This is a genomic window from Micromonospora sp. NPDC023644, assembly GCF_040640115.1.
Lineage (GTDB): Bacteria > Actinomycetota > Actinomycetes > Mycobacteriales > Micromonosporaceae > Micromonospora.
Map to the genome: position 1 here is coordinate 114,302 of NZ_JBFABA010000006.1, position 57,671 is coordinate 171,972.

The 57,671-nt window shown below is 74.3% G+C and carries 51 protein-coding genes and 1 pseudogene (1 of these 52 cut by a window edge); 15 read left to right on the forward strand and 37 right to left on the reverse strand.

Features of this window, described 5'->3' with window-relative positions:
- The first annotated feature begins 226 nt into the window (after positions 1-226).
- Entirely contained in the window at positions 227-1,333 is a 1,107-nt protein-coding gene (locus tag AB0G08_RS07280) for a sulfite oxidase (RefSeq protein ID WP_358084438.1), read from the forward strand.
- 106 nt (positions 1,334-1,439) lie between these two features.
- Here AB0G08_RS07280 and AB0G08_RS07285 read toward each other — a convergent pair whose 3' ends face one another.
- The 12 genes and pseudogenes from AB0G08_RS07285 to proS form a co-directional block, all read right to left on the reverse strand.
- Entirely contained in the window at positions 1,440-1,763 is a 324-nt protein-coding gene (locus AB0G08_RS07285) for a DUF2469 domain-containing protein (RefSeq protein ID WP_007075222.1), read from the reverse strand.
- Positions 1,760-2,572: a ribonuclease HII gene (locus tag AB0G08_RS07290; protein ID WP_358084440.1), complete on the reverse strand. Its 813-nt coding sequence runs from the start codon at positions 2,570-2,572 to the stop codon at positions 1,760-1,762. The genes AB0G08_RS07285 and AB0G08_RS07290 overlap by 4 nt, the downstream gene beginning before the upstream one ends.
- Positions 2,566-3,060, reverse strand: a complete 495-nt coding sequence (locus AB0G08_RS07295) for an NUDIX domain-containing protein (protein ID WP_358084443.1) — start codon at positions 3,058-3,060, stop codon at positions 2,566-2,568. Before AB0G08_RS07295 ends, AB0G08_RS07290 begins: the two co-directional genes overlap by 7 nt.
- 48 nt (positions 3,061-3,108) lie before the next feature.
- Entirely contained in the window at positions 3,109-3,729 is a 621-nt protein-coding gene (lepB, locus tag AB0G08_RS07300; RefSeq protein ID WP_357872134.1) for a signal peptidase I, read from the reverse strand.
- Positions 3,730-3,738: 9 nt separating this feature from the next.
- Positions 3,739-4,613: pseudogene (gene lepB / locus AB0G08_RS07305) on the reverse strand (signal peptidase I).
- A 184-nt stretch (positions 4,614-4,797) separates the two neighbouring features.
- Complete coding sequence (gene rplS, locus AB0G08_RS07310) at positions 4,798-5,154, reverse strand: 50S ribosomal protein L19 (protein ID WP_089001547.1); 357 nt, start codon at positions 5,152-5,154, stop codon at positions 4,798-4,800.
- Positions 5,155-5,296: 142 nt separating this feature from the next.
- Positions 5,297-6,070 (reverse strand): tRNA (guanosine(37)-N1)-methyltransferase TrmD, encoded by a 774-nt coding sequence (gene trmD, locus AB0G08_RS07315; protein ID WP_358084446.1) that lies wholly within the window; start codon positions 6,068-6,070, stop codon positions 5,297-5,299.
- A 20-nt stretch (positions 6,071-6,090) separates the two neighbouring features.
- Positions 6,091-6,696 (reverse strand): ribosome maturation factor RimM, encoded by a 606-nt coding sequence (gene rimM, locus AB0G08_RS07320; RefSeq protein ID WP_358084696.1) that lies wholly within the window; start codon positions 6,694-6,696, stop codon positions 6,091-6,093.
- A gap of 2 nt (positions 6,697-6,698) precedes the next feature.
- Complete coding sequence (locus AB0G08_RS07325; RefSeq protein ID WP_172862164.1) at positions 6,699-6,959, reverse strand: RNA-binding protein; 261 nt, start codon at positions 6,957-6,959, stop codon at positions 6,699-6,701.
- On the reverse strand, positions 6,934-7,401 hold the full coding sequence (rpsP, locus tag AB0G08_RS07330) for a 30S ribosomal protein S16 (protein ID WP_357872139.1): 468 nt from the start codon (positions 7,399-7,401) through the stop codon (positions 6,934-6,936). The genes AB0G08_RS07325 and rpsP overlap by 26 nt, the downstream gene beginning before the upstream one ends.
- Positions 7,402-7,673: 272 nt before the next feature.
- Entirely contained in the window at positions 7,674-8,321 is a 648-nt protein-coding gene (locus tag AB0G08_RS07335; protein ID WP_358084448.1) for a DUF402 domain-containing protein, read from the reverse strand.
- Positions 8,322-8,425: 104 nt separating this feature from the next.
- Positions 8,426-9,841: a proline--tRNA ligase gene (proS, locus tag AB0G08_RS07340; protein WP_358084451.1), complete on the reverse strand. Its 1,416-nt coding sequence runs from the start codon at positions 9,839-9,841 to the stop codon at positions 8,426-8,428.
- 104 nt (positions 9,842-9,945) lie between these two features.
- On the opposite strand from proS, the gene AB0G08_RS07345 reads away from it, so the two are divergent.
- Positions 9,946-10,551, forward strand: a complete 606-nt coding sequence (locus AB0G08_RS07345; RefSeq protein WP_358084454.1) for a TetR family transcriptional regulator — start codon at positions 9,946-9,948, stop codon at positions 10,549-10,551.
- A gap of 112 nt (positions 10,552-10,663) precedes the next feature.
- Here the strand turns inward: AB0G08_RS07345 and AB0G08_RS07350 are convergent, their stop codons facing one another.
- Positions 10,664-11,743, reverse strand: coding sequence for an amidohydrolase family protein (locus AB0G08_RS07350; protein ID WP_358084456.1), 1,080 nt, complete (start codon positions 11,741-11,743; stop codon positions 10,664-10,666).
- Between the two features lie 277 nt (positions 11,744-12,020).
- Between AB0G08_RS07350 and AB0G08_RS07355 the strand changes: the two genes are divergently transcribed.
- A complete protein-coding gene (locus tag AB0G08_RS07355) occupies positions 12,021-15,566 on the forward strand; it encodes a S8 family serine peptidase (RefSeq protein WP_358084459.1) in 3,546 nt (1,181 codons plus the stop codon).
- A 69-nt stretch (positions 15,567-15,635) separates the two neighbouring features.
- Here the strand turns inward: AB0G08_RS07355 and AB0G08_RS07360 are convergent, their stop codons facing one another.
- The 7 genes from AB0G08_RS07360 to ftsY all read right to left on the reverse strand — a co-directional run bounded on the left by AB0G08_RS07360 (position 15,636) and on the right by ftsY (position 24,446).
- Entirely contained in the window at positions 15,636-16,214 is a 579-nt protein-coding gene (locus tag AB0G08_RS07360; protein ID WP_358084462.1) for a Uma2 family endonuclease, read from the reverse strand.
- A 67-nt stretch (positions 16,215-16,281) separates the two neighbouring features.
- Positions 16,282-17,841, reverse strand: a complete 1,560-nt coding sequence (ffh, locus tag AB0G08_RS07365) for a signal recognition particle protein (RefSeq protein WP_358084464.1) — start codon at positions 17,839-17,841, stop codon at positions 16,282-16,284.
- Between the two features lie 138 nt (positions 17,842-17,979).
- Positions 17,980-20,376 carry a [protein-PII] uridylyltransferase gene (locus tag AB0G08_RS07370; protein WP_358084467.1) on the reverse strand — a complete coding sequence of 799 codons (2,397 nt, stop codon included), beginning with the start codon at positions 20,374-20,376 and terminating at the stop codon, positions 17,980-17,982.
- 7 nt (positions 20,377-20,383) lie between these two features.
- Positions 20,384-20,722: a P-II family nitrogen regulator gene (locus AB0G08_RS07375; protein ID WP_176733926.1), complete on the reverse strand. Its 339-nt coding sequence runs from the start codon at positions 20,720-20,722 to the stop codon at positions 20,384-20,386.
- Between the two features lie 25 nt (positions 20,723-20,747).
- Positions 20,748-22,190: an ammonium transporter gene (locus AB0G08_RS07380; RefSeq protein WP_358084470.1), complete on the reverse strand. Its 1,443-nt coding sequence runs from the start codon at positions 22,188-22,190 to the stop codon at positions 20,748-20,750.
- A 197-nt stretch (positions 22,191-22,387) separates the two neighbouring features.
- Positions 22,388-23,251: an aminoglycoside phosphotransferase family protein gene (locus tag AB0G08_RS07385; protein WP_172896564.1), complete on the reverse strand. Its 864-nt coding sequence runs from the start codon at positions 23,249-23,251 to the stop codon at positions 22,388-22,390.
- A 7-nt stretch (positions 23,252-23,258) separates the two neighbouring features.
- Positions 23,259-24,446 carry a signal recognition particle-docking protein FtsY gene (gene ftsY / locus AB0G08_RS07390; RefSeq protein WP_358084472.1) on the reverse strand — a complete coding sequence of 396 codons (1,188 nt, stop codon included), beginning with the start codon at positions 24,444-24,446 and terminating at the stop codon, positions 23,259-23,261.
- 150 nt (positions 24,447-24,596) lie between these two features.
- Here ftsY and AB0G08_RS07395 point away from each other — a divergent pair, with 150 nt between their 5' ends.
- The 5 genes from AB0G08_RS07395 (at position 24,597) to AB0G08_RS07415 (ending at position 31,385) form a co-directional block, all read left to right on the forward strand.
- Entirely contained in the window at positions 24,597-26,309 is a 1,713-nt protein-coding gene (locus AB0G08_RS07395; protein ID WP_358084476.1) for an alkaline phosphatase D family protein, read from the forward strand.
- 99 nt (positions 26,310-26,408) lie between these two features.
- Positions 26,409-26,930 (forward strand): DinB family protein, encoded by a 522-nt coding sequence (locus AB0G08_RS07400; RefSeq protein ID WP_358084479.1) that lies wholly within the window; start codon positions 26,409-26,411, stop codon positions 26,928-26,930.
- Positions 26,931-27,058: 128 nt separating this feature from the next.
- Entirely contained in the window at positions 27,059-27,442 is a 384-nt protein-coding gene (locus tag AB0G08_RS07405; RefSeq protein ID WP_358084482.1) for a hypothetical protein, read from the forward strand.
- Positions 27,439-30,021: a caspase family protein gene (locus AB0G08_RS07410; RefSeq protein WP_358084485.1), complete on the forward strand. Its 2,583-nt coding sequence runs from the start codon at positions 27,439-27,441 to the stop codon at positions 30,019-30,021. The genes AB0G08_RS07405 and AB0G08_RS07410 overlap by 4 nt, the downstream gene beginning before the upstream one ends.
- Entirely contained in the window at positions 30,021-31,385 is a 1,365-nt protein-coding gene (locus AB0G08_RS07415; RefSeq protein WP_358084488.1) for an extracellular solute-binding protein, read from the forward strand. The genes AB0G08_RS07410 and AB0G08_RS07415 overlap by 1 nt, the downstream gene beginning before the upstream one ends.
- A 64-nt stretch (positions 31,386-31,449) precedes the next feature.
- Here AB0G08_RS07415 and AB0G08_RS07420 read toward each other — a convergent pair whose 3' ends face one another.
- From AB0G08_RS07420 to AB0G08_RS07430, 3 genes are all read right to left on the reverse strand, one after another.
- Positions 31,450-32,070 carry an HAD-IA family hydrolase gene (locus AB0G08_RS07420; protein WP_358084491.1) on the reverse strand — a complete coding sequence of 207 codons (621 nt, stop codon included), beginning with the start codon at positions 32,068-32,070 and terminating at the stop codon, positions 31,450-31,452.
- Positions 32,070-35,681 (reverse strand): chromosome segregation protein SMC, encoded by a 3,612-nt coding sequence (gene smc, locus AB0G08_RS07425; protein WP_358084494.1) that lies wholly within the window; start codon positions 35,679-35,681, stop codon positions 32,070-32,072. The genes AB0G08_RS07420 and smc overlap by 1 nt, the downstream gene beginning before the upstream one ends.
- A 378-nt stretch (positions 35,682-36,059) precedes the next feature.
- The gene (locus tag AB0G08_RS07430; protein WP_091096806.1) at positions 36,060-36,254 is read right to left on the reverse strand and encodes a hypothetical protein; all 195 of its coding nucleotides are present in this window, start codon (positions 36,252-36,254) and stop codon (positions 36,060-36,062) included.
- A gap of 375 nt (positions 36,255-36,629) precedes the next feature.
- On the opposite strand from AB0G08_RS07430, the gene AB0G08_RS07435 reads away from it, so the two are divergent.
- Complete coding sequence (locus AB0G08_RS07435) at positions 36,630-37,907, forward strand: CAP domain-containing protein (RefSeq protein WP_358084497.1); 1,278 nt, start codon at positions 36,630-36,632, stop codon at positions 37,905-37,907.
- 105 nt (positions 37,908-38,012) lie between these two features.
- Complete coding sequence (locus AB0G08_RS07440) at positions 38,013-38,855, forward strand: endo alpha-1,4 polygalactosaminidase (protein WP_358084500.1); 843 nt, start codon at positions 38,013-38,015, stop codon at positions 38,853-38,855.
- Positions 38,856-38,994: 139 nt separating this feature from the next.
- Here the strand turns inward: AB0G08_RS07440 and AB0G08_RS07445 are convergent, their stop codons facing one another.
- From AB0G08_RS07445 to rsmD, 9 genes are all read right to left on the reverse strand, one after another.
- Complete coding sequence (locus AB0G08_RS07445; protein WP_358084503.1) at positions 38,995-41,214, reverse strand: MMPL family transporter; 2,220 nt, start codon at positions 41,212-41,214, stop codon at positions 38,995-38,997.
- A gap of 221 nt (positions 41,215-41,435) precedes the next feature.
- Positions 41,436-42,293: a bifunctional DNA-formamidopyrimidine glycosylase/DNA-(apurinic or apyrimidinic site) lyase gene (gene mutM / locus AB0G08_RS07450; RefSeq protein ID WP_358084506.1), complete on the reverse strand. Its 858-nt coding sequence runs from the start codon at positions 42,291-42,293 to the stop codon at positions 41,436-41,438.
- On the reverse strand, positions 42,286-43,080 hold the full coding sequence (gene rnc, locus AB0G08_RS07455) for a ribonuclease III (protein ID WP_358084509.1): 795 nt from the start codon (positions 43,078-43,080) through the stop codon (positions 42,286-42,288). Before rnc ends, mutM begins: the two co-directional genes overlap by 8 nt.
- Complete coding sequence (locus tag AB0G08_RS07460) at positions 43,077-44,072, reverse strand: phosphate acyltransferase PlsX (protein ID WP_358084512.1); 996 nt, start codon at positions 44,070-44,072, stop codon at positions 43,077-43,079. Before AB0G08_RS07460 ends, rnc begins: the two co-directional genes overlap by 4 nt.
- 114 nt (positions 44,073-44,186) lie before the next feature.
- The gene (gene rpmF, locus AB0G08_RS07465; RefSeq protein WP_018786309.1) at positions 44,187-44,360 is read right to left on the reverse strand and encodes a 50S ribosomal protein L32; all 174 of its coding nucleotides are present in this window, start codon (positions 44,358-44,360) and stop codon (positions 44,187-44,189) included.
- Between the two features lie 5 nt (positions 44,361-44,365).
- The gene (locus tag AB0G08_RS07470; RefSeq protein WP_357876003.1) at positions 44,366-44,929 is read right to left on the reverse strand and encodes a YceD family protein; all 564 of its coding nucleotides are present in this window, start codon (positions 44,927-44,929) and stop codon (positions 44,366-44,368) included.
- 109 nt (positions 44,930-45,038) lie between these two features.
- Positions 45,039-45,536: a hypothetical protein gene (locus AB0G08_RS07475; RefSeq protein ID WP_357876005.1), complete on the reverse strand. Its 498-nt coding sequence runs from the start codon at positions 45,534-45,536 to the stop codon at positions 45,039-45,041.
- A 248-nt stretch (positions 45,537-45,784) separates the two neighbouring features.
- Entirely contained in the window at positions 45,785-46,273 is a 489-nt protein-coding gene (gene coaD, locus AB0G08_RS07480; RefSeq protein ID WP_357876007.1) for a pantetheine-phosphate adenylyltransferase, read from the reverse strand.
- The gene (rsmD, locus tag AB0G08_RS07485) at positions 46,270-46,833 is read right to left on the reverse strand and encodes a 16S rRNA (guanine(966)-N(2))-methyltransferase RsmD (RefSeq protein ID WP_358084515.1); all 564 of its coding nucleotides are present in this window, start codon (positions 46,831-46,833) and stop codon (positions 46,270-46,272) included. The genes coaD and rsmD overlap by 4 nt, the downstream gene beginning before the upstream one ends.
- Before the next feature lie 313 nt (positions 46,834-47,146).
- Here rsmD and AB0G08_RS07490 point away from each other — a divergent pair, with 313 nt between their 5' ends.
- Positions 47,147-48,400 (forward strand): hypothetical protein, encoded by a 1,254-nt coding sequence (locus AB0G08_RS07490; RefSeq protein WP_358084518.1) that lies wholly within the window; start codon positions 47,147-47,149, stop codon positions 48,398-48,400.
- A gap of 193 nt (positions 48,401-48,593) precedes the next feature.
- On the opposite strand, the gene recG is transcribed toward AB0G08_RS07490, so the two are convergent.
- The gene (recG, locus tag AB0G08_RS07495) at positions 48,594-50,795 is read right to left on the reverse strand and encodes an ATP-dependent DNA helicase RecG (RefSeq protein ID WP_358084521.1); all 2,202 of its coding nucleotides are present in this window, start codon (positions 50,793-50,795) and stop codon (positions 48,594-48,596) included.
- Positions 50,792-52,408, reverse strand: coding sequence for a DAK2 domain-containing protein (locus AB0G08_RS07500; protein ID WP_358084524.1), 1,617 nt, complete (start codon positions 52,406-52,408; stop codon positions 50,792-50,794). Before AB0G08_RS07500 ends, recG begins: the two co-directional genes overlap by 4 nt.
- A gap of 292 nt (positions 52,409-52,700) precedes the next feature.
- Here AB0G08_RS07500 and rpmB point away from each other — a divergent pair, with 292 nt between their 5' ends.
- Entirely contained in the window at positions 52,701-52,892 is a 192-nt protein-coding gene (rpmB, locus tag AB0G08_RS07505) for a 50S ribosomal protein L28 (protein ID WP_088963534.1), read from the forward strand.
- Positions 52,893-53,137: 245 nt separating this feature from the next.
- Here the strand turns inward: rpmB and AB0G08_RS07510 are convergent, their stop codons facing one another.
- Both AB0G08_RS07510 and AB0G08_RS07515 read right to left on the reverse strand, forming a co-directional pair.
- Entirely contained in the window at positions 53,138-53,605 is a 468-nt protein-coding gene (locus AB0G08_RS07510; RefSeq protein ID WP_358084527.1) for a GNAT family N-acetyltransferase, read from the reverse strand.
- A gap of 29 nt (positions 53,606-53,634) precedes the next feature.
- Positions 53,635-54,573 (reverse strand): thiamine-phosphate kinase, encoded by a 939-nt coding sequence (locus AB0G08_RS07515; RefSeq protein ID WP_358084530.1) that lies wholly within the window; start codon positions 54,571-54,573, stop codon positions 53,635-53,637.
- 123 nt (positions 54,574-54,696) lie between these two features.
- Here AB0G08_RS07515 and AB0G08_RS07520 point away from each other — a divergent pair, with 123 nt between their 5' ends.
- Both AB0G08_RS07520 and AB0G08_RS07525 read left to right on the forward strand, forming a co-directional pair.
- Positions 54,697-54,930, forward strand: a complete 234-nt coding sequence (locus AB0G08_RS07520) for an Lrp/AsnC ligand binding domain-containing protein (protein WP_089001579.1) — start codon at positions 54,697-54,699, stop codon at positions 54,928-54,930.
- A gap of 24 nt (positions 54,931-54,954) precedes the next feature.
- On the forward strand, positions 54,955-55,575 hold the full coding sequence (locus AB0G08_RS07525) for a DUF3515 family protein (RefSeq protein ID WP_358084533.1): 621 nt from the start codon (positions 54,955-54,957) through the stop codon (positions 55,573-55,575).
- An 82-nt stretch (positions 55,576-55,657) separates the two neighbouring features.
- On the opposite strand, the gene AB0G08_RS07530 is transcribed toward AB0G08_RS07525, so the two are convergent.
- Positions 55,658-56,764: a D-alanine--D-alanine ligase family protein gene (locus AB0G08_RS07530; protein WP_358084536.1), complete on the reverse strand. Its 1,107-nt coding sequence runs from the start codon at positions 56,762-56,764 to the stop codon at positions 55,658-55,660.
- Positions 56,765-57,048: 284 nt separating this feature from the next.
- Between AB0G08_RS07530 and AB0G08_RS07535 the strand changes: the two genes are divergently transcribed.
- On the forward strand, positions 57,049-57,671 hold the 5' end (the start) of the coding sequence (locus AB0G08_RS07535; RefSeq protein WP_358084538.1) for an ATP-binding protein. It continues 652 nt past the right edge of the window; 623 of the gene's 1,275 nt are visible here — the first part of the coding sequence; the start codon lies at positions 57,049-57,051; its stop codon lies beyond the right edge, outside the window.

Sequence of the window (57,671 nt, forward strand, 5' to 3'; positions counted from 1 at the left end):
GCGACGCCACGACGCAGCGACGCCACGAGGCCGCGACGCCACGAGGCCACGACACCGCGAGGCAGCTAGGCCGCGAGGCCACGACACCGCGAGGCAGCTAGGCCGCGACTGCCGGCTGGCCGCCGGCCCGTCGGGCGGGCCCGAGGGCGGCGGCCGGCGCCGGCGAGGCCCTAGGCTGGGTCGGACGAACGGCGGAGCCGCCGCCGTCCGGCCCGGGGAGGCCTCGATGACCACAGTGGACGACGTCAGCGGGCCCTCCCGCGTGGCGGAGCCGGGCGAGGGGATCACCGCCGAGGAGTTGCAGCTCGCCGCCCGCAACCACGGCATCCCGCTGGAGGCGCTGCGCTACGACGTGACGCCGGCCGGCCTGCACTACCTGCTCATCCACTACGACATCCCGGACCTCGACCCGGCCACGCACGCGCTGACCGTGGCCGGCGCGGTGGACCGGCCGCTGACCCTCGACCTCGCCGCGCTGCGCGAGCGGCCCCGGGTCACCCGCCGCGTGACGCTGGAGTGCGCCGGCAACGGGCGCGCCCTGCTGCACCCCAGGCCGGTGAGCCAGCCGTGGCTGGTGGAGGCGGTCGGCAACGCGGAGTGGACCGGCACCCCACTGGCGCCGCTGCTGCGCGAGGCGGGAATCGCCGCCGACGCCGTGGACGTCGTGTTCACGGGCGCCGACCACGGCGTGGAACGCGGCGTCGAGCAGGACTACCAGCGGGCGCTGCCGGCCGCCGACGCGCTGCGCGAGGAGGTGCTGCTGGCGTACGAGATGAACGGCGCTCCGCTGCTGCCGCAGCACGGCGCCCCGCTGCGGCTGATCGTGCCCGGCTGGTACGGCATGGCGCACGTCAAGTGGCTGCGCGCGATCGACGTACGCACCGAGGCGTTCGACGGCTACCAGAACGCGGTCGCCTACCGGCTGCGGCGGGACGCGGACGACCCCGGGGTGCCGGTGACCCGGATCGAGCCGCGGGCGCTGGTCCGGCCGCCCGGCTTCCCCGACTTCATGTCCCGCACCCGCGTGCTGCGGCCCGGTCCGTGCACGCTGGACGGTCGTGCCTGGTCCGGTCACGCCCCCGTCGTCTCGGTGGAGGTGACCACCGACGGCGGGGCCAGTTGGCGACCGGCCATCCTGGACGAGCAGGTCGGCGGGGAGTTCGCCTGGCGCCGGTGGCGCTACGAGTGGACGGCGTCGCCGGGGAGGCACGTCCTCCGGGCCCGCGCCACCGACGCCTCCGGCCGCTGCCAGCCGGCCGAGCAGGCGTGGAACCGGGGCGGTTTCGCCAACAACCTCGTCCAGCGGGTCGAGGTCGTGGTGCTGTCGGCGTGAGGCCGGCCGCCGGGAAGGAAAGAGACGACGGCCTCGCGGCGGTGGGGGTGCCGACGGGGCCGTACGCCCGGCGTCGCGGACGACCGGGCGGCGGACCGGCGGTGGATCAGCCGCCGAAGCCGGAGTCGGCGGGCAGCGAGATGTCGGGCTTCTCCAGCTCCTCGACGTTGACGTCCTTGAACGTCATCACCCGGACGTTCTTCACGAACCGCGCCGGGCGGTACATGTCCCACACCCAGGCGTCGTGCATCTCGACCTCGAAGTAGACCTCGCCGTCGGAGTTGCGCACGTGCAGGTCGACCTGGTTGGCCAGGTAGAACCGGCGCTCCGTCTCCACCACGTAGGAGAACTGGCGGACAATGTCGCGGTACTCCCGGTAGAGCTGCAGCTCCATCTCGGTCTCGTACTTCTCGAGGTCTTCCGCGCTCATCGCACTCCGCCTTCCATGACCACATCTTCCCCCACCGACGCCGGAGGCTGAGGCTGCTCGCCCAACGCCACGCCGACGGTACCCCCTGGCGGGCAGGAGCGCTCCATCGGCTCGTCCCGCCTCGCGTCTGCCGGCCGTCGCGACCGGGGCGGGGCGCCGTCGCGACCGGACACCGTCGCCACGTTGACGTACGAGAACCGGTGCTCCCGGCACGGCCCCCGGTCGCGCAGCGCCGCGGTGTGTTCCGCGGTGATGTAACCCTTGTGCTCGGCGAACCCGTAGCCCGGGAACACCCCGTCCAACTCGACCATGATCCGGTCCCGGGTGACCTTGGCGAGCACGCTCGCCGCCGCGACGCAGGCGGCCACCCGGTCGCCCTTCCACACCGCCAGCCCCGGCACGTCGAGGCCGTCCACTCCGAAGCCGTCGGTCAGCACGTAGTCGGGGCGGGTCGTCAGCGACGCCAGGGCGCGACGCATCGCGGCCAGGTTGCACACGTGCAGGCCCCGCTCGTCGACCTCCTCGGCCGGAATGACCACCACGGCGTACGCCAGCGCGCGGGCCACGACCTCGTCGTGGATCCGCTCCCGGCTGGCGGGGGTGAGCAGCTTGGAGTCGGCCAGCCCGTCGATCTCGCCGCGGCGACCCTCGGGCAGGATCGCGGCGGCGGCGACCAGCGGCCCGGCGCAGGCGCCGCGACCCGCCTCGTCGGCCCCGGCGACGTGCCGGAAGCCGCGCCGCTGCAACGCGCGCTCCAGCGCGTAGAGCCCGCCCTCGCGGCGCACGACCGTGCGCGGCGGCGTCAGCACGGCGCGCCCTCCCCCGCCGTCGGCGCCGCCGAGGCGGCCAGCGCCCGGGCCAGCACCGCCGGCAGGTCCGGCGGGTAGTAGCGCTCCCCGCTGGCGGCCAGCTCGTCCGGCTGCCACCACCGGTGCGCGGCGACGCTGGCCCGCTCGATTGCGTTGAAGCCCGCGGTGTCGACCTCGTGACTCGTCACCCGCACCAGGAAGAACTCCTGTTCCTGCCGGTACCACACGCCGTCGAAGGGGAACTCCGTCACGTCGCGGTGCACGGGCGCGCCGAACGCCGGGGCCGGCAGCCGCAGCCCGGTCTCCTCGGCCAGCTCCCGCGCGGCGCACTCGGGGTAGGTCTCCCCCGGGTCCAGGCCGCCGCCGGGGGTGAACCACCAGCGGCCGTGCTCGGGGCGGGCCGGGTCGGAGCCGCTGAAGAGCAGCACCCGACCCGCCGCGTCGACGAGCAGGACGCGCGCCGCACGCCGGGGGGTGTAGACGGTCACCGCACCAGCCTGCCAGACGCCGCCGACAACGCACACGCCCGGCGACCCCTACGGCTCGGGGATGGCCTCGTACTGCTCGGGGACGCTCAGCCAGGTGGCCCGGCCGACGGGCCAGAAGACGGTGAAGGCCCGCCCCACGACGTCGCCCTCGGGGATGGTGGCGACGGTGATGTTCTGACCGGACTGCTGCCAGTGCTCCAGCGAGTCGCCCGACGCCTCGCGGTGGTCGCCCATCACCCAGAGCCGGCCCTTCGGGACGGTGATGTCGAACTCCTCGGCGGTCTTGTCCCCCGGGAAGATGTAGGGCTCCTCCAGCGACTTGCCGTTGATCACCAGCCGCTCCTGCGCGTCGCAGCAGACCACGTGGTCGCCGCCCACGCCGATGACGCGCTTGATGAAGTCCTCGCCGTCGGGGTTGGCGCTCCACTCCAGGGGGGCCTTGAAGACGATCACCTCGCCCCGGTGCGGGGACCGAAAGTCGTAGACCAGTTTGTTGACCAGCACCCGATCGTCGATCTGGAGGGTGTTCTCCATCGACGGGGAGGGGATGAAGAAGGTCTGCAGCACGAAGGCGCGCACCAGCACCGCGACCAGGATCGCCACACCCAGGAGGATGGGGAGTTCCTTCCAGAAGGAGCTGCGCGGCTTGTCGGTCTGCTCGTCAATCACGGCAAGAGCCTACGTTGCCCGGCCGGACGCCACCGTCCGGAACGCGCGAGAACGGCGAGCGCGGCAGCGATCGGGACGAACAGCACCGGACCGCCCTCCGGCGTGGAGCGGACCGGGGGCGGGGCGCCGGTGGAGGCGCCCGGCGGGCCGGCGACGTGGTCGAAGGTCGCGGGCACCGACAGGGCGCTCCAGCGCGACGACGGCCAGACCACCGTGAACGCCCGGCCCACCACGTTCTCGATCGGCACCGGCCCCTGGCAGCGGGCGTCCTGGGAGACCATGCGGTGGTCGCCCATGACGAAGATCTGCCCAGGCGGGACCACGACCTCCTCGAAGCGCCGGGACCGGCACTCGCGGGCGTTGGGCGGGATGTCGAGCGGCGAGTCCCGCAGGACGTACGACGACTCGTCGAGCGGCGTGCCGTTGACCAGCACCCGCCCCTCGGCGTCGCAGCACTTCACCCGGTCGCCGGGCAGGCCGATGACCCGCTTGATGAAGTCCTTCTCGCCGGGGCGGCTGACGCCGACGAGGTCGCCGACGGTCCGGCTGAGCTTGCCCGCGAACCCGGGCTCCGGCCCCTCGTCGACCTGCGAGGCCCACCGGTCGGTGCCCCGGAAGACGACCACCTCGCCCCGCAGCGGGTCGCGCACGTCGTAGACGACCTTGTTGACCAGGACCCGGTCGCCGACGAGAAGGGTGTCCTCCATCGAGCCGGAGGGGATGAAGAACGCCTGGAGCAGGAAGGTGCGGATCAGCACCGCGAGGCAGAACGCGACGACGAGCAGCAGCGGCAGTTCCTGCCAGAGGGGCATCTGACGGCGGGGCCGGCGGGCCCGGCGGCGCCACGGGTCGACGGCGCCGTCCTCGTCAAGCGTCTGCACCACGCCACTCTCCGGTCAGCAGAAATGACACTACCGCCCGGGAACCCCGTCGGGGCTCCCCGGGCGGTAGTGGCCGTCGCTCCGCCGTCGAGGCGGGACGTCGCCCGGCTGCGCCCGTAGCGACCAGGGTAGTGCGCTCCGGTCGGTACGACATACGCGCAGCTCGGGCGGCGTGGCGAGCGCGAGGTCAGCTGGGCTGCTTCTCGCGCTTCTCCTTGATCTTGGCCTTCTTGCCCCGCAGCTCGCGCAGGTAGTAGAGCTTGGCGCGGCGGACGTCACCGCGGGTCACGACCTCGATCCGGTCGATCGCCGGGCTGTTGATCGGGTAGGTGCGCTCGACACCGACACCGAAGCTGATCTTGCGGACCGAGAAGGTCTCGCGCAGACCGTCACCCTGGCGGCGGATGACGACGCCCTGGAAGATCTGGACACGGGACCGGTTGCCCTCGACGACCCGGGCGTGCACCTTGACGGTGTCACCGGCACGGAAGTCGGGGAGGTCGGTGCGCTTCGACTGGGCGTCAAGGGCGTCCAGGATGTTCATCGCTGCGTCCTCGTGAGGCTCACGGCGCACCGTCAATCGGTGCGCGGGTGGGTGATTCTGATCCCCGGGTGGCGGTCGGTGACCCGACCCCGGTCGGGGATCCTCGCAGCCGTCCGCGGCGCGGCCGGTTGCGGCAACCCCCCTACTTTGCCACATCCCCCGACGGCACCTGAAATCCGGCCCGGTCCAGCGCGGCGACGTCCCGCTTGTCCAGGCGGTCCGGGTCCAGCGCGGCGAGCATGTCGGGACGGCGCGTCGCGGTGCGGGTCAGCGCCTCGTCCCGCCGCCAGCGGGCGATCCTGCCGTGGTCGCCGGAGCGGAGCACCTCCGGCACCTCCAGCCCCCGCCAGGTCGCCGGCTTCGTGTACATGGGGGCCTCCAGCAGCCCGTGGGCGTGCGACTCCTCGGCCAGCGAGCCCGCGTTGCCGAGCACGCCGGGCAGCAGCCGGGTGACCGCCTCCAGGATCACCAGCACGGCCACCTCCCCGCCGAAGAGGACGTAGTCGCCCAGGGAGACCTCGGTCACCGGCATCCGGGTGGCGGCGTGGTCGAGCACCCGCTGGTCGATGCCCTCGTAGCGGCCACAGGCGAAGAGCAGGTGCGGCTCGGCGGCCAGCTCGTGCGCCGTCGCCTGGGTGAAGGGGACGCCGGTCGGGGCCGGCACCACCAGCCGGGGCGGGGTCACCTCCGCCGGGGCGAGGGCGTCGAGCGCCTCGCCCCACGGCTCCGGCCGCATCACCATGCCGGGACCGCCGCCGTAGGGCGTGTCGTCGACCGTGCGGTGCACGTCGTGGGTCCAGATCCGCAGGTCGTGTACGGCCAGCCGCAACGTGCCGTTCGCCCGCGCCCTGCCGATCAGCGACAGGTCCAGCGGGGCGAAGTACTCCGGGAAGATCGACACGATGTCGACGCGCATGCGGGGCTGCTCCAGCGGTTCTACAGATCGAGCAGACCGGCCGGCGGGTCGACGACGACGCGACCGCCGGCGAGGTCTACCTCGGGGACGATCGCCTTGACGAACGGGATGAGCGCGGTGCCGCCCTCGGGACGGCGCAGCACCAGCAGGTCGGAGGCGGGGGCGTGGTCGATCCGGGCCACCTCGCCCAGCCGGTCGCCGTCGGGGGTGACCACGGCCAGCCCGACGAGCTGGTGGTCGTGGAACTCCTCCGGGTCCTCCGGCGGGGCGACGCCGGCGCTGTCGACCCCGAGCAGCGTGCCGCGCAGCGCCTCGGCGACGTCCCGGTCCGCGATGCCCTCGAACGCGACCAGCATCCGCCCCTGGTGCCAGCGGGCGGCCTCCACGACCAGCTCGGCGGGCACCCGGAAGGGCTGACCCTGCTCGGGCGCGGCCGGCGACGGTGGGGCCGCCCCGGGCTCGGTGCGCGGCGCCCGGTCGCCGGACGCGGAGCGGGGCGGCGCCCCGGGCACGGTGTTCAGCACCATGCCCGGGGCGAACCGCGCTTCGGGCTCGTCGGTCCGCACCTCCACGGTGACCTCACCGCGGATGCCGTGCGGCTTGCCGATCCTGCCGACGATGAGCAGCATCAGTACGAGTCGACGATGTCGACGCGTACGCCGCGCCCGCCGATGGAGCCGATCACCTGGCGCAGCGCCTTGGCGGTCCGGCCGGACCGCCCGATCACCGTGCCGAGGTCCTCCGGGTGCACGCGGACTTCCAGCCGCTTGCCCCGACGGGAGTCGACCATCCGGACGCGTACGTCATCGGGGTGGTCGACGATGCCCTTGACCAGGTGCTCCAACGCCGGACGCAGAGGCATGTCAGGCCTGCTCACCGGCGTCGGCAGCGGCGGCCGGGGCCTCGGCCGGAGCCTCGGTCTTCGGCGCCTCGGCCGGAGCCTCGGTCTTGGCGGCCTTCTTGGCCGGCTTGGCCGGGGTCTCGGCCAGCCCGGCGGCGGCCTTCGCCTCGGCCTCGTACGCCGCGGTGCGGTCGACCCGCTCCGGGGCGACCTTCAGCGGCGGCGGGGCCGGCAGGCCCTTGAACTTCTGCCAGTCACCGGTCAGCTCCAGCAGCCGCTGCACCGCCTCGCTCGGCTGGGCGCCGACGGACAGCCAGTACTGGACCCGCTCCGACTTGACCTCGATGACCGAAGGGTCTTCCTTCGGCTGGTAGACCCCGACGAACTCGATCGCCCGGCCGTCGCGCTTGGTGCGCGAGTCGGCGATGACGATGCGGTACTGCGGGTTGCGGATCTTGCCCATCCGCAGGAGCCGGATCTTTACGGCCACAGTTGTTTCGCTCCTGTTGCGATCTCACCTGCCCGAACGGGCGGTGCACGGGTGAGTGTCGACCGGCACAGTGGGGTTGGGCCGGAGACTGCTCGGTGGACTGGCGACGTGCCCGGGTTAGAGGGCGCCGGACACACGCCGGATACCAGCCAGCCATTCTGCCAGATCGGGCCCGGATCTCTCACACCGGACCGCCCCGGGTCACCCGCCGGGCGGCGGAAGTGACCGAAAGCACACCGGCGGAGCCTGGTCCGGCTTCTCGCGCGCCGGGGTCAGCGCGCCGGGGGGCGGTCCCAGCCGGGCGGCAACTCGTCGGGGGTGACCCAGTCGGGCGGCGGGGTGAAGTCGCACCAGGTGCCGTCGAACGGGAACTCCCCCGCCTCGGCCAGCGCGATCACCCGCTTCCCCTCGGCCCGGACCGCGTCCGGGTCGGCCACCCAGTAGTGCTCGGGGAAGGCCAGCCGCTCGACGAACTCCTCCTCGTCCTTCCACTCCCAGCGCAGGTCCGGACGGACGACCACGTCGAGGTCCTGGTCCACCATGTCGACGCCGGCGAGCGCGCCGTCGTCCCAGCGCACCCCGGGCTCCTCCAGGTTGACGTACCAGTTGGCGAAGCGGTCGTGCGCGTCGCGGAACCACCACACCGAGTGGGCGGCCCCGGCGGGCAGGAACTTCAGCACGGACGGGCCGTTCCACCGGCCGGGGGCCAGGCGGTACGACGAGGAGATCCACTCGGTGAACGGCACCGCCCGCATGCCCAGCCCGGCCGCGGTGACCTCGCTCGCGACCGGGGAGTCGCGGGCCACCCAGAGCACCAGGCCCCGGTCGTCGTCGCTGACCACCCGCGCGGTGCGCACCCAGCCGATCCGGCCCCGGCGTACGTTGCGGTGCACGATCAGTCGCCCAGGTTCGAATCTCACGCCCCGACCCTACCGACGCCGCCCGGTCCACCTGCCGCCGCCGCGCGCCCCGGTGCGCGAAAGGGTCCCCTCCACCGCAGGAGGGGACCCTTTCCGGAGCGGGTTCAGTAGGCGCGGGCCAGGATGGCGACCAGGTCGGGCTCGTCCTCGGAGTCGGGCACCGAGCCGTCGGCGCGCAGCAGGCAGCGCACGGTGACGCCCTGGCCGTTCGCCTCCGCCTCGCCCTGGACGCCGACCGCCGACCACGGCACCATGGCCCAGCCGGTGGCCGCCGCCTCGATCGCCTCGGCGAGGGTCGACACCTCGACCGTGCGGGACTTCCGGTGGGCCAGCGCCTGGTCGTGCAGGGCCCGCTGGTCGGCGTCGAGGGCGGCCAGCACGGCGGCCACCACGTCGGCCACCGGCGTCGGGGACTTCGAGCCGTCCGTACGCCGCACCACGACCGCGTTGCCGGCGGCCAGGTCGCGGGGGCCGACCTCGACGCGTACCGGATAGCCCCGCAGCTCGGCGTCGACGGCCCGGCGGCCGAACGGGGTGTCCGTGCGGTCGTCGAGCGCGACCCGGACCCCGGCGTCGCGCAGCGCGTCGCAAAGCTCTTTCGCCACCTCGGCGGGGCCGCCGGGGCCCTCGCCGTCCTTGACCACCATGACGTACGCCTGCACCGGCGCCAGCTTCGGCGGCACGCGCAGGCCGTTGTCGTCGCCGTGGCACATGATCAGGCCGCCGAGCATCCGGGTCGAGGTGCCCCAGGAGGTCGTCCAGGCGTGCTCCCGGCCACCCTCGGCCGACGAGTAGCTGATGTCGAAGGCCTTGGCGAAGTTCTGCCCCAGCTCGTGGCTGGTGCCGAGCTGGAGGGCCTTGCCGTCACCCATCATGCCTTCGCAGGTGTAGGTGGCGGTGGCGCCGGCGAAGCGCTCGCGGGCCGTCTTCAGGCCCACCACCACCGGGATGCCGAGCACGTTGACCATCAGGTCCTCGTACGCCTCGTGCAGGATCCGGCGGGCGTAGGCGCGGGCGTCGTCGCGGGTCGCGTGCGCCGTGTGCCCCTCCTGCCAGAGGAACTCGCTGGTGCGCAGGAAGATGCGGGGGCGCAGCTCCCAGCGGACCACGTTGGCCCACTGGTTGAGCAGCAGCGGCAGGTCCCGGTAGGAGTCGATCCACTTGGCCATGAACTCGCCGATGACGGTCTCGCTGGTGGGGCGCACCACCACCGGCTCGGCGAGCTGCTTGCCGCCGCCGTGCGTCACCACCGCGAGCTCCGGCGAGAAGCCCTCGACGTGCTCCGCCTCGCGCTTGAGGTAGCTCTCCGGGATGAAGAGCGGGAAGTACGCGTTCTCCGCGCCCGCCGCCTTGATCCGGGCGTCCATCTCGGCCTGCATCCGTTCCCAGATGGCGTAGCCGGCCGGGCGGATGACCATGGTCCCCCGGACCGGGCCGTTGTCGGCCAGCTTCGCCTTGGCGATCAGGTCCTGGTACCAGCGGGGAAAGTCCTCCGCACGGGGAGTGAGCACGCGTGCCATGACCGCACATCCTATGCGTCGGCCGAAGGGACGACGCCATCGGGCGCGACGTCGCCGGTGTCCGCCGTGCCGGCCGGTGCGGCGGGCCGTAGGATGCGACCACCATGGGTGAGGTGAGGGACGGCACCCGTTCACGGGAGGCGATCGTCGAGGCCGCCCGGGCGTTGACCATCGCGACCGGCTGGGACGGCGTCCGGATGGGCGCTGTCGCGCGCGCGGCGGGGGTCAGCCGGCAGACGGTCTACAACGAGTTCGGCACCAAGGCGGGGCTGGCCGAGGCGCTCGCCCGGCACGAGGTCGACCGGTTCGTCGGCGACGTGCGCGCCCTCCTGCACGCGCACGGCGACGACGTCCGGGCCGCCGCGCACGCCACCATCTCGCACACCCTCAACCAGGCCGTCGGCGATCCGTTGATCAAGGCCGTCCTGACCAGCTCCCGGGGCGGCTCGGACGATCTGCTGCCCTACCTCACCACCCGCTCGGAGCTGGTGCTGACCGAGGCCACCGAGGTGCTGCTCGAGTGGGCCGACGGCGTGCTGCCGGGCGCCGACCGGGCCGCGGTCGCCTTCGCGACGGACTCGGTCGTCCGGTTGGTGATCAGCCACATCGTCCTGCCCGGCGCCCCCGTCGCACAGACCGCCGCAGCCCTCGCCGACCTGGCGGTGTACCTGCTCCTGCACGCGGTCACCCAGGGCACCTACTCCGACTGACCGGGCGCCGCAGGCGGCCGAGCGCCACCCCGGCCGGGAGCGTCGCGCCGGGCGGCAGCGCCACCGGGCCCGACCGGGAGGGGCGTCCCCGCCGGCGGGCGGGCGCGGCGGGTCAGCGGACGACGCGACCGCGCAGCACGATGCGGGCGGGGCTGCGCACGGCGCGCAGGTCGGCGCGCGGATCCTCGGGATAGACGACGAGGTCCGCCAGGCCGCCCTCGACCAGCCCGGGGAAGCCGAGCCACTCGCGGGCCCGCCAGGACGCGGCGGCGAGCACGTCCGTGGTGGACATGCCGGCCTGCTCGTGCAGCAGCAGCATCTCCTCCGCCGCGAGGCCGTGGTCGATGCCGCCGCCCGCGTCCGTGCCCACGTAGATCGGCACCCCGGCCTCGTACGCCGAACGCACCACCTCGGGGAAGCGGTCGCGCAGGGCGAGCATGTGGTCGGCGTAACCGGGGAACTTGGCGCGCGCCTGCTCGGCGATCCCGCCGAAGGTCCGAATGTTGATCATCGTGGGGACGAGGGCGGTGCCCCGCCGGGCCATCTCGTCGACCAGGTCCAGGCTGAGGCCCGTGCCGTGCTCCACCGAGTCCACCCCGGCGCGCACCATGATCTCGACGGCCGACTCGGAGAAGGTGTGCACGGCGGCGCGCACCCCGGCGGCGTGCGCGGCCCGGACGGCGGCGGTCATGGTGTCGGCGTCCCAGGCCGGGGCGAGGTCGCCGACACCCCGGTCGATCCAGTCGCCGACCAGCTTCACCCAGCCGTTGCCGGCGCGCGCCTGCGCGGCCACCGTGGCGGCCACCTCCGCCGCGCCGACCTCGACGCCGATGTCGCGCAGGTAGCGCTTCGGCGGCGCGACGTGCCGGCCGGCGCGGGCCAGCCGCGGCAGGTCGGGCTCGTCGTCGAGCTCCGGGTACGGGTACGGCGAGCCGGCGTCCCGGATCGCGAGGACCCCGGCGTCCCGGTCGGTGCGGGCCAGCTCGCGGGCCTGGTCGAGCGAGGTGATCGGGGCGCCGCCCCGGGCGATGCCGATGTGGCAGTGCGCGTCGATCAGCCCGGGCAGCACGAAGCCGCCGTCGGCGATGGTCTCCGCGCCGGGGACCGGGGTGAAGGTCACCCGGTCGCCGACCAGCCACAGGTCACGGACCTCGTCGTCGGGCAGCACCACGCCGCGTACGTGCCAGGCCATGCGTCCTCCGTCTGCGCGCGAAAGGGCGGTCCACCCGCCATTCTTCCCCGTCGGCGCGGGCCGGGGCCGGCCGGGGCGGCGCGCCGCGACTGCGGTGCGTAGCCCGGCGAACACTGGGCGGCACGAACGGTCGATTGACAGATTTCTTTATTTACGCATGTCTTGATGAAGGGAATCTCCATCGCCAGGATGCTCCGCAAGCGCCCGCACAGCGGGCGCGCACAGGTGTCGCCTCACCCCAAAGGAGCGTCGGGACGTGTCACCACGACGATGGCGAATGACAGTGGTCGGCCTGGCGGTCGGCCTCACCCTCCCGATCGGCGCGGGCGCTCCGGCCGCCGCCGCACCGGACCCCGCCCAGGCAGAGGCCAGGGCGGTGGCCGCGAAGGTCGACAAGAAGGTCACCACCCGGCTCGCCGGCCAGGGCAAGGCCAGCTACTGGGTCTTCCTGGACAGCAAGGCCGACCTGTCCGGCGCGGCCAAGCTCCGCGGCAAGACGGAGAAGGCCGCCCACGTCCACCGCACCAAGACCGCCCACGCCGAGCGCAGCCAGGCGGGCCTGCGCGCCATGCTGACCCGCAAGGGCGCGGAGTTCACCCCCTTCTGGCTGGTCAACGCCATCAAGGTGACCGGCGACGCCGACCTGCTCGGCGACCTCGCCGTACGCTCCGACGTCTCCGAGATCCTCGCCGACGACCCGGTCGAGATCCCGAAGCCGCTGCCCGGCGAGACCCTCCCCACCACCAACGCCACCGAGTGGAACATCGACCGGATCAACGCGCCGCGGGTCTGGAACGAGCTGGGCGTACGCGGCGAGGGCATCGTGGTCGCCAACATCGACAGCGGCGTCGACGTGACCCACCCCGCCGTGGCCGCCAGCTACCGGGGCCGCAACGGCGACGGCACCCTCGACCACAACTACAACTGGTTCGACCCGGCCCAGGTCTGCCCCACCGCCGCGCCGTGCGACAACAACGACCACGGCACGCACACCATGGGCACGATGGTCGGCGCGGACGGCGCGAACGTCGTCGGCGTGGCCCCGGGCGCGCGCTGGATCGCCGCCAAGGGCTGCGAGACCAGCGGCTGCTCGCGGGCGTCGCTGCTCGCCTCCGGCCAGTGGATCGTGGCCCCCACCGACCTCGCCGGCGCGAACCCGCGCCCCGACCTCGCCCCGGACGTGGTCAACAACTCCTGGGGCTCCAACGCCTACGACCCGTGGTACACGGAGATCGTCTCGTCGTGGGTGGCCGCCGGCATCTTCCCGGCCTTCTCCAACGGCAACAGCGGCCCGAGCTGCAACACCTCCGGCAGCCCCGGGTCGTACACGATCAGCTACAGCTCCGGCGCTTTCGACGTGAACAACGCGATCGCCAGCTTCTCCAGCCGGGGCACCGGCGAGAACGGCGACATCAAGCCGAACATCGCCGCGCCGGGCGCCAACGTCCGCTCCTCGGTGCCGGGCGGCTACGCGGCGTTCAGCGGCACGTCGATGGCCTCCCCGCACACCGCGGCGACCGTGGCGCTGATGTGGTCGGCCTCGCCGGCCATCCAGGGTGACGTCGCCGAGACCAAGCGCATCCTCGACGACACCGCGGTCGACGTCGCCGCGCTCACCTGCGGCGGCACCGTCGACGACAACAACGTCTTCGGCGAGGGACGGCTCGACGCGTACGCGGCGGTCGACGCCACCCCCCGGGGCGCCCTCGGCGCGCTGGGCGGTCAGGTCACCTCCGGCGGCGCCCCGCTGGCCGGGGCGGACGTGCGGGTCAGCGGTCCGATGACGCGCGCCACCACCACCGCCGCCGACGGCTCGTACGGGCTCGACCGGCTGATGGTCGGCAGCTACACCGTCTCGGTGAGCAAGTTCGGCTACGTCACGGCGACCGCCTCGGTGACGGTCACCGAGAACCAGACGGTCGAGGCGGACGTCGTCGTCACGCAGGCCCCGTCGGCCACGCTGAGCGGCACGGTGCGCACCTCGACCGGCCCGGCCGGTGGCGCCACCGTCACCGTCCTGGGCACCCCCCTCGCCGTCACCGCCGACGCCCAGGGCCACTACTCCGTGACGGTGCCGCACGGCACGTACGACGTCCGCTTCGGGCACGCGTACCGCTGCTCGGACGTGGTGACCAGGCCGGCCCAGGTCGGCGCGGACACGGTCCTGGACGTCACCCTGCCCGACCGGGTCGACGCCTTCGGCTACGCCTGCGGTCCCGCCGGCGGCTCCTTCGTCGCCGGCACGGAGCTGCTGGCGCTGACCGGTGACGACCGCAGCGTGCCCGTCACGCTGCCCTTCCGGGTCCCGCTCTACGGCAAGTCCTACCGGCAGGCGTGGGTGAGCACCAACGGCGTGCTCGGCTTCGACGTCGCGTCGACCAGCCGCCTGAACACCGCCCTGCCCAACGCCACCAACCCCGACCTGGCGCTCTTCCCGTTCTGGGACGACCTCTACGTGGAGGCCGACTCGGGCGTCTACACCGCCGTCACCGGCGCCAAGCCGCACCGCACCTTCGTCGTGGAGTGGCGCAACGTGTCGATCTTCGCCGACCGGTCGATGCGACTGACCTTCAGCGCCGCCATCGGCGAGGACGGCTCGATCACCTACCGGTACGCCGACGTCGACGGCACCGGCGCGGAGACCGGCACCGGCGCGACGATCGGCCTGGAGAACGCCGACGGCAGCGTCGGCTTCGAGTACTCGTACAACGCCCAGGCGGTCGCCGACGGCACGGCGATCGCGTTCCGCAGCACCCGCACCGGGGTGCTCTCCGGCGTGGTCACCGACGCCAACGACGGGCGGCCGGTCGCCGGGGCCACCGTGAGCGCCCGGGTGGGCGACGCGACGGCCACGGAGACCACCGAGGCCGACGGCACGTACCTGATCCAGGCGCCGGCCGGCGCGGTCGGGTTCGCCATCGGCAAGGAGCACTACGAGGCGGCGTCGGGCTCGGTGGCGTTGCCGGCCGGCGGGGCCGAGGTCCGGTCGGCGGCGCTGCGCACCGCGCGGGTCGGCACCCCGACGGGCGAGCTGACCGTCGTCGCCCCGACCGACCAGACCCGGGGCGGGCAGCTCACCCTGAGCAACACGGGGGCGCTCGGCACCGACGTCACGGTCACCGAACTGAACGAGGACGGCGCGCCGCAGGACGTCGGCTGGCTCGGCCTGACCGGCGCCACCGGCACCCTGGCCAGCGGCGGCCGGCACACCGTCGGCGTGGCGACCAGCACCGCCGGCCTGGCCCCCGGCAGCTACCACCGGGCCAAGCTGCGGATCGCCTCGGCCAGCGGGCGGCAGCCCGTCCTCGTCGTCCCGGTCACCCTGGTGGTGCCGCGCCACGCCGTGGCGCTCAACGCCGGCGCGACGTCGCCCCGGGCCGACGTCGAGGGCCAGACCTGGTCGCCGGACCGGGCCTGGACCGCCGGCGGCGCCGGCTACCTCGGCACCTCCAGCCGACGGACGACCAGTACCCCGATCACCGGCACCAACGACCCGGCCCGCTTCGCGGACCAGCGGGAGGGGATGTACGAGTACCGCGTCGACGGTCTCGCCGACGGCCACTACACGGTGGAGCTGGACTTCGCCGAGGTGAAGCGGCAGTACCCGGACAAGCGGGTCTTCGACGTGCTGCTCGAGGGCCAGGAGGTGCTGCCGTCGCTGGACGTGGCCGGTGAGGTGGGCAGCTACGCCGCACTGAACCGGACCTACACGGTGCGGGTGACGGACGGCCAGCTCAACGTGCGGTTCGTGACGCACAAGGGCTACGGGTTGCCGATCGTGAACGCGCTGCGGGTCACCGACCGGCCGGACCTGCCGTCCTGACCGGTCGCACGAGAAGCGGGGCCCGGCCGGTGACGGCCGGGCCCCGCCCGTGTGGACCCGTCGGCGGTGTCAGTCCCCGCCGCCCGCGAGCAGCCCGGCCCGCCGCGTCGTCAGCGCGGGCAGGTCGACGGAGACCTTCCACGGCCGCTCGGTGACGAAGAGGTCCTCGGTGTGCGTCAGCACCTCGTACTCGCCGGTGGGGCCGAGCGTGTACTCCGTCAGGGTCATCCGCTCGTGCAGCGGGTCGACCACCCAGTACGTCCGCACCCCGGCGTGCGCGTAGACCTTCGCCTTGTCGTAGAGGTCGCGGAACGTGGAGGTCGGCGAGAGGACCTCGACGGCGAGCAGGGCGTCCCCGACGGGCACGGGCGACCGGTCGGCGTGCTCGCGACGGATGGCGACCACGTCGGGGCGCGGCTCGTTGCGGCGGTCGATGCGCATCGACAGGTCGATGCTGACCAGGTACTCGGCGGGGCAGTTGACCTCGAGAGCGAGCAGCAGTCGCACGCAGAGGTCCTGATGCACGGCGGTGGGGGACGGCACGATCAACCTTCCGTCGACCAGTTCGTACGGAAGGTCCTTCGGCAGGTCACCGAGGTCGTCAACCGTCCACTCCGACCGCTCGGGCAGGATGGGTGCCACGGTCATGACTCCTCCTTCCAGGGGCGACATCACCCTAGGCAAGGATCACGTCACCCACCGCCAACGACACGCCTCAGCGGGGCCGGCCGTCGCCGCCCTTGCCGAGCTTGTTGAAGTCGATCTTCGGCAGCTTGAAGCCCGGCGGCAGGCCCTGGCCGGCGGCTAGGTCGTTCGGGTCCATGCCCGGCGGGAGCTGCGGCATGCCGCCCGGGAAGCCGCCCGGCATCCCGGCGCCCGCCCCGGCGCGCGGCCGGTTGCCGCCCTTGGTGCCCTTCCGCTTGTTCTTCGGCGACTTGGTCGCCTTGCGCCGGCCGCCGCCGGGCAGGCCCATCATGCCGCCCATCTGCTTCATCATCTTCTGCGCGTCGGCGAAGCGGTTGAGCAGCTGGTTGACGTCCATCACGGCGACCCCGGAGCCGTTGGCGATGCGGGCCCGGCGGGAGCCGTTGATGATCTTCGGGTTGCTGCGCTCTGCGGGGGTCATCGACCGGATGATCGCGGTGACCCGGTCGAAGTGCTTGTCGTCCAGCTCGGCGAGCTGGTCCTTCATCTGCCCCATGCCGGGCATCATGGCCAGCACGTTGGCGATCGGGCCCATCCGCCGGACCGCGATGAGCTGGTCGAGGAAGTCCTCCAGGGTGAACTGCTCGCCGCCCATCAGCTTGGCGGTCATCTTCTCCTTCTGATCGGTGTCGAAGGCCTGCTCGGCCTGCTCGATCAGAGTGAGGACGTCGCCCATGCCGAGGATCCGGCTGGCCATCCGGTCGGGGTGGAAGACGTCGAAGTCCTCCAGCTTCTCGCCGGTGGAGGCGAAGAGGATCGGCTGCCCGGTGACCTCCCGGACCGACAGCGCGGCGCCACCGCGGGCGTCGCCGTCGAGCTTGGAGAGGACCACGCCGGTGATGCCCACGCCGTCGCGGAACGCCTCGGCGGTGCGCACCGCGTCCTGGCCGACCATGGCGTCGATGACGAAGATGACCTCGTCGGGGTCGACCGCGTCGCGGATGTCGGCGGCCTGCTGCATCATCTCGGCGTCGATGCCGAGCCGGCCGGCGGTGTCGACGATGACGATGTCCCGGGCGGCCCGCTTCGCGTGCTCGATCGAGGCCCGGGCCACCTGCACGGGGTCGCCGGTGCCGTTGCCGGGCTCGGGGGCGTACACCTCGACGCCGGCGCGGCCACCGAGCACCTGGAGCTGCCCGACGGCGTTGGGGCGCTGGAGGTCGGCGGCGACCAGCAGCGGCTGGTGGCCCTGGGCCTTGAGCCAGCGGGCCAGCTTGCCGGCGAGGGTGGTCTTACCGGAACCCTGGAGGCCGGCGAGCATGATCACCGTCGGCGGCTGCTTGGCGAACTGGAGCCGCCGCCCCTCGCCGCCGAGGACGGTGATCAGCTCCTCGTTGACGATCTTGATGATCTGCTGCGCCGGGTTGAGCGCCTGGGAGACCTCGGCGCCGCGCGAGCGCTCCTTGACGTTGGCGATGAAGCCCTTGACCACCGGCAGCGCGACGTCCGCCTCCAGCAGCGCGAGGCGGATCTCGCGCGCGGTGGCGTCGATGTCGGCGTCGGTGAGCCGACCCTTGCCGCGGAGCTTGGTGAAGATCCCGGACAGGCGGTCACTCAAGGTGTCAAACACGCGAACATCCCGTTTGTCAGTGTTCCGGCGGGCAGATCGACGGCCGGGCGAGGTGTCCGGCCACCGCTAGGGTAGCCGGCCGGCCGCACCGCCGCTCCGGGCCGGGCACAGCCGGGGCGGCGTCGGCGGGGCGCTCGCTCACACCGCGGCCAGCACCGCGGCCTCCAGCCGGGCCCGGGTCGCCTCGCCCGGCCAGCCGCCGACGAGGTAGAAGGCGTCGACCACGTCCCCGCCGAGGGTGGAGATGCGGGCCGCGCGCACCTGGGCGCCGGCCTCGTCGAGGGCGCAGGTGACCCGGTAGAGCAGGCCCGCCGCGTCGGCGGCGCGCAGCTCCAGCAGCACGGCGTCCGTGGCCGCCTCGCGGTGCCAGACCACCCGCGGCGCGGCACCCCCGGCCCGCGCCGCCAGGGCCCGGCCGCGCAGCCGCTGGGTGACCGAGACGTCGCCCTTCACCGCGCGCCGCAGGTCGGCCCCGAGCGCGATCGGGTCGGGCGCGAGCCCGTACCGGGGCTGCACCCGGCACTCCACCAGGGCCCGGCCGTCGACGGTGGAGGCGTCGGCGGAGAGCACCTCCAGCCGGTGCAACGCCAGGCAGCCGGCCACCGTCGCGAGCAGGCCGCGCCGGTCCGCCGCGGCCACCGCCACCCGGTCCCCCGTCAGGTGTACGACCGGCAGGGGCCCCGCCAGCAGGGCCGGGTCGGGGTCGGGCGGGGCGGGCAGCGCGCCCGTGTCCAGCGCGGTCCGCACCCGGGCGACCAGCTCGGCGACCAACCGGCCCTTCCAGTCCGACCAGGCGCCCGGCCCCGTGGCGGCGGCGTCGGCGCGGACCAGGGCGTGCAGCAGGTCCAGCGTGCCCGGGTCGCCGACCCGCTCGGCCACCCCGGCGATGGTGACCGGGTCGGCGAGGTCCCGCCGGGTGGCCACGTCGGGCAGGAGCAGGTGCAGCCGGACCAGCGTGCCGATCAGCGCCACCTCCGGCCCGGGCAGGCCGATCCGGGCGGCCACCGCCTCGGCCAGCGGCGCCCCGACGGTGCTGTGGTCCCCCGGGAGTCCCTTGCCGATGTCGTGCAGGAGGCCGCCGAGCAGCAGCAGGTCGGGGCGGTCCACCTCGCGGCTGTGCCGGCTGGCCTCGTACGCGGTCTGCACCAGGTGCCGGTCGAGGGTGAACCGGTGCACCGGGTTGTGCTGCGGGAGGCTGCGCAGCCGGGTCCACTCGGGCAGCCAGCCCTCGATCAGCCCGTACCGGTCGCAGGTCTCCCAGGCCGGCACCAGGCCGGGGCCGGCGCCGAGCAGGGTGATCAGCGCGGCCCGGGCCTCGGCCGGCCACGGCGCCGGCAGCGGCGGGCAGTACGCGGCCAGCCACTCGCAGGTGGCCCGGGCGATCGGCAGCCGGGTGACGGCCGCGGCGGCGGCGACCCGCAGCGACAGGCTCGGGTCGGGCCGGGCCCCGATCGCGGTGCGGGCCAGCACCAGCTCGCCGTCGTGCTCGACGACGTCCCGGGCGACCGGTCGGCGCAGCGGACGCCCGTCGGCGCCCCGGCGGCGGCCCGCGCGGAGCCGGTCGGCGGCGCGGAAGGCGTCGTCGAGGACGTGGCTGACGGTCCGGGCGTCCCCGGCGACCCGGCGCAGCAGCGCGTCGCCGACGCCGACGAATTCGGCCCGCTGCGACGCCTCGGACGCGCCGGGCGGGAGCTGCCGGGGTGGCGGGGCGCCGGGCGGGAGCTGTCGAGGCGGGGCCGGGTCGGACGCGCCCGGCGGGGACTGCCGCAACCCGAGCAGCGCGGCGACCCCGGCGCGCTCCTGGGCGATGAGCCGGTCGACCCGGCGGCCGACCTGCCGGTGCAGCGCGTCCCGGGTGTCCAGCAGCCGCAGGTGCGCGGCGCGGACGGCGGGGCGCAGCGCGTCGGTGATCCCGGCGGCGGCGATGGCCCGCAGGATGCCCACGTCGCGCAGCCCGCCGGCCGCCTCCTTCAGGTCGCCCTCCAGCAGGAACGCCAGCTCGCCGTGGGCCGCCCAGCGGGCGGCGGTGAGCTCGCGCAGCGCCGGGAGCTGCCGCACGGCCGTACGCCGCCAGTGGTCGGCGGCGGTGCGCACGAGCGTCTCCGCGAGCGCGGCGTCCCCGGCGACCAGCCGCGCGTCGAGCAGCCCGAGGGCCACCTTCACGTCGTCCTGGGCGACGGAGAGCGCCTCGGCGACGGTCCGGACGGAGTGGTCCAGCCGCAGGCCGGCGTCCCAGACCGGGTACCAGACGGAGGCCGCCAGCTCGTCCACGCCGGGCACCCCGGCGTGCAGCAGGACGAGGTCGAGGTCGCCGTGCGGCGCGCACTGCCGGCGGCCCAGCCCGCCGACGGCGACCAGCGCCACCCCGGGCCGCCGCGGCAGCAGCTCGCGCAACCACCGGTCGTACGCGTCGGCCCGCGCCGCCCGCGCCGCCTCCCCGACGCCGCCGTGGCCGTCGACGACCTCGTCGACCGGGAGCTGCGCGGCGCCGTCGCCGGTGTGGCCCGGCGCGTCGCTCCCGGTCGACGAGGTCATGGCGGTGTCAGAGCGCGTCGAGGCCGCGCTCGCCGGTGCGGACCCGGACGACCTCCTCGACCGCGGTCACCCAGACCTTCCCGTCGCCGATCTTGCCGGTCCGGGCGGCGCCGACGACGGCGTCGACGATCTTGTCGACGTCGATCTCGTCGGTGAGCACCTCCACCCGGATCTTGGGCAGGAACTCGACCGTGTACTCGGCACCCCGGTAGACCTCGGTGTGCCCCTTCTGCCGCCCGTAGCCCTGGACCTCGCTGACGGTCAGGCCGGCCACGCCGAGGGCGTGCAGGGCCTCCTTCACCGCGTCCAGTTGGTACGGCTTGATGACCGCGGTCACCAGCTTCATGTCCAACCCCTCCATCCCAGGAACGTTAACGGGCGACCTTCTCGGCGGCCGGCTCGGTAGGCGCGGCGGGCTCGGCGGGCGGCTCCGTCGGCGCGGCGGGCGCGGCCGCCGGCTCCGTCGCCGGCCTGGCGCCGGTCAGCCCGGCCATGGCGAACGCGCTGCCCCCGCCGCTGCCGGCGGCCGGCGACAGGTCGTAGCCGCTCTCGGCGTGCTCGGCGATGTCGATGCCGCCGACCTCGTCCTCGGCCCGCAGGCGGAAGCCGATCGTCTTCTCGATGGCGAAGGCGAGCACCCAGGCCACCGCGAAGGACCAGGCGGTGACGATCAGGCCGGCCAGGGCCTGCCGGCCGAGCTGGGTCACGCCGCCGCCGTAGAAGAGCCCGTCGGAGGCGCCGATCACGTCGGTGATCGCCCCGTTGACCGAGTTGGTGGCGAAGAGGCCGAGCCAGAGCGAGCCGATCCAGCCGCCGACGAAGTGCACGCCCACCACGTCGAGCGAGTCGTCGTAGCCGAGCTTGTACTTGAGGCTGATCGCCAGCGCGCAGACCGCGCCGGCGACCAGGCCGAGCAGCACCGCCGCCCAGGGCGCGACGAAGCCGCAGGCAGGGGTGATGGCGACCAGGCCGGCGACGGCGCCGGACGAGGCGCCGACCAGGGTCGGCCTCCTGTCCTTGACCCATTCGACGACGATCCAGCCGAGCACCGCGGCGGCCGTGGCGAGCTGCGTGTTGACGAAGGCCAGGCCGGCGACCGAGTCGACGGTGAGCTCGGAACCGGCGTTGAAGCCGAACCAGCCGAACCAGAGCAGCCCGGCGCCGAGCGCGACGAGCGGGATGTTGTGCGGCTTCATGCCCTCCCGGGGCCACCCGAGCCGCTTGCCCAGCACCAGCGCCAGGGCCAGGGCCGCCGCGCCGGCGTTGATGTGCACCGCGGTGCCGCCGGCGAAGTCGAGCGCGTGCAGGTCGGCGCCGATGATGCCGCCGCCCCACACCCAGTGCGCGACCGGGAAGTAGACAAGCGTCGCCCAGCCGAACGCGAACAGCAGCCAGCCGGCGAACTTCGCCCGGTCGGAGACCGCGCCGCTGATCAGCGCGACGGTGATCACGGCGAACATCATCTGGAAGGCCATGAACACGTAGAGCGGGACGCCGATGCCGCTCGGGTTCTCCGCCGTCGCGCCCCAGAGGTCGGTCTCGGCGAGGAAGGTCTTGGTGCCGAGGTAGGCGCCCGGGTCGCCCCAGAGGCCGTTGACATCGCTGCCGAACGCGATGCTGAAACCGTAGAACCACCACAGAACGGAGATGAGCCCGATCGCGGAGAAGCTCATCATCATCATGTTCAGTACACCCTTGGCCCGGTTCAGGCCGCCGTAGAACAGCGCCAGTCCGGGCGTCATGAGCAGCACGAGCGCCGTCGACACCAGCAACCACACGGTGTTGCCGGAATCGATCGTGGGTGCCTCAGGCACGCTGGCCTCCTAAAGGTGAAGTTCCCTCCTTCACGGCTTCCGGGGCAGCGTCGCCCGTACGCCGGATGCGCGGAAGCCTGGTCGCTCCCTGTTTCCCCCAGCGTCACCCGCCGATTTCCGGACGGTGACGGCTTGTTTCGGACGTGTGAAGAGAACCTCACCATCGTCGCGGGGTGGCATCCGGCGGCACGGACCGCTCAGCGCAGCGCGTACTCCAGTGCGTTGCGCTCGTAGTCGAGCAGCCGCAGGTCCCGCATCGGCCGGCGCAGGTGCCCCTTGTGCACGATCCGGACGAAGGCCGGCTCGCCGGCGGCGGCCATCCGGCGGATGCCCTCCACGTGGTCCACGATCCGCTTGCGGATGGTCCGGATCAGCCGGTGCCGGTCCCGGGGGATCAGCCCGTACGCGTCGGCGAAGAGGCGCAGCCGGCGCGGCCGGTCGGGGTGCTTCCAGCCGAGCGTGATCGAGTCCCGGTCGGAGAAGATCGGCACCCAGGTCCAGGCCGCGTACGCCACGTCGTAGATCCGGGCGCCGGGCGAGGCGAGGTCGAAGTCGATCAGCCCGAGGGTGCCGTCGGGCCGCCAGATGACGTTGTGCGGGGCGGCGTCGTGGTGGCAGATGACCTCGGTGTCCGGCGGCGGCGGGCCGAACGAGCGCCACACCGCCCCGGGCGGCGGGACGAAGCCGTACTGGGCGTCGTGGAACATCCGGAGCATGGTGGCGACGGTCACCAGCGCCTCGTCGGTGACCCAGTGCGGGGCCAGCGGGTACTCCCCGCACTCCCCCTCCAGGTACGACAGGACCTCCCGGTTGCGCTCGTCCATGCCGAGCGCGCGGGGAGCGCCGGTGAACCCGACGTACTCCAGGTGGCGCAGCAGGGCGTGCACGGAGGGCGTCCACGGCCCGGCGTTGCGCCGGACCGTGTCGCCGACGCGGACCACGGTGCTGACGTTCCCGCCGTGCAGCGGGATCTCCTGCGAAGTCACGTACGGTCTCCCGAGGCGCGGCGACGGGTGGCTGGGGTCGCGCCACCCGGCGTAGGCGCGATCGTCGGTCGTCACTGCGAGGTTACGCGTCCCGGGCGAGCGGCTCGGTACCGAGCAGCGCGTCGACGAACTGTGCGGGGTCGAACGGGGCCAGGTCGTCCTTGCCCTCGCCGAGCCCGACCAGCTTGACCGGGATGCCCAGCTTGCGCTGCACGGAGATCACGATGCCGCCCTTGGCGGTGCCGTCGAGCTTGGTGAGCACGACGCCGGTCACGTTGACCACCTCGGTGAAGACGCGGGCCTGCTCCAGCCCGTTCTGTCCGGTGGTGGCGTCGAGGATCAGCAGTGTCTCGTCGATCGGGCCGTGCTTCTCCACCACCCGCTTGACCTTGCCCAGCTCGTCCATCAGGCCGACCTTGTTCTGCAGCCGGCCGGCGGTGTCGATCAGCACGGTGTCCACGCCGGTGTCGATGCCCCGCTTGACGGCGTCGAAGGCCACGCTGGCCGGGTCGGCGGCCTCGGGCCCGCGGACGGTCTCCGCGCCGACCCGCCCGCCCCAGGTCTCCAGCTGGTCCGCGGCGGCGGCCCGGAAGGTGTCCGCGGCGCCGAGCAGCACGCTGCGGCCGTCGGCGACGAGCACCCGGGCGATCTTGCCGCAGGTGGTGGTCTTGCCCGCGCCGTTGACGCCGACGACCAGCAGCACCGCCGGCACGCCCGCCTTCGGCGCGGTCCGCAGCGACCGGTCCAGGGTCGGGTCGAGCGCGTTGACCAGCTCGGCGGCGAGCAGGGCGCGCAGCTCGTTCGCGGAACGGGTGCCGAGGACCCGGGTGCGCTCGCGCAGCCGGTCGACGATCTCCCGGGTGGCGTCGATGCCGACGTCGGCGGTGATCAGGCCGTCCTCGATCTCCTCCCAGGCGTCCTCGTCGAGGTGGTCGCGGCTGAGCAGGCCGAGCAGGCTCTTGCCGAAGACGTTCTGCGAGCGCGACAGCCGCGAGCGCAGCCGGACCAGCCGCCCGGCGGTCGGCTCGGGGACCTCCAGCACCGGGGCCGGGGCCTCCACGACCGGCGGCTCCACCAGGATCCCGGTGGACAGTTCGGCCTCCGGCGCCTCCACCGGCGGGCCGGCGAGGTCCTCCTCGGCCCGGGTCTCGACCTCCGTCTCCGGCAGCGGCGGCTCCGGTCGCCGGCGCAGCCGCGGCACGACCAGCCCGATGCCGCCAAGGATCAGCACGCCGAGCAGGGCGAGCGCGATGAGGAGGTATTCGGTCATGCCGGAATCCTGTCAGATGCCGGCGGAGCTGTCCCAGCCACCGCTCCCGACCGCGCCCGCGAGAGCCGACGGTAGGCTCGGTCACAGCCAGCAGTGGTGCGACCGCCGGCCGGGTAGTAAAGATGAAGTCCGCTCATCTGGAGGTCGACCATGCCCGCGGCACACCTGCTCATCGGCCCGTTGCTCCGCAGGGTGGTCGGCACGCGGGCCACCATCTGGGTCGAGACCAGCGCGCCCGCCGTGGTCACCGTCCGCACCGCCGACGGCGCCGGCGGCACCGCCCCCACCTTCTCGGCGTACGACCACCACTACGCCCTGGTCGTGGTGGAGGGGCTCACCCCGGACAGCGCCACCAGCTACGAGGTGCTGATCGACGACGAGGTCGCCTGGCCGGTGCCGAAGAGCAAGTTCCCGCCCAGCGTGATCCGCACCCGGGCGGCCGACGACCTCGAGCAGCCGGTCCGGCTGGTCTTCGGCTCCTGCCGGGAGACCACCCAGCACGCCACCACCCGACGGCTGCCCCCGGACGCCCTCGACGCGTACGCCCGACGGTTGATGGCCGACCCGGAGCCGGCCGACCTGCCCGACCTGCTGGTGCTCCTCGGCGACCAGGTCTACGCCGACGTGACCTCCCCCACCGTCCGGCGGCTGCTGAAGCGGCGCCGCAAGCGGCCCAAGGGCGCGCCGGGCGACCAGGTGGTCAGCTTCGACGAGTACACGAAGCTCTACCTGGAGTCCTGGCGGGACCCGGAGATCCGCTGGCTGTTCTCCACCGTCCCGAGCGTGATGATCTTCGACGACCACGAGGTCATCGACGACTGGAACACCTCGGCCACCTGGCGCGACGACATGCGCGACCAGCCCTGGTGGGCGGAGCGGATCGCCAGCGGCCTCGCCTCGTACTGGGTCTACCAGCACCTGGGCAACCTCTCCCCCGACGAGATCGCCGCCGACCCGGTCTACGCCAAGGTCAGCGTGGCGGAGGACGCCACCGGGGTGCTGCGCGAGTTCGGCCAGCGGGTCGACACCGAGGCCGACCTCGCCCACGACACCGAGCGGTGGCGGGCCGTGCAGTACCAGTGGAGCTACGCGCTGGACCTGGGCCGGACCCGGCTGGTCATGCTCGACAACCGGTGCAGCCGGGTGCTGGAGCCGGGCCAGCGGGCGATGCTGCCCCCGGGCGAGTGGTCGTGGTTCCTGGACCGCGCCCACGGCGTCTACGACCACCTCGTGGTCGGCGCGTCCCTGCCCTGGCTGCTCCCGCCGGGCATCCACCACGTGGAGGCGTGGAACGAGAAGCTGGCCGACTCCCGGCGGCGCTGGGTCGCCCGGCTGGCGGAGAAGCTGCGCCGCGGGCTGGACCTGGAGCACTGGGCCGCGTTCCACCGGTCGTTCGACGCGCTCGGGGCGCTCTTCGCCCGCCTCGGCAGCGGCACGCCCGGCGAGCCCGGCGAGCGGATCGGGGCCGGCCCGGCGTACGCGCCACCGGCGTCGATCAGCGTGCTCTCCGGCGACGTGCACCACTCGTACGTGGCGCGGGCGCGGTTCGCCGACCGGGGCGTGGTCACCCCGGTGCACCAGCTCACCTGCTCGCCCATCCACAACCAGGTCCCCGCCGGGATGCGCCCGCTGATGAGGCTGGGCTGGTCGGCGGGGCCGGCCGGGGCCACCCGGGCGCTGGCTCGCACCGCCGGGGTGCGCCGCCCACCCTTCCGCTGGAAGCGGCTGGCCGGGCCGTACTTCGGCAACGCGGTCGCCACGCTGGTGCACGCCGGGCGGACGGCCGAGGTGACCATCGAGGGCACCACCAGCGACGGCCACCTGCGCGAGGTGATGCGGCAGCGCCTGACGCCCGGCGGGTGAACCGCCCGCCCGCGCCGGGCGGGCCGCCGGCACGCGCGCTGGCGGTGGCGCCCGGATAACCGCTCGCGGGTTGTCGGGGGTGCCGCGCAGGATGACCGCATGACCTGGCGAGCACCGGAGATCACCCGGACCCCCGAGCCCTACGTCGGCGACGAGCGCACCATGCTCGAAGGCTGGCTGGAATACCACCGGCAGACCCTGCTGATGAAGTGCGCCGGGCTGACCGCGGAACAGTTGCGCACACCCAGCGTCGAGCCCTCGGGGCTCACCCTGCTCGGCCTGGTCCGGCACCTGGCCGAGGTGGAGGCCTGGTGGTTCCGGGAGAACTTCGCCGGCCAGCAGGTCGACTACCCCTACTTCACGCCCGACGCCCCGGACGCCGACCACGACGTCAGCGCCGCCGACGCCGAGGCCGACTTCGCCACCTTCCACCGGGAGGTGGCGCTGGCCCGGGCCGCCGCGGCGGGCCGCTCGCTCGACGAGACCTTCACCGAGGTCGGCCCGAAGCGCCGGACGTTCAACCTGCGCTGGGTCTACGTGCACATGATCGAGGAGTACGCCCGGCACAACGGCCACGCCGACCTGATCCGCGAACGCATCGACGGGGTGACCGGGGAATGAGCCGGCCCGCCGGCGGGTCGCCACCGTGCGGGCGGGGTGGCGACGGCCCGCCGGCGGCCCCGCCGACGACGCAAGGACCGCACGGAGCGTGACCGGAAGGTGTGCGGACGGCTGCTACCGTTCGATGGATGGACACGGTCGTGGTGCGGCTCACCACTGTGGATGGTGACGAGGACCTGACGGAGGAGGCAGCGGGCCGGCTGCTTCGGGAGCTGCGAGAGGCGGACGGCGTCGTCTCCCTCGGCCGGGCGGCGTCCGGGACGGCCCCACCGAGCGGTGCCCGGGCGGGCGAGTTGGTCGAGTTGGGGACGCTGCTCGCCGCACTGGTGGCCCACGCCGACGTGGTGAGCGGGGTGCTCCGTGTCGTCGGTGACTGGCAGTCCCGCCGCGGTCGCGGCCGGGTCGAGGTGCGGATCGGCGAACACGAGCTGATCCTCGACAACGCCACCGCCGACGAGCAACGCCGACTCACCGACGCCTTCATCGACCGGGTGTTCCCGACCGCCCGATGAGACACGCGCTGATCATCGCGAACGGGGTCTACGCGGACGAGGAGTTCGACGACCTTCCCGGCACCGTCCGGGACGCCGACTCACTCCGTGCGGTGCTCAAGGACCCGGAGATCGGCGCCTTCGACACGGTGACGGTGCTGCGGAACCGGCCGATCCGCGACATCGGCCTCGCCATCGCGAAGCACTTCGGCGACGGGCGGCCCGAGGACGTCCTGCTCCTGCACATCTCGGCCCACGGCAAGAAGGACGACGAGGGCCGGCTCTTCTTCGCCGCGTCCGATTCGAGCAGCCAGACCGGGGAGCTTCGATACACCGCGCTGTCGGCGGATCACGTCCAGCACGAGATGGCCCGGAGCCTGGCAAGGCAGATCATCGTCCTGCTCGACTGCTGCTACAGCGGCGCGTTCGCGCGCGGCCTGCGCAGCCGGGGAGTGCCCGACCTGGCCGAGCCGTTCCGCGGGCGGGGGCACGTGGTCATCACCGCGTGCACCAGCAACGAGTTCAGTCACGAGGACGGGCAGGGCGTCTTCACCCGGGCGGTGGTCGAGGGGCTGCGCACCGGAGCGGCCGACAGCAACGGCGACGGCGTCGTCGACACCGAAGAGTTGCACCACTACGCGGCCAGGGTGCTCCGCACGGCGGAGCACAGGCAGCGGCCCACGCTCTCGGCGTACCGGAGGGAGGGCATGATCGCGGTCGGCTGGGTCCCGGGGCGCAGGCCGGCGGACCAGGACCGACCGATCGTCCCGCCCGCAGGTCGTCCCACCCGCCGGCCGCCGCCGGACCGACTCGTCCCGCTCCCGGACTGGCCCCCGCTGCACGGTGCGCTGCCGCGCCGGGTCGTCCTGCCCCTCCTCGCGGTCTGGGCCCTGCTGGTCGGTTCCACCGGCCACGCCGACCCGACCGGCGCGGCCTCCACCGGATGTCACCAGCCGACGGAGGTACGCGTGGCCACCTCCGTCGTGGGTCATCTCCCGTACCAGGAGGTGGCCGACGCGTTCGAGCGGTGGAGCGCGCGACACAACGGCGGGTGCCCGTCCGCGCGGATCTACCTCTTCCCCGCTGCCGACGACGATCTGCGGGCAGGCATCAGGGCCGGCTGGGGATCGGCCGGCGAGCCGGACCATCGCTTCCTGCGGGACGTCGGACCACACCCCGACCTCTGGCTGCCCGAGTCCGCCAGCGAGCTGGACCGGCTGGACGGGGCCGGGGCAGGCGTGGTCACCGAGGTCCAGACCGTCGCGTGGTCACCCCTGGTCCTCGGTGTGCCGACCGGTCGGCTCGCCGGCGCGGACGCCGATCACCGCGCCATGACGATGGCCTGGCCGGAGCTGTTTCGGCGAGCCGTCCGGCCGGGCCCCGACGGCGACGGGTGGGGCGTGGTGCGGGCCGACCCGAAGTCGTCGGCGGTGAGCCGGCTGGCCACCCACGCGCTCTACCTCGACAGGGAAGGACTCATCCCCGCGTCCCAGGCCCGGCAGCGCGTGGAACAGTTCCTGGACCGCACGCTCGACGCCGGCTCGTATCCGATCGGCGACGACATCGGTGTGCTGTGCCGCCAGCGGGTCCTCGCCGCGACCGCGCCGGCGGGCCGCACGCCCGCCGTGATCCTCACCGAACAGTCGCTGGTCCGCTACAACCAGGGTCTGCCGATCGGGGCCGGCTGCACCACCCGCCACGTGCCCCCGCGAGCGGAGCGTCTGCAGGCGTTCTATCCCGCGGACGCACCCGTCCTCTTCTCCCCGGTCGCCCGACTTCGCTGGCCGGACGCCGTGCAGGGCGAGCGCGTCCGGGCGGCCGCCGCCACGTTCGTCCATTGGCTGGCCAGCGAGGACGACGGCAAGGAGGCGTTGCTGCGGGCGGGCCTCCGGCCGGCCGGCCACGACATCGGCGCGCCGGTGGACAACACCAACGGGGCGCTGCGGGAATGGCCCTTCGGCCTGCCCCGGCAGCTCAGGGAGGCGCCAGTCGCCGACCAGGACCGGGCCCAGCACATCCACCGCGACGCGCACCGGCCCGGGCGGGTGCTGGTGGCGCTGGACGCCTCCGGCTCGATGCGCAGCCCGAGCGAGGACCGGCGCAGGACCCGCTTCGAGGTGGCGGTCGACGGGGTGGGACGGTCCGTGGAGCAGATGGGACGCCGGGACGAGTTCGGCCTCGTCACCTTCTCCACCGCCGCCGGCAACTCCCGTCAGCTGGTGTCGATCGGCCACCCGAGCGTGGTGCGGACCGCCGACCTGCGCGCGGCGCTCCAGCGGGTCCGGCCGTCCGGCGACACGCCGCTCTACCGGACCCTGCGGCAGGGGGTCACCCAGCTGCGGGCCGGCGACGGCGATCCCCTGCGCGCCCTCGTGGTGCTCACCGACGGCCAGGACACCAGCGGGCAGCCGGCTCCGCCCGTCGCGGCCCTGGCCGGTGTGCGGCTCTACGTGCTCGCCGTCGGCGACCTCGCCTGCGCCGGCTCCCCGCTCGACCGCCTCGCCCGGGGCACCGGTGGCGACTGTTACGACACCCGCGCCGACAGCATCGACGACGTGCTGAGCCGGCTGTTCGCCGCGCTCTGGGAAGGAGCGGACTGATGCCACCGAGCGTGGACCCGGCACCGGGGCGGCGCGACGGCCGCGGGGGCCGGTGGTTGCCGTTCTGGCTCGGCAACCTCAGCGGCCTGCTGGTGGCCACCCTGCTGTTCGTCCTGCTGCCGGTCATCGACGGTCCCGAGGACCTGGAGCCCGGCGAGCTCGTCATCATCAGCGGCCGCGACGACAGCGTGGGCGGCCAACGACAGGCGCTCATCGACCTGTGGAACGCCTCGCACCCGCGCAACCAGGCCAGGATCGTCTCGTTGTCGGAGGCCGCGGACGGCCAGCACGCCGAGATGGTCAACCGGGCCCAGGACGACACGGACATCGACGTGTTCAACCTCGACGTCACCTGGACCGCCGAGTTCGCCGACAAGAACCTGCTGCGGCCCATCGACGAGTCACGGCTGGTCGACCGCCCGGACGAGGTCTTCCTGAAGAACCCCCTGAGCACCTGCCGTTACGAGGGTGACCTGTGGGCCCTGCCCTTCAACACCGACGCCGGACTGCTGTTCCACCGCACCGACCTCGGGCTGCAGCCCCCGTTCGAGTGGCCGGAGATCGAGAGCGAGTCGGCCCGGCTGCTGGCGGCGAAGGTGCCCGGGCTGGAGGCCGGCTACACCAGCCAGCTCGCGGACTACGAGGGGCTCACCGTCAACACGCTGGAGGCCCTCTGGGCCGCCGACGGTGAACTGCGCGTCGACGAACAGGGCCACGTGTCGGTCGACCGGGACCGGTTCGCCGACGCACTGCGGTCACTGACCCCGGCGGGTGCGGGCGACCCGGCCGCCGGACCGTCAGTGGTGTCGCCGAAGGCGCTCACGCAGAACGAGGCCCGCAGCCGCGAGTCGTTCCGGGCGGGAGAGGTCGCCTTCATGCGCAACTGGCCGGTCGCGTACCGGCAGCTCACGGACACCGATGCCACCACCGCACCCTCGACGCCGTCCGCCGCCACGGTCCGCTTCGGCGTCGAGACGCTGCCGGGGCCGAGCGTACTGGGCGGGCAGAACCTGGCGGTCGCGCGTCGCAGCCAGCAGCCCCGGGCCGCCCAAGCGCTGATCGCGTTCCTCACCGGGGAGCAGAGCCAACGGATGCTGTTCGAGCGCGGCGGGTTCGCCGCGACGCGGGACGTCGTCTATTCGGAGGCGGCGATCAAGGCGAAGTATCCGTACGTCGACAAGCTCCGCAAGGCCGTCGACACCGCTCGGCTCCGCCCCGTGTCGCCGCACTACGTCCACTTCAGCCGGGTGCTACGCGGCTACGTCCGGACCGCGCTGACCGGCGGCACGCTCCCGTCCGACCTCGACCAACGGCTCAGCGAGGCACTTCGGGGAGCCACCCCGACGGCACCGGCCCAGGACTAGCCTCTTCCGCCGGTACCCGGTGCGTCCCAGGCGACGCCCGGGACGCACCGCTGGCGCACGGTCCTCAGTACGCCAGGGCGGCCCGCGCGTAGCGCAGGTCGGCCGGGCCGCTCCAGCGCAGCGCCGACAGGCCGGCGACGCGGGCGCCCCGGATCGCCCAGTCCTCGTCGTCGACGAAGAGCACCCGGGCCGCCGGGGTCTCCAGGGCCTCGCAGGCCGCCTGGAAGTACTCCTTCGCCGGCTTGTTCACCCCGATCCTGGACGAGTTGACCACCGCGTCGAACTCGTCCGTGAGGTCGAGCGCGGCGAGGTCGGCGTCGAGCAGGTCGGTGGCGTTCGTGCCGAGCCCGACCCGGATGCCGCCGGCCCGCGCCTCGCGGACGAAGGCGAGCACCTCGGGGTCCACCTCGCCCCGGTAGCGCTGCCACTGCTCCACGGCGGCCCGGGCCCGCTCGGGGCCGCCCACCGAGTCGGCCAGCGCGTCGGCCACGCTGGTCATCCAGTCGGCGTGGCTGACCCTGCCGGTCAGCACCGGCTGGAGCCGCCCCCACTGCATGGCGATCTCGGTGAGCACGCCCTCGGACAGGCCGTACTCCCGCTCCACCCCGGCGGCCACCGCCGGGTCCCACCGCCGCAGGACGCCGTCGAAGTCCACCAGGAGCGCCGTCGCCCGTTCCCGACCCACTACTCGTTCTCCTCGCCGCGGCCACGCCGCTCGTCTCCGTCGGCCCGGTTGAGCCGCTGGCTGATCACCTGGGTCACGCCGTTGCGCATGGTCACGCCGTACAGGGCGTCGGCGACCTCCATCGTCCGCTTCTGGTGCGTGATGACGATGAGCTGGCTCTTCTCCCGCAACTGTGCCAGCAGCGTGATCAGTCGGCCCAGGTTGACGTCGTCGAGCGCCGCCTCCACCTCGTCCATGATGTAGAACGGGCTGGGCCGGGCCCGGAAGATCGCCACCAGCATCGCCACCGCGGTCAGCGAACGCTCGCCGCCGGAGAGCAGCGACAGCCGCTTGATCTTCTTGCCCGGCGGGCGGGCCTCGACCTCGACGCCGGTGGTGAGCAGGTCGTCCGGGTCGGTGAGCACCAACCGTCCCTCGCCACCGGGGAAGAGGACGGTGAAGACCTGCTGGAACTCCCGGGCCGTGTCGGCGAACGCGCTGGCGAAGACCTCCAGGATCCGGTCGTCGACGTCCTTGACCACGGTGAGCAGGTCGCGGCGGGTGGCCTTGAGGTCCTCCAGCTGCTCGGAGAGGAACTTGTAGCGCTCCTCCAGCGCGGCGAACTCCTCCAGCGCCAGCGGGTTCACCTTGCCGAGCAGGGCCAGTTCCCGTTCCGCCTTGGCGGCCCGCTTCTCCTGCACCGGCCGCTCGTAGCGCACGGGCTCGGGCACCGGCAGGCCGTCGCGTTCGGCCGCCGCCACGTCGGCCTGGGTGGGCGGGACGGGCTGGTTCGGGCCGTACTCGGCGACGAGGGCCTCCACGTCCAGCCCGAAGTCCTCGGCGGCCTTCGCCTCCAACTGCTCGATGCGCAGCCGCTGCTCGGCGCGGGCCACCTCGTCCCGGTGCACCTGGCTGGTCAGCCGCTCCAGCTCCGCGCCGAGCCGCTTGGCCGCGCCGCGTACCTCCTGGAGCTCGGCCTCGCGGGCGGCGCGCTCGCGCGCCACGGCGTCGCGGTGCTCCTCGGCCGCGGCGATGGAGGTGGCCAACCGGGTGAGGGCCTCCCGGGCCCCGCCCGCCACGGCCCGGGCGATGCCCGCGCCCCGGGTGCGCGCCGCCCGCCGCGCCGCCGCGCGTTCCCGCGCGGCCCGCTCGGCGGTGGCCTGCCGGCGCAGCGAGTCCGCGCGGCCGGCGATCGAGGAGACCCGCTCCTCGGCGGTACGCACCGCGAGCCGCACCTCCATCTCGTTCTGCCGCGCCTGCGGCACCATCGCGGCGAGCTGGTCGCGTTCCTCGCTGGAGGGTTCCGCGTCGACCGGGGTCTCCTCGGCCAGCCGCAGCCGCTCCTCCAGCTCGGCCAGGGTGAGCAGGTCCCGTTCCCGGGCCGCCTCCGCGCGGGCCCGGGACTCGCCGAGCCGGTCGGTCTCCGCCTTCGCCGAGCGGGCCGCCGCGCCCAGCTCGGCCAGCCGGCGGGCGGCGGCGTTGCGGTGGCTCTCCGCCTCCCGCTTGGCGGCGGCGGCGTGCTGCACGGTCTCCTTGGCGGCGGCCACCTCGGCGCGGGCGTCGACGAGCTGCTCGCGCAGTTCCGCGCCGGTGCGCTCGGCGGCGAGCCGGTTCGACCGGGCCTCCTCGACGGCGGCCTGCACCTCGATGAAGCTGGGCGCCTTGGCCGACCCGCCGGCCGCCGCGTACGCGCCGACCACGTCCCCGTCGGGGGTCACCGCGCGCAGCTCCGGGTTGCCGGCGACCACCTCGGCCGCCGCGGCGAGGTCGTCGACCAGCACCACGTCGCGCAGCGCCCGGTGCACCGCCGGACGGATCTGCGGGGAGCACTCCACCAGGTCGGGCGCCCAGCGGGCGCCGTCGGGCAGCTTCGGCCGCAGCGCGTCGACCGGGGCGTCCATGCCCGGCCCGGCGGGGCTGCCGACCAGCAGGCCGGCGCGGCCCGCGTCGGAGATCTTCAGCAGCCGCATGGCCTCGACCGCCTCGTCGACGCCGCTGACCGCGACCGCGTCGGCGAGCCCGCCGAGCGCGGCGGCGAGTGCGGCCTCCTGCCCGGGGGCGACGGTGAGCAGCCCGGCCAGGCTGCCCAGCAGGCCGGGCACCTCGTCGGCGCGGGCCAGCAGCGCGCCCGCGCCGTCCTTGCGGCGCAGGCCGAGGGCGAGCGCCTCCTCCCGGGCCTTCCAGGTGGCGGCGTCCTTCTCCGCCGCGCGTTCGGCGTCGGTCAGCGACCGCACGGTGGCCTGCGCCCGCTCCTGGGCGGCGACCGCCTCGGCGTGCCGGGCGTCGAGGTCGGCGTTGTCCCGGTCCGCCTCGGTGGACTGCTCGGCGACCGCGTCGAGCTCGGCCTGGGCCTGGTCGGCCCGGGCCAGCGCGTCGGCGTGCGCGGTGGCGAGCCGTTCGATCTCCTCGCTGGCGCTGGTGGTCCGGGCGCGGGCGGAGTTGACCTGGCCGGTCAGCCGGGCCAGGCCCTCCCGCCGGTCGGCGATCGCCTTGGCCGCGGCGACCAGCTCGCGTTCGGCGGCGGCGAGCTGCCGTTCCAGCTCCTGGCGGTGCTCGACGGCCTCGGCCAGCCGGATCTGGTCGTCGGTGAGCGCGCCGCGCAGCTCCTCCTCCTGCTCGCGGATCCGCTCGGCCTCGGCCTCCAACTGGTCGGGGTCGCGGCCGGGGCGCTCGTCGTCGGGGACGGCGCTGAGGTGCCGCAGCCGTTCCCGGGCGAGCTGCTCGATGGAGCGGAACCGCTCGGCGAGCGCGGAGAGCTTGTACCAGGTGTCCTGGGCGGCGGCCAGCAGCGGCGCGTCCTCGGCGAGGGCCGCCTCCAGCTCGGCCAGCCGCGCCTGCACCTCGGTGTGCTCGGCCTCGATTTGCTCGCGCCGCTCGCGTACCGCGGTCTCGTCGGCGATCTCCCGGTCCAGGGTGGCCCGCAGGGTGGCCAGGTCGTCGGCGAGCAGCCGCAGCCGGGCGTCGCGCAGGTTGGCCTGGATGGCGGCGGCGCGGCGGGCCACCTCCGCCTGCCGGCCCAGCGGCTTGAGCTGGCGGCGCAGCTCGGCCGTGAGGTCGGTGAGCCGGTTGAGGTTCGTCTGCATCGCGTCGAGCTTCCGCAGCGCCTTCTCCTTGCGCTTGCGGTGCTTGAGGACGCCGGCCGCCTCCTCGATGAACGACCGCCGGTCCTCCGGCTTGGCGTGCAGCATCCCGTCGAGTCGCCCCTGGCCGACGATGATGTGCATCTCCCGGCCGATGCCGGAGTCCGACAGCAGCTCCTGGATGTCGAGCAGCCGGCAGGAGTCGCCGTTGATCTCGTACTCGCTCTCGCCGGAGCGGAACATCCGGCGGGTGATCGACACCTCGGTGTACTCGATCGGCAGCGCGCCGTCGGTGTTGTCGATCGTGAGCGTCACCTCGGCCCGGCCCAGCGGGGCCCGGCCGGCGGTGCCGGCGAAGATGACGTCCTCCATCTTGCCGCCGCGCAGCGCCTTGGCGCCCTGCTCGCCGAGCACCCAGGCGATGGCGTCGACGACGTTGGACTTGCCGGAGCCGTTCGGGCCGACCACGCAGGTGATCCCCGGCTCCAGCTTCAGCGTCGTCGCGGAGGCGAAGGACTTGAAGCCCTTCACCGTCAGGCTCTTGAGATGCACCGTCTCGATCCTCGTCCGGTGGCCGCCGTACCGTCGCCGGCTGCGCGGACCTGGGTGAACCCGCAGACTAACCCGGGACCGGGGACCGCCGGGCACGCGACCCGCCTGGCGACCGCCCGGGGCGGCGCGACCCGCCTGGCGGGCGCCCCAGGCGGCGCGACCCGCCTGGCGGCCGCCCGGGGTGGCGCGGGTCGGTGCACCGGCCGGCCCGCCCCCGGGCACTTCCGTCGGGGGAGCCGCCCGGGACGCGTTCCGGCGGGCCGCACAAGATCAGGAATTGGGGCCGGCGAAAAAGGGCGCGGACAGAGCTGCGCGCCGGCACGGAAAGTGTCGGCGCGCTCTTTTTGCGTGGTGCGATTCAGTTTTCCGATCCGGAGATCAGGTCAGCGCGGGCTCGGCCAGACGGAGCAGATCATCCGCCTCCGCCGCAGCCGCCGCGAGCCGATCGTTCTCGGCACGCAACCGCGTGATCTCGAACTCCAGAGCCCGAACCGTGGCACGCAGTCGGGTGACCTCGTCGAGGAGGCGCCGATCGGGCGCCGCACCTACGTGGCCGTACAGGGCCTTAGCCATGTTGACTCCTTGATATGCGCTGCCGGAAGGGCCGGCCAACGCGCGCCCAAATGTGTACGCGGCTGTCATCCCAGACGATTCTGGGCATGACCGGGCGCGACTGGCGACACCTACATATTGAGCCGACACCCCCTCCTTAGTCAAGTTCTCGCAGGCCGTAGATCATTTCCACGTCGACCTGTCCACTTGCCGGGGGCTGCCACAAGGCGCGGACACACTCTGTCCGGACACCTTGACTCTACGCCCCGGATCCCGCGAAGTCGCCACCCTGCCGTCCGGCTTCCCCTTAACTCTTCCTTAGCCACGTTGCCGCTGTTCGCGGCCGCCACGTAGCGTCACCCCGGCCCCCGCAAGCGACCCCTTGGAGGCAGAGGCGTGTACGGCTGGACCGACCCGAACGACCCGGACGGCGCGCCCCGACGCCACCAGCAGCCGCCGGGCGAGGAGCCGCCGGCCTGGCTGACCGACCGTCCGGAGCCGAGGTCGGCCTACCTGTTCGGGGACGACCCGGAGCAGCCCGCCGACGAGTGGCACCGTGACCAGCCGACCGCCCGCTGGCAGCCCGAGCCCGCCGGGCCGACCGGGACCTGGCAGCCGCGGTCCACCGACCCGACCGCGACCTGGCGGCCCGAGCCGGGCGACCGCTGGCAGGCCGGCCCCGCCGACCGGTGGCAGGCCGAGCCGGCCGACCGCTGGCAGGCCAGCCCGGGCGACCGCTGGGACGCCGGGGGCGACAGCCCGGCGGACGGGCCGTACCGGGCGGAGCCCGCCCCCGCCGGCGACCGGACCGCCGGCGCCTGGCCGGTCGACGACCCGACCGCCCCCGTCGACCTCGCCGCGCTCCGTGCCGCCCCGGCCGGGGCGACGCCGGCCACCGCCGAGGGCCGCCACCGCCCCCGCCGTCGGTTCTCCCGCCCGGTGCTGATCGGGGGCGCCGCCGCGGCCGCCACGCTGGTCGTGAGCCTCGGTGTCGGCGCGGTCGCGCTGACCGGCGACGGCCCGGCGACCGATCGGGCCGCCGTCGACGACACGATCGCCGCCGCCCCGGCGCTGCCGGGCACCGGGTCGGCACCCGGCGACGCGCTGGCCCCGCCCACCCCGAGCGCCACGCCGAGCGCCGCGCCGACCACCGCCAGGCCCACCCCGTCGGCCACGAAGACCACCAGGCCGACGCCGGCGCCGTCGCGTACCACCGCGGCCTCGCGGCGCAGCGCCGAGCGGAGCACGGCACCGGCCGGCGGCGGCACGAAGGCCCCGGTCGGCAGCGGGACCAGCAGCCAGGCCCGCCAGGTGGTCGACCTGGTCAACGCCGAGCGCGCCAAGGCCGGCTGCGGCGCGCTGGGCATCGACGACAAGCTGACGACCGCAGCCCAGCGGCACAGCCAGGACCAGGCCGACCACCGGAACATGTCGCACACGGGCAGTGACGGCAGCGACCCCGGGGACCGACTGGACCGGGTCGGCTACGCCTGGCGCACCTACGGCGAGAACGTCGCCTGGAACCAGCAGACGCCGGCCGCGGTCATGGACGCCTGGATGAACAGCCCCGGTCACCGGGCCAACATCCTGAACTGCGCCTTCACCGAGATCGGCGTCGGCGTCGCCAGCAGCAACGGGCCGTACTGGACGCAGGTCTTCGCCGCGCCGCGCTGAACGCGAGTCGTGGCCGGGTCCGGGCTCGTTTGACCGGGTGAGGTACGCCGACGCGGCGTACCCGCGCCGGGCGGTGTGCGGCCGCCCGCGACCCGGGAGCTGCCGATGCGGATCCGGCCGCGTACGCGCGCCGTGGGGCGGGGCCTGCGCGGGGTCCTGCCGGCCTGCGTCGCGCTCGCGCTGCTGAGCGTGGTCGCCGCCTGCCGGGTGGACCTCTCCGCGCCGGGCGCCCCGACCACCTGGCCGGTGGCGTCGGCGGGCCGGTGGCAGTGGCAGTGGCAGCTCAGCGGCGTGCTCGACCCGACCGTCGACGCCGACGTCTTCCTCCTCGACCCGGTCGCCACCACCGCCGCGCAGACCGCCGAGCTGCGCTCCCGGGACCGCCGGCTGGTCTGCCAGGTGCACGTCGGCTCCGTCCGGGCGACCGACCCGGACGCGGACCGGTTCCCGGCCGCCGTGCGGGGCGCCGTGTCCCGGCGGCCGCAGAGCCGCTGGCTCGACGTGCGGCAGTGGGACGCGCTGCGTCCGGTGCTGGCCGACCGGTTCCGGCTCTGCCGGGGCAAGGGCTTCGGGGCGGTCGCGCTGGCCGACGCCGACGGGTACACGCACCGTTCCGGCTTCCCGCTCGGCTTCGACGACCAACTGCGGTTCAACCGCCGGCTGGCGGAGCTGGCCCGCTCGCTGAGCCTCTCCCCCGGCCTGATCAACGACCTGGGGCAGGTGGCGGCCCTGGCCCCGGACTTCGACTTCGCGGTCAACGAGGAGTGCGTGCGGCTGGACCAGTGCGCCCGGCTGCTGCCGTTCGTCGAGGCGGGCAAGCCGGTGTTCCACGTCGAGTACGCCGGCTCGACGACGGACTTCTGCGTCACCACGGTGGGCTACGGCCTCTCCTCCATCCGCAAGGAGCGCGAGCTCGACGCGTGGCGGATCCCCTGCCCGGTGTCCTGACGCCACCACCGACACCTCCCCGCGGGCGGGAGGCCGGACCACCCGCAGCTCCCCGCGGGGACCGCCAGCGCCGACGGCGCCTGCGTGCGGGTGGGGGCCGGACCGCGCGTGCGGTCCGGCCCCCGCTCCGGGCGGGTCGTCAGCGGGCGCCGACCAGCTCCGGGGTCGCCGCCGGCGGCTCGGTGGGCGCCGGGGCCGGCCGGGCGCGCAGGAACCGGGGCGCCCACCAGTTCGCGTCCCCGAGCATCGTCATCAGCGCCGGCAGCACCACCGCGCGGATGATCGTGGCGTCCAGCAGGATCGCCGCCGCCAGGCCGACGCCGAGCTGCTTCATGTCGATCGTGCTCAGGGTGGCGAAGATCGAGAAGACGCCGACCATCACGATCGCCGCGCTGGTCACCACGCCGGCCGACGAGGTGATGCCGTACGCCACCGCGTCCCGGTTGGACATGCCGGCCCGGACGCCCTCGCGGATCCGGCTGACCACGAAGACGTGGTAGTCCATCGACAGCCCGAAGAGCACCACGAAGAGGAAGAGCGGCAGCCAGGTGACGATCGCGCCCATCGAGGTGAAGCCGAGCAGCCCCTCGGCCCAGTCGCCCTGGAAGACCAGCACCAGCAGCCCGTACGCGGCGCCGGCGGAGAGCAGGTTGAGCACGATGGAGCTGAGCGCGATCACCACCGAGCGGAACGTCAGGACCATCACCAGGAACGTCAGCAGCAGCACGAAGCCCACGACGATCGGCAGCTTGTCGCGGATGTGCCGGGCGTAGTCCTCGCTGTCGGCGATGTCGCCGCCCACCGCGTACTCCACGCCGGGGACCCCGCCCAGCGCGGCCGGGACCAGGTCGTCGCGCAGCCGGTCCAGCGAGCGGACCGCCTCGTCGGTGCGGCTGGTGTGCGGGGTGGCGACCTCCAGCACCGACACCCGCCGGTCGGCGGACACCTCGATCCTCGGGCCGGTCGCCTCGGTCGGCGCGAAGAGCGGGTCGGCCGACGCCCGGCCGGCCAGCGCGGTCAGCGCCGCCTCGACCCGGTCCGCCGCGCCGGCCGGCGCCCGGACCGCCACGGTGTGGGTGGTGCCGTTGCTCGGGAACGCCGCGGTGAGCCGGTCGTACGCCTGCATGGCCGGCGTGCTGCGGGGCAGGTCCTCCATGCCGGGGAACTTCATCTTCATGCCCAGCGCGGGCGTGGCCAGGGCGAGCAGCAGCCCGACCGAGATCACCAGGGTGGCCACCGGCGCCCGCAGCGCGGGCCTCAGCACGGCCGGCCAGAACCGGGGCGACGCCTGCCCGCCGTGCCGCCCGGTACGCGGGGCGGTGAGCCGCCACAGCAGCGGCACCCGGGGCCGGTCGACCCAGCGGCCGAGCTTGGCCAGCAGGGCGGGCAGCACGGTCAGCGAGCCGATCACCGCGACCGCGACCACCAGGATCGAGCCCACCGCGAGGGAGGAGAAGACGGCGTCGTCGGCGAGCAGCAGCCCGCCCATCGAGATCATCACGGCGAGGCCGGAGACCACGACGGCGTGCCCGGAGGTCTCCGCGGCGATCTCCACCGCGTCCAGGCCCGAGCGGCCCTTCGCCCGTTCCTCCCGCTCGCGCCGCACGTAGAACAGCGAGTAGTCGACCCCGACCGCCATGCCGATCAGCAGGATCACGCTGGCGGTGGTGTCGGTCGCCGGCACCAGGTGCGAGGCGAGGGTGGACAGCCCCATGGCCGCGGCGACCGAGGAGAGTGCCAGCAGCACCGGCACGCCGGCGGCGATCAGCGCCCCGAACGCGATGATCAGGATGGCCAGGGTCACCGGGAGGCTGAGCAGCTCGGCCCGCTTGAAGTCGTCGCCGAGCGTGTCGTCCAGCGCCTGGTTGATCGACGGCCCACCGACCTGCTCGACCCGCAGCCGCGGGTGCCCGTCCTGCACCTCGGCGGTGGCGTCCCGCAGCGGCTGCACTCGGTCGGCGGCGGTCTGCGGGTCACCCGACATCGTGATCGGCAGCAGCAGCGCGGAGCCGTCGCGGGCCGTCACCGGCTCGCCGACCGTGGCCACCCCGGTCACCGCGCGCAGCCGGACTGCCGCGTCGTCGGCGGCGGCCCGCGCGGCGGCGGGATCGAGCGCGCCCCCGCGCGAGGTGATCAGGATGTTCTCGACCGCCGGGTCGTCGAAGTTGCCGGCCGCCACGATCAGCCCCGCCCGGCCCGACTCGCCGACGGCCTGGTCGGCGCCGCTCGCCTCCTTCAGGCCCGCGGCGCTCCCCCCGACGAAGCAGACCGCCACGAACACCACCCAGAGCGCGATGGCCCGCCACGGATGCTCCGCGCTCCACCGTGCCAACCGCACCGTCACCGGTCCTGCCCCCATCGCGGGTCCCCTCGTCACGTCATCCCCTGCCGACGGGGTCGACGCTATGGACGCAACGGGCCCGGGAGCATCAGGGAACGGCCCTGGCCGGGCCCGGAACCCGTACGCGGGCCGAAGGTGCGGCCCGGCCGGGCGAGCCGGGCCGGAACGGGCGGTTCAGGGGGAACCTTCCCGGAGGGGCCGGGCCGACGCGCCGTCGGCGACCCGGAAACCGCTCGGGGTCATCCCCGAAGCGAACCCCGGGGGCGGGGCTGACAGCGCGGGCAGGAGTACGACGAACGGTTCATGAACGCCTCACGACGGATGGGCGCGCCGCACCGGTGGCACGGCAGCCCCTCCCGGCCGTAGACGTTCAGCGCCCGGTCGAAGTAGCCGCTCTCCCCGTTCACGTTGACGTAGAGGGCGTCGAAGCTGGTGCCGCCGGCCTTGATCGCCTCGCCGAGGACGTCCCGGACGTGGCCCAGCAGCCGCAGCGCGGCCGGGCCGGTCAACGCGTCGGTGGGGCGGGTGCCGTGCAGCCTCGCCCGCCACAGCGCCTCGTCGGCGTAGATGTTGCCCACGCCGGAGATCAGCGTCTGGTCCAGCAACGCCCGCTTGACCTCGGTACGCCGCCGGCGCAGCGCGGCGCCGAACGCCGCGTCGGAGAACTGCGGGTCCATCGGGTCCCGCGCGATGTGCGCGATCTCCGCCGGCAGCTCGGCGCCCCCGGCGGAGACCGACAGGCCGCCGAACGTGCGCTGGTCGACGAAACGCAGCTCGGGCCCCTCGTCGGTGAACCGGAACCGGACCCGCAGGTGCGTCTCGTCGGGGGCGTCGGCCGGCTGCACCAGCAACTGGCCCGACATGCCCAGGTGCCCGATCACGGCGTCGCCGCTGTCCAGCGGCAGCCACAGGTACTTGCCGCGCCGGCGCACGTCCAGCACCGTCCGGTCGGCCAGCACGTCGGCGAAGTGCCCGCCGCCGGGCGTGTGCCGGCGTACCGCGCGGGGGTGGCGCACCTCGACGGAGGAGATCCGCCGGCCGGTGACCCACCGGGCCAGCCCCTGCCGGACCGTCTCGACCTCGGGCAGTTCAGGCAAGGCCCAGGCCCGCCTCGGCGGCCTCGGCCGGCTCGTCCCCGGCCACCGGCTCGCCCGCGCCGGCCGGCTCCCGCTCCGCCTGCTCGGTCAGCGTCCGCCAGGCCGCCTCGGCGGCCCGCTGCTCGGCCTCCTTCTTGCTCCGCCCGTCGGCCCCGCCGTAGCGGTTGCCGGCGACGACCACCCAGGCGGTGAACGTCTTGAGGTGGTCCGGCCCGGTGCCCTCGATGCGGTACTCGGGGACGCCGAGCCCGAGCGCCGCCGTCAGCTCCTGGAGGCTGGTCTTCCAGTCCAGGGCGGCGCCCCGGCCGGCCGACTCGGCCATCAGCGGGTCGAACAGCCGGTGGATGACGATGGCCGCGGTGTCCAGCCCGTACTGGAGGTAGATCGCGCCGAGCAGCGCCTCCAGGGTGTCGGCGAGGATGCTCGCCTTGTCCCGGCCGCCGGTGGTCTCCTCCCCCTTGCCGAGCAGGAGGTAGGCGCCGAGCCCGTCCGGGCCGAGGCCCCGGGCCACGTCGGCGAGGGCGCGCATGTTGACCACGCTGGCCCGCAGCTTGGCCAGCTGTCCCTCGGGCAGGTCGGGGTGGTTGTGGAAGAGCGCGGTGGTGATCACCACGCCGAGCACCGAGTCGCCCAGGAACTCCAACCGCTCGTTGGTGGGCAGGCCGCCGTTCTCGTACGCGTACGAGCGGTGGGTCAGCGCGCGCTCTAGCAGTTCCGGATCCAGGCTGACGCCGAACGCGGCTTCCAGGTGACCGACGGACGCCCGCCGCCGCTTGTCGTTGCTCATGATGTGGGTACCTCGGTGTCGGTGGTGCGATCGGTGCTTTCCTCGCGGACGCCCGCATCGGCGCCGTCGAGCAACGCGCGGACCTGGTCGGTGGCGCGACGCCGCCAGAGATGGGCGGCCAGCGCGATGCCCGCGGCGACGTCCTCGGCCCGGGCGGCGCCGTGGCAGACGACCACCGTCCCGGCGACCCCGAGCAGGGCTGCCGCTCGGGGTGCGCCGCCGCCGGACGGGGGCCCGCCGGCCATCGCGTACGCGCCCTCGATCGCCTTGAGCAGCACGTTACCGGTGAACCCGTCGGTGACCACCACATCGGCGCGCGCGCCGAGGGCGACGTCGTACCCCTCGACGAGGCCGACGTAGCGGCCGTCGCAGGGCAGCGACGCGGCGGCGAGGACGGGATCGGCGACCCGGCGGGCGCGGTCGCCCTTGCCCGCCTCGGTGCCCACCGACAGCAGCCCCACCCGGGGCGCGGCGACGGCGTGCGCCACCGCCGCGTAGGCGGCGCCGAGCACGGCGTGGCGGGCCAGGGTGGCCGGGCGCGGCTCCAGCGAGCCGCCGACGTCCAGCAGGACCACCGGACCGGCGACGGCCGGCAGGGTGGCGACCAGCGCGGGACGGCGCACGTCCGGCCAACGGCCGAGGCCGAGCGCGACGGCGGTGACGGTGGCGCCGGTCGACCCGGCGGAGACGAGCGCGTCGGCGACGCCGTCGCGGACGGCGTGCACGGCGGCGCGGACGGTGCTGTCGGCGCGGGCGGCCACGGGGTGGTCGGCCATGCTGACGGCGGCGCGGACCGGCCGTACGGTGACCCGGGCGCGCTGCGCCGGGTCGAGGGCACGGATCACCTCGCCGGCGGCCTCGGCGGGGCCGACGAGCAGCAGGTGCAGGTCCGGGTCGGCGCGCACGGCTCGCAGAGCGCCGTCAACCACGACGGCGGGAGCGTCGTCCCCGCCGAGGAGGTCAACGGCGATCCGCGCGGTGCCCGGCTCCACCGGAACGCCGGCCGGAACAGGCCGGCCGGCGTCGGAGGGAGCCGGGGCACCGGGCGAGTGCCAGGGTGCGCGCGCCGCCCGACCAGGTGTCGGGGGCGTCACTCGGCGTCCAGGTCAGACCTCGAGAACCTGGCGGCCGTTGTAGGTGCCGCAGACGGAGCAGGCGGCGTGGGGCAGCTTCGCCGACTTGCACTGGGGGCAGGCCACGGTCGCGACCACGGTCGCCTTCCAGTTCGCCCGGCGGGCGCGGGTGTTGCTGCGCGACATCTTGCGCTTGGGGACGGCCACGGTTCCTACTCCTCTTTACGGTTCAGTTGCGACAGGCCCGCCCAACGCGGGTCGATCTGCTCGTGACTGTGGTCGGCCGGCAGATCGTCCCAGTGCACCCCGCATTCGGGGCACAGGCCTGGGCAGTCCTCCCGGCAGAGCGGGTTGGTCGGCAGCGTGAGCACCACCGCGTCCCGCAGCGCCGGCTCCAGGTCGATCAGATCGCCCTGCATCCGGCCCACCTCGTCCTCGTCGGTCGTGGTGTCCGTGGTGCTGTTCTCGTACGCGTACAGCTCCTGGATCCGCACGGCCAGCGAGTCGTCGATCTCGCGTAGGCAGCGACCGCACTCGCCCCGGACGGTACCGCTGACGGTCCCCGAGACGAGCACGCCCTCGGACACCGACTCCAACCTCAGGTCGAGGTCGAGGTCCGCGCCCTCCGGCACGGCGATCATCTCGCCGCCGAGGTCCGCCGGTGCCGGCACCACCCGCTTGACCGTACGCAAGGCACCAGGCCGGCGCGGCAGCTCCCTCGTGTCGAGGACCAGCGGCGACCTGGGGTCGAGTGTCGATGGCGTGTGTTTGGGCATAGTCAGACTCCGGCCGGTGAGAGGCCGACAAAAAAGGTTACCTGGGCGACCGCCGGACCGTCGAACCGGGGGCGACGCCCGCCCCGTCTGCCGGCTGGTGAGGTGCCGCTCAGAAGGGTAGCGGGCGTTCCGCCTCCTCCCCACCGAAGGTGCCGATCTCACGCAGCGCGTGCATCTTGTCCCGTCCGCGCTCTATCGAGGCCAGCGCCCGGGTGAGGAACTGCTCGAAGTTGGCCAGGGCGGTGTCGACGTAGTCGTCCACCTCCTCGCGCAGGCGCTGCGCCTCGGCGCGGGCCTCCGCGATGATCCGCGCGCCCTCGTGCTCGGCGGAGACCGTGATCTCGTTCACCGAGACCAGCCGGGCGTGTTCCGCCTCACCCTCGCTGATGATCCGGTCGGCCTCGCGCTTGCCGGCCTCCATGATCTTGTCCCGCTCCTCCAGCAGCGCGGCGGCCCGGCGCAGGTCGGCGGGGAGTTCGGCGCGCAGCTCGTCGAGGACCGCGATGAACTCGCCCCGGTCGACCATGCAGTTGTTGCGCGACATCGGGACGGAGCGGGCCTGCTCCACCATGGCGATCAGTTCGTCGATGCGATCGAGCGGGTCCACCGGTACCTCACTCCTGTCGTTCGTCGGGCCGATCTACATGATGCGGGCTACGGCCGGTTTCCCGCTCCACACATCATGTCGCGCCCCGACCACGCCGCGCCGCTGCCCCCGTCCCGGCGCGTCGCGGCCCGGCGTGGTCCGGCGTGGTCCCCGCCGGGCCGCTACCCCGTCCCGGCGCGGCACGGCACGGCGCGGTCCCCGCCGGAGACGGGACCGGCGGGGTGGGGCGGAGAGGGAGGTCGGGGCGGTCAGTCGCGCGGCGGCGGGGCGAGGCGGGCGCTCAGCTCCTCGCGGACCCGGTCGGGCACGTGGGCGGAGATGTCGCCGCCCCACTTCGCCACGTCCTTGACCAGGCTGGAGGAGAGGAACGAGTAGAGCGGGTTGGTCGGCATGAACAGCGTCTCGACGCCGGCCAGGCCGATGTTCATCTGTGCCATCTGCAACTCGTAGTCGAAGTCGCTGACCGCCCGCAGGCCCTTGATCAGCACGCTCGCCTGCTGGGCCCGGCAGAAGTCGACCAGCAGGCCGCGGAACGACTCCACCCGGACGTTGTCGTAGGAGGCGGTCACCTCGCGGAGCATGTCGATCCGCTCCTCGACCGTGAACAGGCCGCTCTTCGACTGGTTGACCAGCACGCCCACGATCACCTCGTCGAACAGCCGGCTCGCCCGGCCGACGATGTCGAGGTGCCCGTTGGTGACCGGATCGAACGAGCCGGGACACACCGCACGTCTCATGATCGGCGACCGTACCAAAGGGTCGTCTCGCCGTACCTGCGACTGCGCTCGCCGGTGACGCCCTCCACCCACCCGACCGGGCCGGTGCGACTGGACCGCTCCACCACCACCAGCGCGTCCGGGGCCAGCCAGCCGCCGTCGACCAGCGCGGCGAGCATCGCGGTGATCTCCGCGTCCGGCACCGCGTAGGGCGGGTCGGCGAAGACCACGTCGTACGGGTCGCCGTCCGGGCCGGCCGCCAGCACCGTGGCGACCCTGCCGGTGACCAGCCGGGCGGCCGGGGCGGCGCGCAGCGCCGCCACGTTCTCCCTGATCACCCGGGCCGCCCGGGGGTCGGACTCCACCAGCAGCACGTGCGCGGCACCCCGGGAGAGGGCCTCCAGGCCGACCGCGCCGGACCCGGCGTAGAGGTCGGCGAAGCGGGCGCCGGCCAGGTCGACGTCGGCCTGCACGGCGCTGAACAGCGCCTCGCGGACCCGGTCCGACGTGGGCCGGGTGCCCGCGCCGGGCGGCGCGGCGAGCCGGCGCCCGCCGAGGGTCCCGGCCACGATCCGGGTCACCGTCTCCTCCTGCTCATGCGCACGACGCTACGCGACGCGGAGGCGGCCGGCGTCGACACGGTGCGTGCCTGCGATCGACCCGGGCGACCACCCACCGTATATCGATGATCTCGCATTCATAACAACCTGCCCGGCCTCCGCCGTGCGTTGTGCCGCGCGCGGCGATCTCGCTAGGGTCTGCCGGTGCCGGCGGGTGGCCCGCCGGCCCCACGGCACGACGGGGCTCCCGCGTCGCCGCGCGCGCTCGGCAGAGCCGCCCGACCGCCCCTTCGGCGCCGCTCCTCCAACGCTTCCTCACACCCCGGGAGTACGCGTGATCCGTTCCCCGCTGTCGCCGCGGCGACCGCTCACCGTGGCAGCCGCCGCCCTGGCCGGTCTCGTCACGGCGTTCGCGGTCTCGTCGCCGGCGATCGCCACCAACCCGTCGCCCTCGGCCTCGGCGAGTGCGACCACCCCCGCCCCCACCCCCCAGCCGACCCGGTCGTCCACTCCCCAGGAGCCGACCTGCGTCAGCGCCGCCGACGCGCGCTACACGCACACGTTCGACGGGCCCCGGGGCGAGGCCTCGATCACGCTGACCAACGGCCCGCTCTGCGAGGGCGAGAAGCAGGACTTCGCGCTGGTGTCCTACGTGGCGCCGTCGGCGAAGTTCGCCGTGCCGCAGTACCTGTTCGACAAGTCGGTGAAGGCGTTCACCTCGGTGCCGGACGGCGAGCTCGGCACCGTCGCCAAGCTGGAGTTCAAGGTCGCCGTGCCGACCTGCTTCACCCAGGTCGACTTCGTCTTCGGCAGCGAGGTCATCGACCCGCTGGTCGAGGGCGGCAAGCGCTACGACAACCGCAAGGTCGGCAGCGCCTCCGGCATCGGCTCCCGCTCCGAGGGCCCGGACGCCTGGTACAACGGCGGTGCGGGCACCTGCGTGGCCGAGCCCGCCGTCGAGGCCACGTACGACTGCGCCGGCACCGCCACGCTCACCCTGGTCAACCGGGGCAACGTGGCGGCGGTCTTCGCGATCACGGGCAGCGGCGAACTCGCCGAGAAGGTGACCGTCGGGGCGGGCAAGTTCGAGAAGCTCGAACTGACCGAGGCGCAGGCCAAGGAGATCACCGTCGCGGCCGAGGGCATGAAGACCTGGCAGGGCGGCTGGAAGCAGCCCGAGGACTGCCAGCAGCCCGAGGTCGGCGAGCCGACGATCTCCCACGCCACCACCTGCGAGGAGCTGATCCTCAAGGTGGCCAACCCGGAGAACGGCATCAGCCTCACCTCGACCTTCACCCCGAGCACCGGCGAGCCGAAGACCGTGACCTTCGAGCCGGGCACCACGAAGACCGTGACGTTCCCGGCCTCCGCGGGGCTCAGCGTCGTCTTCACCGGTGACCTGGAGTCGGCGAAGCCGATCGCGTGGACCGCTCCCGAGGGCGGCTGCGACGAGGGCGGCGAGGGCGGCGGCCTCCCGGTCACCGGCGCGGCGGCCGGCGGCATCGCCGCCGGCGCGGTCGCCCTGCTCGCCCTGGGCGCGGTGCTGTTCGTCGTCGCCCGCCGGCGTCGGGTGCGCTTCACCGCCTGAGCCGGACCGAGCTGACCCGTGAGGGCGCGCCGACCGCACGGTCGGCGCGCCCTCACCCGTTGCGGGCCGGCGTCGGCCGGAGAGCATCCCGCCAACGGCCCCTGTGGACCACGGCCGGAGAGCCACCCCGCTCACGGCCCTCGTGGACCGCGGCCGGGCGTCGGCGCGGCCACATCGGACGGCCGGCCCGGCGTCAGCCCTTCTCCAGGTATTCCGCGCGTTCCTCGTCGACCAGGGCGGCCACCGAAGCGGCCAGCGCCGGATGCCGGGCCAGCTCCGGGTCCTCCTCGACCAGGGCGATCGCCTCGGCCCGGGCGTCGCGGATCAGGTCGGCGTCGCGCAGCAGCGAGAGCAGCCGCAGGTGCGAACGGCGCCCCGACTGGGTGGCGCCCAGCACGTCGCCCTCCCGGCGCTGCTCCAGGTCCAGCTCGGCGAGCTTGAACCCGTCGGTCGTGGAGGCCACCGCGTCGAGCCGTTCCCGCGCGGGCGTCCCCTCCAGCGCCTCGCTCACGAGCAGGCAGAGCCCCGGGGCCGAACCCCGGCCGACCCGGCCGCGCAGCTGGTGCAGCTGGGAGACGCCGAACCGGTCGGCGTCGAGCACGATCATCACCGTCGCGTTCGGCACGTTGACGCCGACCTCGACCACGGTCGTGGCGACCAGCACATCGAGGTCGCCGGCGGCGAAGGAACGCATCACCGCGTCCTTCTCGTCGGCCGGCAGCCGGCCGTGCAGCACGCCGATGCGCAGGCCGTGCAGCGGCCCCTCGGCGAGCAGCGGCGCCACCTCGGTGACCGCCATCGGCGGGCGCCGCCCGTTGTCGTCCTCCGGCGGCGGCTCCTCCTCACTCGCCGGGCCCTCGCCGATGCGTGGGCAGACGACGTACGCCTGGTGCCCGGCGGCCACCTCCTCGCGCACCCGGCGCCAGGCCCGGTCCAGGAAGGCCGGCTTCTCGGCGGCCGGGACCACGTGCGAGGCGATCGGCGAGCGGCCCTGCGGCAGCTGGGAGAGGGTGGAGGTCTCCAGGTCGCCGTAGACGGTCATCGCCACCGTGCGCGGGATCGGGGTGGCCGTCATCACCAGCACGTGCGGCGGCTGCTCGGCCTTGGCACGCAGCGCGTCCCGCTGCTCGACGCCGAAGCGGTGCTGCTCGTCGACCACCACCAGGCCGAGGTCGGCGAAGTCGACGCCCTCGTAGAGCAGGGCGTGGGTGCCGAGCACGATGCCGGCGGCGCCGCTGGCGACCTCGGCCAGCGCGCGCCGGCGGGCCGCCGCGCCCAGCGAGCCGGTGACCAGCTCGACCCTGGTGGCGTCGTCGGCCGCGCCCAGCTCGCCGGCCCGCCCGAGCGGCCCGAGCAGGTCGAGGATGCCCCGGTGGTGCTGCGCGGCCAGCACCTCGGTCGGGGCCAGCAGCGCGGCCTGCCCGCCCGCGTCGACCACCTGGAGCATCGCGCGCAGCGCGACCACGGTCTTGCCGGAGCCGACCTCGCCCTGCAGCAGCCGGTGCATCGGGTGGGCCGTGGCCAGGTCCGCCGCGATCTCCACCCCCACGTCGTGCTGGCCGGGCGTCAGCTCGTAGGGCAGCCGGGCGTCGAAGGCGTCGAGCAGGCCGCCGGGCTTCGCCGGCCGGGGCCGGGCCGGCCACGCGGCGGCCCGGTGCTTGCGCTGCACCAGGGTGAGCTGCACGGCGAACGCCTCGTCCCACTTGAGCCGCCGTCGGGCCCGGTAGAGCGCCTCCTTGCTGGACGGCCGGTGGATCTCGCGCAGCGCGGTGCCGATGCCGCCCAGGTTGCGGCTCGCGCGCAGGGCGGCGGGCAGCGGGTCCTCCGGCGCGGTGAAGGTGTCCAGCACCACCCGGACGCAGCGGGCGATCACCCAGGTGGGCACCGCCGCGGCGGCCGGGTAGACCGGGATCAGCGCGCCCGCGAACTCCTCGATCTCCTCGCTGGCCGCCGCCTCGCCGTCGCCGCCCTCGCCGAGCAGGACGTACTCCGGGCCGTTGAGCTGCCGCTTGCCCCGGAACTCGGTGACCTTGCCGGCGAACAGGCCCCACCGGCCGGGGCGCAGCTCCCGCTCCCGCCAGGCCTGGTTGCCGAAGAAGGTCAGCGTCAGGGTGCCGCCCGAGCCGTCGCCGACGGTGACCTCCAGCAGGTTGCCCCGGCGCTGGCGCATCGGGCGCACGGCGGTGCGCTGCACCTGGGCCAGCACGGTGACCTGCTCGCCGACGTCGAGCGAGCGGATGTCGGTGTGCTCGCCGCGCTCGTCGTAGCGGCGCGGGAAGTGGTAGATCAGGTCGCCGGCGGTGTGCAGGTCGAGGTGCCCGGCGAGGGCCTTCGCGGTCTTCTCACCGACCAGCTTCTTCAGCGGCGTGTCCAGCGTGGACGGCTCGGACGTCATTCGACCCCCACCAGGAGCGGATAGTGCGGCTGCCCGCCCGGGTACGCCTGCACCTCGACGAACGGCCAGCGCCGCCCGACGTGCGCACGGACCGCGTCGGCCAGCCCGTCGGGGGCGTCCGCCCCCGAGAGCAGCGTCACCAGCTCGCCGCCGCCGCCGAGCATCCGGTCGACCACCGCGACGCAGGTGTCGGTCAGGTCGGACCCGATCAGGTGCACCTCCCCCTCGACCAGCGCCAGCACGTCGCCCGGGCGGCAGGGGCCGGCGACGGTCAGCGCCTCGCGGCGGGCGTGGCAGACCTCGGCGTAGCGGCAGGCGCCGGCCGCCTCGGCCATCGCGATCACGTCGTCCTCGAAGCGCCGGGCGGGGTCGCGCACCGCCAGGGCGGCCAGCGCCTGCACCGGCGAGCGGGTCGGCACCACGCTGACCTTGACGCCGAGCCCGTGCGCCTCCCGGGCGGCGGCGCTCGCCACCGCCTGCGTGTCGGGATCGTTGGGCAGCACCACCACGCGGGCCGCCCCGGTGGCGCGGATCGCGTCCACCAGCTCGCCGATCGACGGGTTGCCCGGCACCACCGTCGCGCCCTCGCCGGCGAAGAGCCCGGCGATGCCCGCGCCGGCGGCCACCACCACGGCGGCCCGCCCGTCCGCCGCCACGGCGGGCGGCACCGGGGCGGCCTGGTCGGCGAAGCGGGTCACCGAGATGCGGTGCGGCCGGCCGGCCACCACGCCCGCCTCGATCGCCGCGCCCACGTCGTTGACGTGCACGTGCACGTTCCAGGTGCCCGTACCGGCACTGCCGTCGCCGACGACCACCAGCGAGTCGCCGAGGGCGGCCAGCTCGGCCCGCAGCCGGGCCACCGCCTCCGGCCCGGCGTCGAGCAGGAACTGCACCTCGTACGCGTAATCCTCGGAACCGGTCTCGCGGACGGCGGTGACCGGCGGGCGGACCGGGCGCGGCGCGGGCGCGGGCCGTTGCGGGCTCTCGCCGGTCACGACCTCGACCAGGGCGTCGAGCAGCAGGCAGAGGCCCCGGCCGCCGGCGTCCACCACGCCGGCCCGGGCCAGCGCCGGGAGCTGCTCGGGGGTGCGCGCCAACGCGTGTGCCGCCCCGCCCGCCGCCGCCCGGGCCACCGCGCGCAGGTCGTCGCTGTCGGCCCGCTCGGCGGCGTGCGCCGCCGCGGCGACGACGCTGAGCAGCGTGCCCTCGACCGGGCGGGCCACCGCGGCGTAGGCGGCGGCGGCGCCGTCGCGCAGGGCGGCGGCCAGCTCGCGCCCCCGCACGACGGGCACGGCGGCGACGGCGTCGGCGAAGCCGCGCAGGATCTGCGACAGGATCACCCCCGAGTTGCCCCGCGCGCCCAGCAGCGCGCCCCGGGCCATCAGCCGCAAGGCGTGCGCGTGCGCGGTGGGCCCGTCCTCCGGGAGCGTGCCGAGGTCCATCGCGAGCGCCTGCTGGGCGGAGGTGAGGGTGAGCACCATGTTGGTGCCGGTGTCGCCGTCGGGCACCGGGTAGACGTTGAGGTCGTCGATCTCGCCCTGGTGGCGCTTCAGCGCGACCAGCCCGCCCGCGCACCAGCGGCGGACCGCGGCGGCGTCGAGGGTGTCCAGCACGGCGAGAAGCCTACTGGCGCGCACCGACACGCGCCCGGGTCGACGGGACTCCCGCGGCGTGTCCGGCATCCTTCGCACCGACTATCCTCGTGGCGTGTCCCTCCGCGCGGCGACGACGCGGGGACGATGCGGACCGCGGGCGAGCGTGCCCGCGTCGCGCGGTGCCGGCCCCCACCCGGGCCGGCCTCCGGGGCCGGTTGGTCGGGTCCCCGGGTCATCGGGTAACCTGGCCAGGTTGCCCGGGCAGCGCCTGGCGGCGACCTCATGAACGTTTCAATCCCAGGAGTATCCCGTGGCTAGCGTGTGCGACGTCTGTGGCAAGGGACCGGGCTTCGGCCACAACGTGTCCCACTCGCACCGGCGGACCAACCGCCGCTGGAACCCGAACATCCAGTCGGTGCGTACCCCGGCCGGTGGCGGCAACACCAAGAAGATGCAGGTCTGCACCTCCTGCATCAAGGCTGGCAAGGTCACCCGCGCCTGACGCGGTAGGCCCCACCTTCACACTCGTCATTGCCGGCGGGCCGACACGGCCCGCCGGCTCTGTCGTGTCCGGACGACGCCGTCCACGGCTCGTTCCCGTGCTCGGCGACCGGCCCGAGCACCGAGGTGAGCGCCCGTCGTCCCGGCGGTGCGCCGCCCGACGCCCGTCCGCGCGGCGCGGCGCGAGCGGGGCGCGGTCGAGCGTCCCGCGCCGGGAGCCCGGGCGGGCCCCCGGCGCGGGACGAGTCAGAGCGTGCGGCCGAAGGAGATGCAGCCCGGGGCGTCCCGGTAGTAGCCGAAGTTCGGGATCCGGTCGTAGCCGGCCGCCGTGTACAAGGCGATCGCCTCGGGCTGCTTGTCGCCGCACTCCAGGACGATCCGCTTGCGCCCGTGCTCCCGGGCCGAGCGCTCCACCGCCGCCAGCACCGCCCGGGCCACGCCCCGGCCCCGGGCCGCCAGCGCGGTGTACATCCGCTTCAGCTCGGCGGTGTCGCCCTCGTCACCGTGGCTGCGCCAGCCGCCGCAGCCGACCGGCTCGCCGCCGAGGTGGGCGACGAGGAAGGCACCGGCGGGCGGCTCGAACTCGCCCGGGTCGACGGGGGTCTCGTCGCCGCTGCCGCCGTACCGGGCGCCGAGGTCGGCCAGTGCGGCGCGGATCAGCCGCTGCGCCATCGGCGAGTCGAAACGCTCGGCCCGAATCTCGATCTCACTCACGGGGTAAAGGGTACGACGCCGAACGGCCCTTACCGGAAGTGGTCCCAGCCAGCGGGTCCTTCGTGCGGCTGCCCGTCGACCGTGACGCCCGAGCCCTCCGTGACCCGCCCGATCGGCCGCCAGTCGGGTGGCAGCGCCACCGCCGACGGGAAGGTCGCGGCCAGCGCGTGGTCGTCGCCCCCGGCGAGCAGCCAGGAGTACGGGTCGACGCCGAGCGCCTGGGCGGCGTCGCGCATCTGCCGGGGCACCTCGAAGGCGTCCCGGCGCACGTCCACGGCGACCCCGCTGGCCTTCGCCACGTGCCCGAGGTCGGCGAGCAGCCCGTCCGACACGTCGATCATGGCGGTGGCGCCGAGCCGGGCGGCGTGCGGCCCCGCCGGATAGGGCACCTCGGGCCGCCGGTACGCCTCCACCAGCAGCCGGGGCGTGCGGAAGCCTCGGGAGAGCACGGTCAGCCCGGCCGCCGCGTACCCGGTGCGGCCGGCCAGGGCCAGCACGTCCCCGGGCCGCGCGCCGGAGCGCGTCACCGGCGGCCGGCCGCCGAGGTCGCCGAGGGCGGTGACCGCGATCGTCAACGTCGGGCTGGCCGACATGTCCCCGCCCACCACGCTCGCGCCGACCTTTGCCGCCTCGGCGGCCAGCCCGTCGGCGAGTTCCTCCGCCCACCCGGTCTCCAGCTCCGGCGGCATGCAGAGCGCGACCAGCAGCGCGGTCGGCTGCGCCCCCATCGCGGCGATGTCGGCCAGGTTCGCCGCCGCCGCCCGGTGGCCGACGTCACGCGCGCCGGACCAGTCCCGCCGGAAGTGCCGCCCCTCCACCAGCACGTCGGTCGAGGCCACGACCCGGGCGTCCGGGGCGGCCACCACCGCCGCGTCGTCCCCGGGACCGAGCAGAACGGTCGATCCGTACGACAACCGGGCGGTCACCCGATCGATCAGGCCGAACTCGCCGACCCCCGCGACACTCATGCCGCCCCTCCGCCGTGCTCGCTCACCGCTTCTCCTTGACCACCGATAGGGATCAGACCTGGTCCGTAAGGTACTTTCTCCCTTCGGGCCGCTCCGCAGGCGGCGACGGACGGAGGTCGAGTCGTGGTACAGGCGTACATCCTCATCCAGACCGAGGTCGGCCGGGCGCGTGACGTGGCCGGTCTCATCTCGGACCTCGCCGGCGTGGTACGCGTCGACGCCGTCACCGGGCCGTACGACGTGGTCGTGCTCACCGAGGCGAACACCGTCGACGAGCTCGGCAAACTCATTGTCAGCAAGGTGCAGATGGTGCCCGGCATCACCCGCACCCTCACGTGTTCGGTGGTGCGCCTGTAAGTGGACAAGATCACTGACTCTGCCGTGACCGATTCCGCCCAGCCGGACGAGGCCGCCCCCGACCGGCCGGCCGCCGACCGGACGACCCGTGGCGCCGCGCTGATCGCGACGCTGGTCGCGCTGCCGGTCACCCTGCTGGTGGGCGGCCTCGCGTTCGCCCAACTCTCCCCCGACGAGCGGGCCGAGCCGGCCGCCACGCCGAGCGCGACCGCCACCACCGCCGGCCCGCGCTCCACCGCCCCGGTCGAGATGGCCGCGCCGGTGCTGGCCGAGCGGCCCGCCATTGTCTGCCGCGCCCTGCTCTCGCAGCTGCCGCCCACGGTCAACGACCTCCCGCAGCGCCCGGTAACGGCCGGCCCGGAGCAGAACGCCGCGTACGGCGACCCGGCGGTCACGGTCGCCTGCGGCGGCGCGGAGCCGACCGTCGGCGAGACGGAGGACGTCTGGACGGTCAACCGGGTCTGCTGGTACGCCACCGAGCAGGCCGACGCCACCGTCCTCACCACGCTGGACCGGGAGACCGCCGTCACGGTCCGCGTGCCGCGCTCCTACGGACAGGCGTTGCAGTGGGTCGCTCCCGTCTCGGACACCATCGTGGCCTCGGTGCCCTCCGGCGGCGGCGCTCCCAGCGGCTGCCGGAACTGACCGACGCTCCCCCCGGCCCCCGCCGGGCGTGAGCGGCAGAAGGGCCCCTTCCGCACGGCGGAGGGGGCCCTTCTGCGACTCGTCAGTGCAGGCCGACGCCGCGGTGCAGGGCGGTGCGGATGAGGCGGTGGACCAGCTTCGGGTACTCCAGCCCCGACGCCGCCCACATCCGGGGGAACATCGACGTCGGGGTGAAGCCCGGCATGGTGTTGATCTCGTTGAGGTAGACGTCCAGCTCCGGGGTGACGAAGAAGTCGACCCGGGCCAGCCCGGCGCAGTCGAGCGCGGTGAAGGCGCGCACGGCGTACTCCTGGACCTGGCGGGTCACCCGCTCCGGCAGGCCGGCGGGGATGTCGTACTCGCAGGCGGACTCGGAGTCGATGTACTTCGCCTCGAAGTCGTAGAAGTCGTAGTCCCCGACCACCCGGACCTCGGCGAGCACGGACGCCTCCGGCACGCCGCCGGCCTCGCCCTCCAGCACGCCGCACTCGATCTCGCGGCCGACGATCGCGCCCTCGACGAGCACCTTCGGGTCGATCCGGCGGGCGGTGGCGACCGCCGCGTCCAGGGCCGCCCAGTCGTCGACCTTGCTGATGCCGAACGACGAACCGGCCCGGGACGGCTTCACGAACACCGGCAGGCCGAGCCGCTCCTTGTCCGCCTCGCTCAACGTCATCCCGTTGCGCAGCACCGCGTACGGGCCCACCGGGATGCCCTCGGCGGCGCAGAGCTTCTTGGTGAACTCCTTGTCCATGGCGGCGGCGGAGGCGAAGACGTTCGCCCCGACGTACGGGATGCCGGCCATCTCCAGCATGCCCTGGATGGTGCCGTCCTCGCCGTAGGCGCCGTGCAACACCGGGAAGACCACGTCGACGTCGGCGAGCGCCCGGGGACCCTCGGTGGGGTCGAGCACCATGAGCCCGTTGCCGGTCGGGTCGGCGCGCAGCACGATGTCGGTGCCGGACTCGGCGGTGATCTCCGGCAGCCGGCGCGCGTCGATCGCCAACCGGCCGGGGTCGCCGTCGGTCAGCACCCACTGGCCGGCCCGGGTGATGCCCACCGGCACCACCTCGAACTCGTCCGGGTCGAGGGCGCCGAGCACGCTGCCGGCGCTGACGCAGGAGATGCCGTGCTCCGGGCTGCGGCCGCCGAAGACGATCGCCACGCGGGTCCTGCCTGGGGTGGTCACTGCGTCACCTCTTCGTACGCGACTGCTCCGGTCGTGGCGCTCACGCGGTTGACCTTACTGTGCGTGGCGGGCGCGGGATGCCGATACCCGGGGAGAGCCGAGCGGCGGCAGCAATCGGTCAACAAAGGATATACGTTGCGTAACCACCCGTACGGCCGCGACGGCCGCCGGTCGGTGCGGTGACCGCCGCGCGGACCGGCCACCGCGCCCCGCCGGCCCGATCCCGTGCGCAGCCGGAATCCGGGGCGGTGACGGCACCGGCCGCCCACTACGCTGCACGTCCTATGAGCGCTGATCCCCTCATCGAGTCCCTGTCGGCGGCCCTGGACGCCCGCCCCGACGACCTGCCGCTGCGGCTGCACCTCGCCGCGCTGCTGCTCGACGCCGGCCGGGCCGGGGAGGCGATCGCGCAGGTCGGGCAGGCGCTCGCCCGGGATCCGGGAAACGCCCAGGCGCAGGCGTTGATGCAGCGGGCGCTCGGTGGCTCCGTACCGCCGCCGCCCCCGGCGGATCCGCGACCGCCGGCGCAGCGGCCCGCGCCGGCCGGGCCCGGCGGTCCCGCCGCGACCGCCGACCAGGACCCCCTCGCGGCCTACGAGCGGGAACTGGCCGACGTCGTGCCGCCGCGGTTCGCCCGCGCCGGCGACGAGCCGGAGCCGGTGGCCGGCCATTCCGACCGGGTGTACGACGTGGAGAACTCCGGCATCCGGCTGGCCGACGTGGGCGGCATGTCGGCGGTCAAGGAACGGTTGGAACTGGCCTTCCTCGGCCCGCTGCGCAACCCGGAACTGCGCAGGATGTACGGCAAGAGCCTGCGCGGCGGCCTGATGCTCTACGGCCCGCCCGGCTGCGGCAAGACGTTCCTGGCCCGGGCGGTCGCCGGGGAGATGGGGGCGAAGTTCATCTC

Excerpts from the sequence above, each read along its gene's own strand:
- AB0G08_RS07280 (WP_358084438.1), top strand. The coding sequence starts at position 227 with ATGACCACAGTGGACGACGTCAGCGGGCCCTCCCGCGTGGCGGAGCCG.
- AB0G08_RS07285 (WP_007075222.1), bottom strand. The coding sequence starts at position 1,763 with ATGAGCGCGGAAGACCTCGAGAAGTACGAGACCGAGATGGAGCTGCAG.
- rplS (WP_089001547.1), bottom strand. The coding sequence starts at position 5,154 with ATGAACATCCTGGACGCCCTTGACGCCCAGTCGAAGCGCACCGACCTC.
- trmD (WP_358084446.1), bottom strand. The coding sequence starts at position 6,070 with ATGCGCGTCGACATCGTGTCGATCTTCCCGGAGTACTTCGCCCCGCTG.
- proS (WP_358084451.1), bottom strand. The coding sequence starts at position 9,841 with ATGGCACGCGTGCTCACTCCCCGTGCGGAGGACTTTCCCCGCTGGTAC.
- AB0G08_RS07345 (WP_358084454.1), top strand. The coding sequence starts at position 9,946 with ATGGGTGAGGTGAGGGACGGCACCCGTTCACGGGAGGCGATCGTCGAG.
- AB0G08_RS07350 (WP_358084456.1), bottom strand. The coding sequence starts at position 11,743 with ATGGCCTGGCACGTACGCGGCGTGGTGCTGCCCGACGACGAGGTCCGT.
- AB0G08_RS07355 (WP_358084459.1), top strand. The coding sequence starts at position 12,021 with ATGACAGTGGTCGGCCTGGCGGTCGGCCTCACCCTCCCGATCGGCGCG.
- AB0G08_RS07360 (WP_358084462.1), bottom strand. The coding sequence starts at position 16,214 with ATGACCGTGGCACCCATCCTGCCCGAGCGGTCGGAGTGGACGGTTGAC.
- AB0G08_RS07370 (WP_358084467.1), bottom strand. The coding sequence starts at position 20,376 with ATGACCTCGTCGACCGGGAGCGACGCGCCGGGCCACACCGGCGACGGC.
- AB0G08_RS07375 (WP_176733926.1), bottom strand. The coding sequence starts at position 20,722 with ATGAAGCTGGTGACCGCGGTCATCAAGCCGTACCAACTGGACGCGGTG.
- ftsY (WP_358084472.1), bottom strand. The coding sequence starts at position 24,446 with ATGACCGAATACCTCCTCATCGCGCTCGCCCTGCTCGGCGTGCTGATC.
- AB0G08_RS07395 (WP_358084476.1), top strand. The coding sequence starts at position 24,597 with ATGCCCGCGGCACACCTGCTCATCGGCCCGTTGCTCCGCAGGGTGGTC.
- AB0G08_RS07400 (WP_358084479.1), top strand. The coding sequence starts at position 26,409 with ATGACCTGGCGAGCACCGGAGATCACCCGGACCCCCGAGCCCTACGTC.
- AB0G08_RS07405 (WP_358084482.1), top strand. The coding sequence starts at position 27,059 with ATGGACACGGTCGTGGTGCGGCTCACCACTGTGGATGGTGACGAGGAC.
- AB0G08_RS07410 (WP_358084485.1), top strand. The coding sequence starts at position 27,439 with ATGAGACACGCGCTGATCATCGCGAACGGGGTCTACGCGGACGAGGAG.
- AB0G08_RS07415 (WP_358084488.1), top strand. The coding sequence starts at position 30,021 with ATGCCACCGAGCGTGGACCCGGCACCGGGGCGGCGCGACGGCCGCGGG.
- AB0G08_RS07430 (WP_091096806.1), bottom strand. The coding sequence starts at position 36,254 with ATGGCTAAGGCCCTGTACGGCCACGTAGGTGCGGCGCCCGATCGGCGC.
- AB0G08_RS07440 (WP_358084500.1), top strand. The coding sequence starts at position 38,013 with ATGCGGATCCGGCCGCGTACGCGCGCCGTGGGGCGGGGCCTGCGCGGG.
- AB0G08_RS07445 (WP_358084503.1), bottom strand. The coding sequence starts at position 41,214 with ATGGGGGCAGGACCGGTGACGGTGCGGTTGGCACGGTGGAGCGCGGAG.
- rnc (WP_358084509.1), bottom strand. The coding sequence starts at position 43,080 with ATGAGCAACGACAAGCGGCGGCGGGCGTCCGTCGGTCACCTGGAAGCC.
- AB0G08_RS07470 (WP_357876003.1), bottom strand. The coding sequence starts at position 44,929 with ATGCCCAAACACACGCCATCGACACTCGACCCCAGGTCGCCGCTGGTC.
- coaD (WP_357876007.1), bottom strand. The coding sequence starts at position 46,273 with ATGAGACGTGCGGTGTGTCCCGGCTCGTTCGATCCGGTCACCAACGGG.
- recG (WP_358084521.1), bottom strand. The coding sequence starts at position 50,795 with ATGACGTCCGAGCCGTCCACGCTGGACACGCCGCTGAAGAAGCTGGTC.
- AB0G08_RS07515 (WP_358084530.1), bottom strand. The coding sequence starts at position 54,573 with ATGAGTGTCGCGGGGGTCGGCGAGTTCGGCCTGATCGATCGGGTGACC.